The 57,671-nt window shown below is 38.7% G+C and carries 55 protein-coding genes (2 of these 55 cut by a window edge); 39 read left to right on the forward strand and 16 right to left on the reverse strand.

Annotated features, from left to right (window positions below; translation table 11 throughout):
* Window positions 1–316: the 3' end of a flagellar filament capping protein FliD gene (locus DWW33_RS05560; protein ID WP_118639027.1), read on the forward strand. 347 nt of this gene lie to the left of the window's left edge; only the last 316 of its 663 coding nucleotides appear in the window; its start codon lies beyond the left edge, outside the window; the stop codon is at window positions 314–316.
* A gap of 2 nt (window positions 317–318) precedes the next feature.
* Here DWW33_RS05560 and DWW33_RS05565 read toward each other — a convergent pair whose 3' ends face one another.
* Both DWW33_RS05565 and DWW33_RS05570 read right to left on the reverse strand, forming a co-directional pair.
* Window positions 319–1,155 carry a pyridoxamine kinase gene (locus tag DWW33_RS05565; protein ID WP_158561561.1) on the reverse strand — a complete coding sequence of 279 codons (837 nt, stop codon included), beginning with the start codon at window positions 1,153–1,155 and terminating at the stop codon, window positions 319–321.
* Entirely contained in the window at window positions 1,152–1,751 is a 600-nt protein-coding gene (locus tag DWW33_RS05570) for an ECF transporter S component (RefSeq protein ID WP_117699055.1), read from the reverse strand. Before DWW33_RS05570 ends, DWW33_RS05565 begins: the two co-directional genes overlap by 4 nt.
* A gap of 275 nt (window positions 1,752–2,026) precedes the next feature.
* Here DWW33_RS05570 and DWW33_RS05575 point away from each other — a divergent pair, with 275 nt between their 5' ends.
* Together DWW33_RS05575 and DWW33_RS05580 are read left to right on the forward strand one after the other, a co-directional pair.
* Window positions 2,027–3,478, forward strand: coding sequence for a methyl-accepting chemotaxis protein (locus DWW33_RS05575; protein ID WP_158577457.1), 1,452 nt, complete (start codon window positions 2,027–2,029; stop codon window positions 3,476–3,478).
* Window positions 3,479–3,509: 31 nt separating this feature from the next.
* Entirely contained in the window at window positions 3,510–4,727 is a 1,218-nt protein-coding gene (locus tag DWW33_RS05580; RefSeq protein WP_118088136.1) for a deoxyguanosinetriphosphate triphosphohydrolase family protein, read from the forward strand.
* Here the strand turns inward: DWW33_RS05580 and DWW33_RS05585 are convergent, their stop codons facing one another.
* Both DWW33_RS05585 and ymfI read right to left on the reverse strand, forming a co-directional pair.
* The gene (locus DWW33_RS05585; RefSeq protein ID WP_022244205.1) at window positions 4,728–5,081 is read right to left on the reverse strand and encodes a helix-turn-helix domain-containing protein; all 354 of its coding nucleotides are present in this window, start codon (window positions 5,079–5,081) and stop codon (window positions 4,728–4,730) included.
* A gap of 119 nt (window positions 5,082–5,200) precedes the next feature.
* Window positions 5,201–5,929, reverse strand: a complete 729-nt coding sequence (gene ymfI, locus DWW33_RS05590; RefSeq protein ID WP_118056583.1) for an elongation factor P 5-aminopentanone reductase — start codon at window positions 5,927–5,929, stop codon at window positions 5,201–5,203.
* Window positions 5,930–6,204: 275 nt separating this feature from the next.
* On the opposite strand from ymfI, the gene hpf reads away from it, so the two are divergent.
* From hpf to DWW33_RS05610, 4 genes are all read left to right on the forward strand, one after another.
* On the forward strand, window positions 6,205–6,732 hold the full coding sequence (hpf, locus tag DWW33_RS05595; RefSeq protein WP_117698857.1) for a ribosome hibernation-promoting factor, HPF/YfiA family: 528 nt from the start codon (window positions 6,205–6,207) through the stop codon (window positions 6,730–6,732).
* A gap of 207 nt (window positions 6,733–6,939) precedes the next feature.
* The gene (locus tag DWW33_RS05600) at window positions 6,940–7,827 is read left to right on the forward strand and encodes a helix-turn-helix domain-containing protein (RefSeq protein WP_117698856.1); all 888 of its coding nucleotides are present in this window, start codon (window positions 6,940–6,942) and stop codon (window positions 7,825–7,827) included.
* A gap of 100 nt (window positions 7,828–7,927) precedes the next feature.
* The gene (locus tag DWW33_RS05605; RefSeq protein ID WP_117946205.1) at window positions 7,928–8,983 is read left to right on the forward strand and encodes a D-alanine--D-alanine ligase family protein; all 1,056 of its coding nucleotides are present in this window, start codon (window positions 7,928–7,930) and stop codon (window positions 8,981–8,983) included.
* Window positions 8,984–9,004: 21 nt separating this feature from the next.
* Entirely contained in the window at window positions 9,005–10,381 is a 1,377-nt protein-coding gene (locus DWW33_RS05610) for a UDP-N-acetylmuramoyl-tripeptide--D-alanyl-D-alanine ligase (RefSeq protein ID WP_118639029.1), read from the forward strand.
* Between the two features lie 128 nt (window positions 10,382–10,509).
* Here DWW33_RS05610 and DWW33_RS05615 read toward each other — a convergent pair whose 3' ends face one another.
* The gene (locus DWW33_RS05615; RefSeq protein ID WP_118639030.1) at window positions 10,510–11,244 is read right to left on the reverse strand and encodes a lysophospholipid acyltransferase family protein; all 735 of its coding nucleotides are present in this window, start codon (window positions 11,242–11,244) and stop codon (window positions 10,510–10,512) included.
* Window positions 11,245–11,387: 143 nt separating this feature from the next.
* Here DWW33_RS05615 and DWW33_RS05620 point away from each other — a divergent pair, with 143 nt between their 5' ends.
* From DWW33_RS05620 to DWW33_RS05650, 7 genes are all read left to right on the forward strand, one after another.
* Window positions 11,388–11,828, forward strand: coding sequence for a protease complex subunit PrcB family protein (locus DWW33_RS05620; RefSeq protein ID WP_227710067.1), 441 nt, complete (start codon window positions 11,388–11,390; stop codon window positions 11,826–11,828).
* An 83-nt stretch (window positions 11,829–11,911) separates the two neighbouring features.
* Window positions 11,912–12,154 (forward strand): Veg family protein, encoded by a 243-nt coding sequence (locus tag DWW33_RS05625; protein ID WP_022244197.1) that lies wholly within the window; start codon window positions 11,912–11,914, stop codon window positions 12,152–12,154.
* A 61-nt stretch (window positions 12,155–12,215) separates the two neighbouring features.
* Window positions 12,216–13,775: a DUF3794 and LysM peptidoglycan-binding domain-containing protein gene (locus tag DWW33_RS05630; protein WP_117698852.1), complete on the forward strand. Its 1,560-nt coding sequence runs from the start codon at window positions 12,216–12,218 to the stop codon at window positions 13,773–13,775.
* 49 nt (window positions 13,776–13,824) lie between these two features.
* Window positions 13,825–15,075 (forward strand): C40 family peptidase, encoded by a 1,251-nt coding sequence (locus DWW33_RS05635; RefSeq protein ID WP_117698851.1) that lies wholly within the window; start codon window positions 13,825–13,827, stop codon window positions 15,073–15,075.
* A gap of 134 nt (window positions 15,076–15,209) precedes the next feature.
* Entirely contained in the window at window positions 15,210–15,647 is a 438-nt protein-coding gene (locus DWW33_RS05640; protein WP_022244194.1) for a GatB/YqeY domain-containing protein, read from the forward strand.
* Window positions 15,648–15,655: 8 nt separating this feature from the next.
* Complete coding sequence (locus tag DWW33_RS05645; RefSeq protein ID WP_117698850.1) at window positions 15,656–16,321, forward strand: hypothetical protein; 666 nt, start codon at window positions 15,656–15,658, stop codon at window positions 16,319–16,321.
* A gap of 17 nt (window positions 16,322–16,338) precedes the next feature.
* On the forward strand, window positions 16,339–17,214 hold the full coding sequence (locus DWW33_RS05650) for a methionyl aminopeptidase (protein WP_022244192.1): 876 nt from the start codon (window positions 16,339–16,341) through the stop codon (window positions 17,212–17,214).
* A gap of 16 nt (window positions 17,215–17,230) precedes the next feature.
* Here the strand turns inward: DWW33_RS05650 and DWW33_RS05655 are convergent, their stop codons facing one another.
* On the reverse strand, window positions 17,231–17,863 hold the full coding sequence (locus DWW33_RS05655) for a glycerol-3-phosphate acyltransferase (protein WP_117841326.1): 633 nt from the start codon (window positions 17,861–17,863) through the stop codon (window positions 17,231–17,233).
* A gap of 569 nt (window positions 17,864–18,432) precedes the next feature.
* Window positions 18,433–19,548, reverse strand: a complete 1,116-nt coding sequence (locus DWW33_RS05660) for an MGDG synthase family glycosyltransferase (protein ID WP_118639031.1) — start codon at window positions 19,546–19,548, stop codon at window positions 18,433–18,435.
* A 199-nt stretch (window positions 19,549–19,747) separates the two neighbouring features.
* On the opposite strand from DWW33_RS05660, the gene DWW33_RS05665 reads away from it, so the two are divergent.
* The 9 genes from DWW33_RS05665 to DWW33_RS05705 all read left to right on the forward strand — a co-directional run bounded on the left by DWW33_RS05665 (window position 19,748) and on the right by DWW33_RS05705 (window position 32,331).
* Window positions 19,748–20,272, forward strand: a complete 525-nt coding sequence (locus DWW33_RS05665) for an adenine phosphoribosyltransferase (protein WP_117841324.1) — start codon at window positions 19,748–19,750, stop codon at window positions 20,270–20,272.
* Window positions 20,273–20,351: 79 nt separating this feature from the next.
* Window positions 20,352–21,710, forward strand: coding sequence for an NCS2 family permease (locus DWW33_RS05670; RefSeq protein WP_117698845.1), 1,359 nt, complete (start codon window positions 20,352–20,354; stop codon window positions 21,708–21,710).
* Between the two features lie 306 nt (window positions 21,711–22,016).
* The gene (locus DWW33_RS05675) at window positions 22,017–22,580 is read left to right on the forward strand and encodes a TetR/AcrR family transcriptional regulator (protein ID WP_117841322.1); all 564 of its coding nucleotides are present in this window, start codon (window positions 22,017–22,019) and stop codon (window positions 22,578–22,580) included.
* 60 nt (window positions 22,581–22,640) lie between these two features.
* The gene (locus tag DWW33_RS05680) at window positions 22,641–25,118 is read left to right on the forward strand and encodes a glycoside hydrolase family 2 protein (RefSeq protein ID WP_118639032.1); all 2,478 of its coding nucleotides are present in this window, start codon (window positions 22,641–22,643) and stop codon (window positions 25,116–25,118) included.
* A gap of 27 nt (window positions 25,119–25,145) precedes the next feature.
* Window positions 25,146–26,630, forward strand: coding sequence for a DUF6937 domain-containing protein (locus DWW33_RS05685; RefSeq protein ID WP_118639033.1), 1,485 nt, complete (start codon window positions 25,146–25,148; stop codon window positions 26,628–26,630).
* Entirely contained in the window at window positions 26,627–28,003 is a 1,377-nt protein-coding gene (locus DWW33_RS05690) for a glycoside-pentoside-hexuronide (GPH):cation symporter (RefSeq protein ID WP_118639034.1), read from the forward strand. The genes DWW33_RS05685 and DWW33_RS05690 overlap by 4 nt, the downstream gene beginning before the upstream one ends.
* A gap of 61 nt (window positions 28,004–28,064) precedes the next feature.
* Window positions 28,065–30,470: an alpha-galactosidase gene (locus DWW33_RS05695; RefSeq protein WP_118639035.1), complete on the forward strand. Its 2,406-nt coding sequence runs from the start codon at window positions 28,065–28,067 to the stop codon at window positions 30,468–30,470.
* Between the two features lie 62 nt (window positions 30,471–30,532).
* Complete coding sequence (locus DWW33_RS05700) at window positions 30,533–30,940, forward strand: hypothetical protein (protein ID WP_118639036.1); 408 nt, start codon at window positions 30,533–30,535, stop codon at window positions 30,938–30,940.
* A 14-nt stretch (window positions 30,941–30,954) separates the two neighbouring features.
* The gene (locus DWW33_RS05705) at window positions 30,955–32,331 is read left to right on the forward strand and encodes an MATE family efflux transporter (RefSeq protein ID WP_242995112.1); all 1,377 of its coding nucleotides are present in this window, start codon (window positions 30,955–30,957) and stop codon (window positions 32,329–32,331) included.
* Here the strand turns inward: DWW33_RS05705 and DWW33_RS05710 are convergent.
* Window positions 32,324–33,091: a MerR family transcriptional regulator gene (locus DWW33_RS05710; protein ID WP_158564708.1), complete on the reverse strand. Its 768-nt coding sequence runs from the start codon at window positions 33,089–33,091 to the stop codon at window positions 32,324–32,326. The genes DWW33_RS05705 and DWW33_RS05710 overlap by 8 nt on opposite strands.
* 80 nt (window positions 33,092–33,171) lie before the next feature.
* Complete coding sequence (locus tag DWW33_RS05715) at window positions 33,172–33,423, reverse strand: hypothetical protein (RefSeq protein ID WP_117698839.1); 252 nt, start codon at window positions 33,421–33,423, stop codon at window positions 33,172–33,174.
* A 325-nt stretch (window positions 33,424–33,748) separates the two neighbouring features.
* On the opposite strand from DWW33_RS05715, the gene DWW33_RS05720 reads away from it, so the two are divergent.
* Window positions 33,749–35,509, forward strand: coding sequence for a hypothetical protein (locus DWW33_RS05720; RefSeq protein WP_147404703.1), 1,761 nt, complete (start codon window positions 33,749–33,751; stop codon window positions 35,507–35,509).
* 166 nt (window positions 35,510–35,675) lie between these two features.
* On the opposite strand, the gene DWW33_RS05725 is transcribed toward DWW33_RS05720, so the two are convergent.
* Window positions 35,676–36,779, reverse strand: a complete 1,104-nt coding sequence (locus DWW33_RS05725; protein ID WP_118173066.1) for a hypothetical protein — start codon at window positions 36,777–36,779, stop codon at window positions 35,676–35,678.
* 498 nt (window positions 36,780–37,277) lie between these two features.
* Here DWW33_RS05725 and spoIIID point away from each other — a divergent pair, with 498 nt between their 5' ends.
* On the forward strand, window positions 37,278–37,538 hold the full coding sequence (spoIIID, locus tag DWW33_RS05730; protein WP_022242357.1) for a sporulation transcriptional regulator SpoIIID: 261 nt from the start codon (window positions 37,278–37,280) through the stop codon (window positions 37,536–37,538).
* On the opposite strand, the gene DWW33_RS05735 is transcribed toward spoIIID, so the two are convergent.
* The gene (locus DWW33_RS05735; protein WP_118542424.1) at window positions 37,520–38,095 is read right to left on the reverse strand and encodes a putative ABC transporter permease; all 576 of its coding nucleotides are present in this window, start codon (window positions 38,093–38,095) and stop codon (window positions 37,520–37,522) included. The two genes, spoIIID and DWW33_RS05735, sit on opposite strands and share 19 nt — an antisense overlap.
* A gap of 162 nt (window positions 38,096–38,257) precedes the next feature.
* Between DWW33_RS05735 and guaA the strand changes: the two genes are divergently transcribed.
* The 3 genes from guaA to DWW33_RS05750 all read left to right on the forward strand — a co-directional run bounded on the left by guaA (window position 38,258) and on the right by DWW33_RS05750 (window position 41,816).
* The gene (guaA, locus tag DWW33_RS05740; protein WP_118639038.1) at window positions 38,258–39,832 is read left to right on the forward strand and encodes a glutamine-hydrolyzing GMP synthase; all 1,575 of its coding nucleotides are present in this window, start codon (window positions 38,258–38,260) and stop codon (window positions 39,830–39,832) included.
* A gap of 139 nt (window positions 39,833–39,971) precedes the next feature.
* Window positions 39,972–40,748, forward strand: a complete 777-nt coding sequence (locus DWW33_RS05745) for a Cof-type HAD-IIB family hydrolase (protein ID WP_117946275.1) — start codon at window positions 39,972–39,974, stop codon at window positions 40,746–40,748.
* A gap of 21 nt (window positions 40,749–40,769) precedes the next feature.
* Window positions 40,770–41,816, forward strand: coding sequence for an HAD-IA family hydrolase (locus tag DWW33_RS05750; RefSeq protein WP_118639039.1), 1,047 nt, complete (start codon window positions 40,770–40,772; stop codon window positions 41,814–41,816).
* 454 nt (window positions 41,817–42,270) lie between these two features.
* Here DWW33_RS05750 and DWW33_RS15650 read toward each other — a convergent pair whose 3' ends face one another.
* Window positions 42,271–42,429, reverse strand: coding sequence for a hypothetical protein (locus DWW33_RS15650; protein WP_158577458.1), 159 nt, complete (start codon window positions 42,427–42,429; stop codon window positions 42,271–42,273).
* A 22-nt stretch (window positions 42,430–42,451) separates the two neighbouring features.
* On the opposite strand from DWW33_RS15650, the gene DWW33_RS05760 reads away from it, so the two are divergent.
* From DWW33_RS05760 to DWW33_RS05805, 11 genes are all read left to right on the forward strand, one after another.
* The gene (locus tag DWW33_RS05760) at window positions 42,452–42,775 is read left to right on the forward strand and encodes a hypothetical protein (RefSeq protein WP_199650743.1); all 324 of its coding nucleotides are present in this window, start codon (window positions 42,452–42,454) and stop codon (window positions 42,773–42,775) included.
* Between the two features lie 853 nt (window positions 42,776–43,628).
* Entirely contained in the window at window positions 43,629–45,527 is a 1,899-nt protein-coding gene (locus DWW33_RS05765) for an AbiH family protein (protein WP_118639041.1), read from the forward strand.
* 219 nt (window positions 45,528–45,746) lie between these two features.
* A complete protein-coding gene (locus DWW33_RS05770) occupies window positions 45,747–46,919 on the forward strand; it encodes a protein kinase domain-containing protein (protein WP_243088549.1) in 1,173 nt (390 codons plus the stop codon).
* Window positions 46,920–47,009: 90 nt separating this feature from the next.
* Window positions 47,010–47,843 (forward strand): hypothetical protein, encoded by an 834-nt coding sequence (locus DWW33_RS05775; RefSeq protein ID WP_118639042.1) that lies wholly within the window; start codon window positions 47,010–47,012, stop codon window positions 47,841–47,843.
* A 541-nt stretch (window positions 47,844–48,384) separates the two neighbouring features.
* Window positions 48,385–48,594 (forward strand): transposase, encoded by a 210-nt coding sequence (locus DWW33_RS16210; RefSeq protein ID WP_330419804.1) that lies wholly within the window; start codon window positions 48,385–48,387, stop codon window positions 48,592–48,594.
* Window positions 48,591–49,061, forward strand: coding sequence for a helix-turn-helix domain-containing protein (locus tag DWW33_RS05780; protein ID WP_330419805.1), 471 nt, complete (start codon window positions 48,591–48,593; stop codon window positions 49,059–49,061). The genes DWW33_RS16210 and DWW33_RS05780 overlap by 4 nt, the downstream gene beginning before the upstream one ends.
* The gene (locus DWW33_RS05785; RefSeq protein WP_158577459.1) at window positions 49,058–50,023 is read left to right on the forward strand and encodes an IS3 family transposase; all 966 of its coding nucleotides are present in this window, start codon (window positions 49,058–49,060) and stop codon (window positions 50,021–50,023) included. Before DWW33_RS05780 ends, DWW33_RS05785 begins: the two co-directional genes overlap by 4 nt.
* Window positions 50,024–50,257: 234 nt before the next feature.
* Entirely contained in the window at window positions 50,258–51,430 is a 1,173-nt protein-coding gene (locus DWW33_RS05790) for a hypothetical protein (protein ID WP_118639044.1), read from the forward strand.
* A gap of 29 nt (window positions 51,431–51,459) precedes the next feature.
* A complete protein-coding gene (locus tag DWW33_RS05795; protein ID WP_118639045.1) occupies window positions 51,460–52,404 on the forward strand; it encodes a hypothetical protein in 945 nt (314 codons plus the stop codon).
* Window positions 52,405–52,536: 132 nt separating this feature from the next.
* A complete protein-coding gene (locus DWW33_RS05800) occupies window positions 52,537–53,706 on the forward strand; it encodes a hypothetical protein (protein WP_118639046.1) in 1,170 nt (389 codons plus the stop codon).
* Between the two features lie 470 nt (window positions 53,707–54,176).
* The gene (locus DWW33_RS05805) at window positions 54,177–54,536 is read left to right on the forward strand and encodes a helix-turn-helix transcriptional regulator (RefSeq protein WP_005342894.1); all 360 of its coding nucleotides are present in this window, start codon (window positions 54,177–54,179) and stop codon (window positions 54,534–54,536) included.
* 231 nt (window positions 54,537–54,767) lie between these two features.
* Here the strand turns inward: DWW33_RS05805 and DWW33_RS05810 are convergent, their stop codons facing one another.
* The 4 genes in view from DWW33_RS05810 to DWW33_RS05825 are tightly spaced (at most 15 nt apart) and all read right to left on the reverse strand, a layout consistent with a single transcriptional unit that may run on beyond the window.
* Complete coding sequence (locus DWW33_RS05810; RefSeq protein WP_118639047.1) at window positions 54,768–55,667, reverse strand: sensor histidine kinase; 900 nt, start codon at window positions 55,665–55,667, stop codon at window positions 54,768–54,770.
* Window positions 55,668–55,676: 9 nt separating this feature from the next.
* Window positions 55,677–56,414 (reverse strand): ABC transporter permease, encoded by a 738-nt coding sequence (locus tag DWW33_RS05815; protein WP_055303142.1) that lies wholly within the window; start codon window positions 56,412–56,414, stop codon window positions 55,677–55,679.
* A gap of 15 nt (window positions 56,415–56,429) precedes the next feature.
* A complete protein-coding gene (locus DWW33_RS05820) occupies window positions 56,430–57,125 on the reverse strand; it encodes an ABC transporter permease (RefSeq protein ID WP_118639048.1) in 696 nt (231 codons plus the stop codon).
* Window positions 57,103–57,671, reverse strand: the 3' portion of a protein-coding gene (locus DWW33_RS05825; RefSeq protein ID WP_118639049.1) for an ABC transporter ATP-binding protein. The gene runs 370 nt beyond the window's last position; the window shows 569 of its 939 coding nt (coding positions 371–939); the start codon falls outside the window, past its right edge — the gene reads right to left on this strand; its stop codon occupies window positions 57,103–57,105. The genes DWW33_RS05820 and DWW33_RS05825 overlap by 23 nt, the downstream gene beginning before the upstream one ends.

Raw genomic sequence — 57,671 nt, forward strand, 5'->3', positions numbered from 1 at the left:
CAGCAAGGAATTAAAAAGCATTGTTTCCGGTCAGAGTGAAGCGTTACAGAAGGTTGGCATTACCGTAGACAGTAATGGAAAACTTGTAATAGATGAGGAAACTCTGAAAAATGCAGATAAGAAGGAATTAAAAGACCTGTTCCAGGGAGAAAATTCCGTTGCAGGAAAAGTTGCTGATAAAAGCATTTACATCGGAGCAAATGCTGCGGCTGACCAGTATGTGGACAGTTGTGCCAACTATACAGCAGGTGGTACATCCGCAGAATATGTCCAGATGGCAAATCTGATAGGCAGTTACTTAGACTCTCTTTCTTGAGATTAAAGTGTCACTAAGTCAGAAAGAAGCGGTTCAAAAATAACACCCTGCAAAGTATCATCCGAAAGCGACTGCGAATAGGAAATACAGGAAGCAATAAAATGAGCTGCCTGTGTGGTACATTCTTGTAAGGAGAAGCCCCGTAAGGTAAGTGCAGATACAATACTGACGAAGATGTCGCCGGTTCCGGGATACCCCGGACCGGCTTTTTTCGTGGAAACAGTATCCACATTTCCGCTGCTATCGGAAATATAGTTAAGGAAAGTGTCGCCTTTTGGACAGCCGGTAATAATACATTTTTTCGCACCCAGTGCATGAAGCTTTTTGGAAATGGCAGAAAGCTCCGAATCGGTGCAGTCATGCTCCGGATAAGGCGTATCTGTTAAAAGGCAGGCTTCCGTCAGATTTGGTGTGATAATATCACCCCGGGATACAAAGTCTTTCATGTGATTGCAGAATTCCGGCGTAATATGCTGATAGGCTCTGCCGTGGTCACCCATTACCGGGTCTATAATAAAAAGAGGTTTTTCGGTGAGAGAATCATAGTAATCGGAAATGGCATGAAGCTGTTCTTTTGCACCAAGGTAGCCGCAGTAGATGCCGTCCCAGTTCATGGAAAGAATATTCAGTGCAGCAAAATAATCCTTAAGCTGTCCGGTTAAATCAATTTTCAAGTGGGTAGGGAAACCGGTATGATTGCTGAAAACAGAAGTAGGCACAGGGATTCCCTGTACCTTACATGCACTTACCACCGGGAGGGACACGCTCATGGAGCAGCGTCCCACACCGGATATATCATTGATGATCAGAAGCTTTGGTGGTAAAGTATTTAATTTCATGCACATGCGTTTTCCTTTCCAAGACGTGGCAGCATATTAGATTTTGCCAGTACCGGACGCAGTGCCATGTATACAGCAGTCGCTACGATAACGGATAATACTGCATTGATGCTGGTTGCTGCAATGTTAATAGAAAGTGTAACTTCTGCTGCAGGTTTTCCTAAGATAACCAGTTTGTAGAAGTAGCCGAACAGTGGGTCAAATACAACGTTGAATAACAGTCCGCAGATACTTGCGATGACAACCCATTTGAAAATGTGCCTGCTATCTTTGGAAGTGGAAATTTTACCAATTTTGTGAGCAACCAGACCGGTAATCAGGCCGATGCAGAATTTTAAGATAAAAGTCTTTGGTGCGTATACAATGTAAATCGGGTCTAAAAGGTCGCCGATTGTCATACCGATGGCACCGCCGATTCCGCCATAAACACCGCCTAACAGTAATGCACCTAATACACATACCGCGTTTCCGAGGTGGATAGATGTGGCATCTCCGCCAGGAAGTGCGATTTTAATCTGTAAGAATGTGAATACCACATAGGAAAGTGCTGCCATAAGAGCAGTCAGTACAAGTTTGTAGATTCTTTCGTTTTTCATCATAAAGTCCTCTTTTCTTTCTCTTTGTTGCGGTTTATCATAAAACAGAAATGGCATTATAAAAACATCCAATTTTGATAAAAATGACCATGCCAGTTTAAAGATGAAGAGCAAGTTTTTTATGAACGTAATAATAAAAGAGTCCAATGGAAAGGCATATGGTAAGGCGTATAAATAAAAGTCTTTTCAATTTATGTAGAGAAAGGTATAATAAAATTGCTGGTAAAGTTCAAAAATTACAGTTTATATATGTTATATATGGGAGGATGAAAGAATTGACAGAACAAGGAAGAGTAAATAAGACTGCAATGACAGGGCATACAATTATGGGAATCTTATTGGCACTGGTTAATTTTTTGGAAATTTTCAGAACTTCCAAGAATGTAGTTTATGTGGCGGCGCTTATTGTGCTGGCACTTGGACCGGTGGTGGCAGAATGGATTTGCTATAGGAAAAACCAGGAGACAAAAGCAATCAAGCATCTTTTGGGGATTGGATTTGCAGTATATTATACAGTAGCACTGATAGGTGCCGGCAATCAGTTGGTTTTTGTATATGTAATACCGATGTTTATTTTGATTTCTGTATTTTCAGATTCGAAATATGCATTGGAGCTTGGAATTGGAGCAACTATCGTAAATTTTATTTCTATTGCAGTGCATACGATGAAAGGTCAAGGTGAGGGACCTACTTTCTATGGAACAGAGATTATTATACTGATTTTGACAACGGCATTTTCTTATTGCAGTTCTGCTGTTTTGCAGAAATCGTTTTTATCACGGCTGGGTGAAATGAATCAGGCAAAGGGACAGTCTGATACCATGCTTCAGAAAATTTTAGAAGTATCTGATGCCATGACAAAGAAAATTAATGGAATGTCGGATGAAGTAGAGTTACTTGGCAGTGGTGTCAGCGATACCAGAAATGCCATGGAAGAGTTGACCGGTGGAACAACAGATACAGCGGAGGCGGTGCAGAATCAGTTAAGCCAGACAGAAGCGATCCAGGAAAAAGTAATGCAGGTAACCCAGGCTTCTGACAGCATTGCTGAGAGCATGACAGTTACAGCAGAAGCATTGAACGCGGGTAAGAAAAATATTGAACAGCTGGTATCGCAGGTGAGTGTGACTGAGCAGACGAACAGTCAGGTGGCAGCAGAACTTACTTCTTTAAAAGAGTATATGGATAAAATGTATTCCATCATTGAGATTATCAATAATATTACTTCAGAAACCAGCCTGCTTTCATTAAATGCGTCAATTGAAGCAGCCCGTGCAGGTGAAGCAGGAAGAGGTTTTGCTGTAGTAGCATCTGAGATTTCCGGTCTGGCAACCCAGACACAGGAAGCAACGGTCAGTATTGAAGAACTGATAAGAAATGTATCGGAAGAACTGGAAAAAGTAGTGACCATCATCGAAAGCATGATTTCACAGGTTGAACATCAGAATGTAACAGTCAATGAAACTGCCGGCAGCTTCCGTACAATAGAGGATAATTCGGACCGTGTACAGAGCCAGTCGGATGCATTGTCCGGTATTGTGAAAGAATTAGAAAGTGCCAATGCAGGTATCATGGATAGTATCCAGACAATTTCCGCTATTTCAGAAGAAGTAGCAGCACATACAAATAATACACTGACAACCTGCGAGAAGAACCAGAAGAGCGTAGAACATCTGATGGCAGAGACTGAAAATTTAATTGAACTGACGCATCAGCTTCAGCAGTAAAGATATTTATTATATGAGCAGGGAGCAGAAAATGGGAGCATATCATAATCTTTCAGAAAAATTACAACAAAGAATCATAGAAGACAGAAAAGAGCATAGGGCAAATCCATATGCTTTTTCCGAAGAACAGGTTTTGCGCCGGGAGATGAATCATGACAGGGCGAATCTCTGGAGGCCTCCCTTTGTCCGGGACATTGAGAAAATCATGCATCTGCCTTATTATAACCGTTATGGAGACAAGACGCAGGTATTTTCCCTTTACAGAAATGATGATATTTCAAGACGGGCGCAGCATGTGCAGCTCGTTTCAAGGATTGCAAGGAATATTGGAAATGTATTAAATCTCAATCAGGATTTAATAGAAGCAATTTCCCTGGGACATGACATCGGACATGCACCATTCGGACATGCCGGTGAGAGAATTTTAAGTACACTTTTGCGGGGAGAGACCGGACGATATTTTAACCATAATGTGCACAGTGTGCGTGTGCTGGATGTACTGGGACAGAGAAATATCAGTCTGCAGACTCTGGATGGTGTCCTATGTCATAATGGTGAAATGGAACAGCAGGAGTATCAGCCGAAAAAGGCAAAAACCTTTGCAGATCTGGATACAGAAGTAGAAATGTGTTATCAGAAGGAAGATGGAATTAAACATCTTGTGCCGGGAACCCTGGAAGCCTGTGTAATGCGGATTTGTGATATTATAGCATATCTTGGCAAGGACAGACAGGATGCTGTACGCCTGCATCTTCTGCCGGATGACAGAGGCTTTAACGGAGATACTATAGGCAGCAGCAATGCGGAAATCATCAATAATATGGTAGTTAACATCATTGAAAACAGCTATGGAAAACCATATCTTTCCATGGATGAAGCATATTTTCAACAGTTGAAGCTTGCAAAGACTGAAAATTATGAGTATATCTATCACAATGAGAAAATCGAAAAAGTCATCCGGGAAAATCTGAATCCGATGTTTGAAGAGATGTACTATCAGTTATTGAAAGATGCAAAGGATAAGAATGAAAAATCCTGGCTCTACCGCCACCATATTGCATATGTGGCAGAAAACAACCGGTTCAGCAGAACCTTTTCGAAGGAACAATACATGGAGACAGAACCGAACCAGCTTGTGGTGGATTACATCGCAAGCATGACGGATGACTATTTTGTAGATTTGTACCATGAAATGTTCCCGAAAGGAAAGCATGATGTAAAATACATCGGCTACTTTGATGAAGATTAACTATTTCAATGGCGAGGCTGTTGCCCGGGAAACCATCCGGTCAACAGCCTTCAATTCTTCTAAGAAAAGCTGCTGGTTATAACTGGAAAGAGTATGATAGATACTTAGCAGTTCACCCTCACAGCTGTTGAGATGCGTCAGACTGGCATTGCGGATGTTACTGTGACCGAGCAGATAGTCGGTGGAAGTATGAAAATAGTCGGCTATTCTTACTAAGGTTGCATAGTCAGGTTCTTTCCCCTGATTGATATATCCATTCAGAGCAGAGGGAGAGATATGTAGTGCATCTGCAAGCTGCCGCTGGGTAATGTTAGCTTCTTCAATCAGGTATCGTAACTTAGAACCGATATTCATATACAAACCTCATCTTTCGTAAATAATACCTCTATTTTAAAACATGTTAAAAAACCAGTGACAAAAATAAACGAAAGATAAATTATATCAACGGAGCACAAACTATTCACATATGTAAATCAACACCAGCCACCATCTAAGGTAATAATCTGACCGGTGAGATATGGACTTTGTGATACGATAGCATAAGCAAGTTCAGCTGTTTCAACAGGTGTACCATATCTGCCGCAGGGAATTTCGGATTCTAAGTCAGCACGCTCTTCGGCAGAAAAACAGGCGTTCATGGAAGTGTCAATGGTGCCGCAGGCAATGGCATTGACAGAGATTCCACTGGGTGCGACCTCTTTGGCAAGTGCCTTTGTAAAGGAATTAACAGCTCCCTTGCTGGCGGAATACGCAACCTCACAGGAGGCACCTACATTTCCCCAGACAGAAGAAATGTTAAGAATCCGGCCTGATTTTTTGTGCAGCATATCTGGCAGAGCATATTTGCAGCAGGAAAAAACAGAAGAAAGATTGGTGTTTATAACGTGCTGCCATTGTTCATAAGTCATATCCTGCAGCAGGCCGATGTGGGAGATTCCGGCATTGTTGATCAGAACATCAACCGAAAGGGACTGCTGGTGAATTATGGCAAACATATTGGCAACAAAATCCGGATCACTGACATCTCCGATAACCGGAAGAACCGTGACATGATATTTGTCCGAAAGTTCATCAGACAAAGCCTTAAGAGCAGTTTCGGAATGACAGCAATTTAAAATGAGCTGATAACCGTGGCGGGCAAATACTTCTGCAATAGCAGCACCGATGCCCCGGGAAGCTCCGGTAATTAAAACAGTATTCATAAGAAACAAATCCTTTCTGGTTTTTATCTGCCTTAGAAAAATGATAGCACAGATGAAAGCGTTAAAAAATACAGTTATATTTTAGACTTATTTTAGAATACAGGCAATCCCTTTTGAAAAATCCTGCAGATTTCCCGCTTTCAGAAAGATATTCGAAAAATTCTCTAAAAATACAGTAAATATTGCACAAAAAACTTGTAAATATTCGTACAAAATAGTATAATAAAACCATGATATCAGTCTGTATCAAATAAATGGCAAAGGGGTTGGACATCATGCGTATTACTATTTCAGGAAGAAACATCGAATTGACAGACGGTCTTAAGGCAGCAGTTGAGGACAAAATTGGAAAACTGGAGAAGTACTTTACTCCGGACACAGACGTATTTGTAACTTTGAGTGTAGAAAAGGAGAGACAGAAAATCGAGGTTACGATTCCTGTACCTGGACACATTATCCGTTCAGAGCAGGTAAGCAATGATATGTATGTATCAATTGATCTTGTAGAAGAGATTATTGAGAGACAGCTTAAAAAGTATAAGAATAAGATTATTACAAAACAGCAGAGCAACAGCAATTTCCGTAAGGAATATATTGAAAAAGAAGTGGAAGCAGATGATGAAATTAAAATCATCCGTACCAAGAAATTCGATATGAAACCAATGTATCCGGAAGATGCATGTGTTCAGATGGAATTATTAGGACATGATTTCTTTGTATTCGTAAATGCAGAGGATGACAATGTAAACGTTGTATATAAGAGAAAAGGTAACACTTACGGTCTGATTGAACCGGAATTCTAGATATATAACGAAAAAGACTATCACCGGCAGTTCCTTATGGATAACTGGTAGCAGACAGCGGTATCGCAGTTAACGTTTTGACAACAGTCTTGACAAAACGCCAATAGCGGTACCGCTATTTTTATGCTACAGTAGTTATAATATATCGATAAGACATTTCTATGGAACAGTCAATACGATGGGTTATGAGAAAAGGGAGGTTAGGAATTGGCTTGTTACAATCTTGGGGATTATATATGTGAATCCCGCAAACAGCTTGGCATTACACAGGAAGAACTTGCTTTTGGCATCTGTTCAACTGGAACTTTATCAAAAATTGAAAACGGATTTGTGGTACCAAAGCGGAAAAATTATGAAGCTATTATGCAGCGTCTTGGAAAGACAATGGGTATATGCAATATTCATGCAACGGCGGAAGAAATGGAATTATATGCCTATATGCGACAGCTGGTGCATGCAGTAGCAAATAATGATATGGAAGGCAGCAGGGAACTCTGGCAGAGACAACCGGAACATAAACAAGAGGATAAACTGACCAGACAGTTCTTTTCATACATAAAGGCGGTGCTGGACAGTAAGGAAGGAGTCCGTCCGGAACTTGTATATGCAAAGCTGGAAGAAGCGTTACATCTGACACATCCGGCGGGGCTGGCAAATCTGGTGCAGAAGCGGATGTTTACCTTTGAGGAAATCAACATTATCAACAGTATGGCGGTACAGAAACAGCGGCTTGGTGAAAGAAAGCAGGCACTCCGCATCTGGATGCAGTTATCTGATTATCTGGAAGTAAGAAAAGTAGATGACGAAGAAAAAGAAAAGGTATATCCGATGATACTTTACAATGAAGCTAATCTTTTGTATGAGATGGAAATTTACAGAGAGGCGCTGGAATTATGCAATAAGGGTATCGATTATTGCACAAGGAGCAATAAATATATGGTATTGCCATATCTTTTGCTTTGCAAGTCCGGAATTTTAAAATGGATGGAGCAGCCGGAAGAAGCCATGGATATACAGCAGTGTGCAGAGCATCTTTTTCAGGTGTTTGAAAATCATAATGCAAAGCCCGGAGAACCAATCTTGATTGCTTTGTGAGATTCTCTTGTCATTCTAAGAAAAAAAGGTATAATATACATATTGAAAAAAGAGATGTAATATACATATTTGAATCTGAAAGAAAGAAGGACATTAGAGAATGAATATCGTAGTTTTGGCAGGCGGCTTGAGCACAGAGCGTGATGTGTCTTTTAAAACAGGAGATATGGTAACAAAGGCATTGCGGAAGAATGGACATCAGGTTATTCTTCTGGATGTGTTTATGGGATATGGAGAAGAAGAACAGGATATTACTGGAATTTTTGAACATTCAGAAGAAGCAAGTGTAAAAGTAACGGATATACCGGAGACGGCTCCGGATCTTGATAAGGTAAGAAAGAGTAGAAAAGACCAGTCTGCCTGCTTCTTTGGACCAAATGTAATCGCAATGTGCCGTATGGCAGATATTGTATTTATGGCATTACATGGAGAAAATGGAGAGAATGGTAAGATTCAGGCAGCCTTTGATTTGTTTGGAATCCGTTATACCGGAAGCGGCTATTTAAGCAGTGCGATTGCCATGAATAAAAATATGGCAAAGCAGTTTTTTGAAGCCAATGGAATCCCATGTCCGAAGGGCATTTATATGAAGAAAAAGGACAGAAAAGACAGCCTGGCTGAAATCGGAATTACGCTGCCTTGCGTGGTAAAGCCATGCTGTGGTGGTTCTAGTATCGGTGTTTCCATTGTAAAAGAAGAAAGCAATTTTACAAAAGCATTGGATGATGCATTCTTCTGGGAAGATGAAATCTTAATTGAAGAATATGTAGAGGGAAGAGAATTTTCAGTAGGTGTCATCAAAGGAAGAGCATTGCCGGTTATCGAGATTGCACCAAAAGAAGGATTTTACGATTATAAAAATAAGTATAAGGCTGGAAGCACAGTGGAAACCTGTCCGGCAGATATTAAAGACAGTGTGGCAAAAGAGATGCAGAAGCATGCAGTAAAAGTTGCGGAAGCGTTAGGCCTGGACACCTATTCCAGAATCGACTTCTTAGTCAATGCAAAAGATGAAGTATACTGCTTAGAGGCAAATACATTGCCTGGTATGACAGCAACCAGCTTACTGCCGCAGGAAGCCAAGGTAGAAGGAGTAAACTTCGAAGAGTTATGCCAGCAGCTGGTTGATATTTCCATGGAGAAATACGGAGCATAAGAAAGGGCAGAGAAGGCGGATATGAAGGAACTGACATTAGCACAGATTGCAGAAGCCTGCGGTGGAACATTAATAGGTGGGGATGAAGCAAAAGAATATACCGTAACCGGAGTAGAGATTGACAGCCGGAGAGTAAAGGCAGGAGATTTATTTGTTGCCATTCCGGGAGAAAAGGTAGATGGTCACAAATTTATTCCGGATGTATTAAAAAAGGGAGCATATGCACTGTCCCAGCAGAGACTTGATGTAGATGGAGCTTATATTCTGGTGGAAGATACCATAACTGCCATGAAGCGTCTGGCACGTTTCTATCGGAATACCCTTGACATTAAAGTAGTGGGAATTACCGGAAGTGTTGGAAAGACCAGTACCAAAGAAATGATTGCATCTGTACTGGGCACAAAATTCCGGGTACATAAGACACAGGGGAATTTTAATAATGGAATCGGTCTGCCACTGACTATTTTTCAGATTGAAAAAGAGCATCAGGTTGCAGTTCTGGAAATGGGAATTTCTGAATTTGGCGAGATGCATGAACTGGCAGATATGGCGCAGCCGGATATTATGGTTATTACCAATATCGGTTTATGTCATCTGGAGAATTTGAAAACCAGAGATGGAATCTTAAAAGCAAAGACAGAAAGCTTTGCCCATTTGAAACCGGATGGTGTTGTGATATTAAATGGAGATGATGATAAACTTTCGACTGTAGAGCAGGTGGCAGGAAGAAAGCCTGTATTTTATGGAATTAAGGGAAGGAATCTCTGTGAGACTTCCGTCTGTGCAGATGCAGTTACAGAGCATGGCTTAGAAGGAATGACAGCAGAATTCCACACTCCACAGGGAGACATGGAAGTATTTATTCCAATTCCGGGAGAACATAATGTATATAATGCACTGGCAGCAACCTGCGTGGCAGAACAGTTAGGCCTTTCCATGGATGAAATTAAATGTGGAATTGCAGCCGCTTCCACCATCAGCGGAAGAACGAATCTGATTCACACAAAGGGCATGACGGTTATTGATGACTGCTACAATGCGAATCCGGTTTCCATGAAGGCATCTTTGGATGTCCTGTCTAAGGCAGGGGGACGAAAGATAGCGGTTCTTGGAGATATGGGTGAATTAGGAGAGGATGAAAAACAGCTTCATTATGAAGTGGGAACCTATGCCGGAACACTGCCGATTGATTTGTTATTCTGTGTTGGAACATTATCCGGGAAACTGGCAGAAGGAGCGAAGAAACAGAATCCGGCTCTGACCGTAAAACACTATGCAACCCGTGAGGAGATGACAGAAGAACTTCTTGCTACCGTAAAAGAAGGAGATGCTGTTTTAGTCAAGGCATCCCATTTTATGGAATTCCCGAAAGTGGTGGCAGCATTAACCGAAGCATAAGAAAATGTTTTTTTTAATGGTAAATACAGGAAGTGTTTGATAATAATATAGAAAAATGAAAAAAGAAACTGTAACTTTGAAGTATAGTCATCAAAGCTACAGTTCTTTTTTTTATCAATATTTGCGGTTTAAAGATATTTCCGGTTATCTGCCAGCAGCTCATGCACCGTATTCTGTGTATAGGCAGCAAGATGTTTGCGGTCATCAGCAGAAAGCTGGTCTAAATAAATCGGAGTACCATACTGCAGGATAACATGGGTAGGTTTTACCTTTGGAAAATGATTTTCCAGAATATCAGCAGAATTGGTGATTGCCATAGGAACAATCGGACATCCGGTTTTCTCAGAGAGCTTTAGACTTCCGGCTTTGAAAGGAAGCATTTCGTCCTCAGTCTTGTTTCTGGTACCTTCCGGGAAGATACACATGGAAATGCCGGCTTTAATCTGGTCGATACCGGTCAGAATGGTTTTTAAGCCCTTCTTCATATCGGTACGGTCTAAGAAGAGGCAGTAGAGCCGCTTCATCCAGATGTTTAAAAGAGGAACTTTTCCCATGGTGTCTTTGGCAATGTAACCGGTGAGTCTCGGACATCTGGAATAAGTGATAATAATGTCAAAATAACTTCTATGATTTCCGATATAAAGAACCGGAACATCTTTTGGAACATTTTCTTCCCCGATTACAGTCAGCTTAACGCCACAGATAAACATGATCACACGGAATGCCCACTGCACCATGCGAAGACTGCTGATATCGGCGGCATGGTGGTTGCATTTACGGATAATCCATTCTACAAAGAGAACTGGAATACCAAGAATCAGGTAAAGAACAGCAAATAAAAGTGCAAGAATTGCTCGTATCATAGAGATAGAATTCCTTTCTGGGTATAAATTTCAAAAACAAAATACTGATTTCTTTCCCTATTATAGCGGTAAAACTTAAGAATTACAACATGATAATCCGGATTTTGGAATAGAATGAAAAGAATAAAAACAGGGAGAAGAAAGTGAAACGGAAAACAATAGAAGCAAGGAAAGCTGTCCGGAGTGTCATCGGTCTGCTTGCGGTAGCATGGATTGGACTGGCAGCAGCAGGCTGCGGTATCGAAGATACCAATGGCAGTAAAATAGAAGACGTGGAATTTACCGTGTTAGAAGAGGAAGCAGTGCCGGAAGAATTGAAGCAGGAAATTGAAGAACGAAAGGAAATGGATTTCAAGTTGACTTATGAAGATAACGGAAAACTCTATATTGCAAGGGGTTATGGAGAGAAGGAAACGGGAGGCTACAGCATTTCCGTAAAAGATGTTTATCTGACTCAGAATGCCCTCTGTTTTGTTACAACGCTGATTGGCCCGGGGGAGAATGAGACGGTGGCAAAGGCACCAAGTTTCCCATATATTGTGGTTGAGGTGACAAAATGTGACAAGAACGTGGTGTTTGAGTGAAAAAATGGTACTTTTTTCCCTTTGACAGCATTTTAACACGGTGATATACTAAAGAGCGTGGATAAAAAAGGAGGAACTGGTATATGCAGAGAGCAGATATTAACAGAGTCCGGGCATCCGTGCATCAGCAGTGCGGTAGCAGTGTAATGATTCAACTGGACAGAGGTCGTAATAAAGTAGATGTACAGCGTGGTGTAATACAGAATGCTTATCCGAGTGTATTCACGATTCTTGTAGATGATGAAAGAGAAGGCAATCCGCCACAGTTATTATCTTTCAGTTATACAGATATCATAACAAGAGATATCCGAATGAAATTATGTTAGAAGAATAAAGTCCCTTTTTCCTGAATAAAATGAAATAACATTCAGGAAGGGGATTTTTTTAGTGGAAATAAAGAAACAGAACATACATATGAATTATGAAAAAGCCAGTGCCATGAGTCAGATTACTCTGGATGATGATTACAATCTACCGGATTATCGGCCGGATATTGTAAAAGTACTGAAAGAAAAAGGTGAAATCCGCTTTGATGAGATACAGGTAAAAGAAGGACGTATTTATGTGAAGGGGAATCTTATCTTTCATGTGCTCTACCGCAGCGATATGGAGGAGCATAAATTAGACTGCCTGCGGGGACAGATTCCATTTGAAGAAACCATCAGTATGGATGGAGTGAATGAATTAGATCCGGTGGACGTCACAGCAGAACTGGAAGACATTAATATCGGGATTATTAATTCCAGAAAATTAAGTGTTCGTGCACTGGTGATGCTGAAGGCAGAAATGCGGATGCGCAAGGAGACGGAACTGATTACGGGAGTAGCCATGGAACATCCGTTGGAAATCCTTCAGAACAGGCATAATATTCTGGAATTGGAAACCTGTAAGAAAGATAATTACCGGTTGAAACAGGAAATAGAGTTGCCCCAGAGCAAGCCAGATGTAGAACAGATTTTATGGAAAAGTGTGCAGCTTCGGGGTGTGGAAACGAGGTTACGAGAAGAAAAAATCCAGCTTACCGGAGAAATAAGGCTGTTTTTGCTTTATTATGCCCAGAAAGAAGAACGCCGGTTAGAATGGTTAGAAGAGACGATACCACTGAACGGAGAACTTGCCTGCGAGGGATGCAGTGAGGAAAAAATCTATCGGATTCAGGTAACACCTGCCAGTGTGGAAGTAGAGGTCAGACCGGATTATGATGGAGAAGACCGGAAAATCAGTCTGGATATGACGTTAGAATTAGATATCTGTATCTGGAAGGAAACAGAGGCAGATGTGGTAGAGGACGTATATTCGCTGCGGGAAGAGATGACACCAGCTTATGAAGAAGTTACCATGAGCAGGCTGCTGGCAAAGAATTATGCAAAATGCCGGTTGACAGACCACATGAATTTAAAGAAGAATCAGGAGAATATCCTGCAGATTTGTTCCTGCGAAGGAATGGCATTTATTGACCATGTGGAGCCACAGGCAGACGGTCTTAAAGTGGAAGGAAGCCTGAATGTGGAAATCCTTTATGTAACCACGGACGATGCCATGCCGATTGGAACCTGCCGGGAGACATTTCCTTTTGAACAGTTGATTGAAGTCCCGGAAATGACAGACGATATGAACTATGAACTGGAAGCGGGAATCGAGCAGTTGTCAGCGATTCTTTTAGACAATACCCAGATTGAGGTAAAGGCAGTACTGAATCTGAATCTGATTGCATTTTCACAGGAGAACATCCAGAAAATGGATGAAATTAGAATTACAGAACGGGATATGGAAGAATTACAGAGACAGCCAGGAATTACTGGATATATTGTAAGAGAGGGGGACAGTCTCTGGAAAATTGCCAAGGCAAATCATACGACTATTTCCCAGTTAATGGAAACCAACGACTTAAAGAGTGAAGAAATTCAAAAAGGCGATAAATTGTTAATTGTAAAGATGGTATCATGATGTTATACTAAGATGATAGGAAATACACAAAAGTGGAAGGAGCAGAAATATGCACAGAAAAAAACATATGTGGAAAATGCGGTTGGTTGCAGCAGGACTGGTAGCAATTCTTGGAATTTCATGTTTTCAAAGTGCGTCAGCAAGCGCTCTTTCAAAGGCTAAAAACAAGAAGAGTGAAGCACAGACCGCATTGGATAATGCCAATGCAGATATAGAGAATATACAGAGCCAGCAGCAGGAACTGCAGTCCCAGATTGATGCACTGGATGCAGATCTGGTAAATATTATTATGAACTTAGATATTCTGGAAGGGGAACTTTCGGATAAGCAGACTGAACTGGATAATGTGACAGCACAGCTTGCACAGGCGCAGGAAGATGAACAGAACCAGTACGATGCTATGAAAAAGCGTATTGTATATATGTATGAGAATGGGGATGACAGTTATATTGAGGCACTGGTGGGTGCAACAGATTTCTCTGATTTACTGAATCGTCTGGAATATGCCCAGCAGATTTATGATTATGACAGAAATCTGCTGACGCAGTATCAGGAGACAGTGCAGCAGGTAGCTGACCTTAAGAGTCAGGTGGAGACAGAGAAGGCAGAGTTAGAGGAAGTGCAGCAGTCTTATCAGGAACAGCAGGCTTCTTATGAAAGCATGATTGCAGAGAAACAGTCTCAGATGTCTGATTTTGATACTCAGCTTGCATCAGCCCAGAGTCTTGCAGCCCAGTATAAAGCTACTGTTGATGAGCAGAATGAAATCATAAGACAGGAGCAGGCAGCTGCAGCAGCTGCCGCTGCTCAGAATAATAATAAAGGTAATAATACAACAACTGCTAACAATAATAATGGAAATACAACGGGAAATAATAATGGCAGCAATACCGGAGGTGACAGCACTACTGGTGGCAGTACAGGGGGAGGTGGATTGAATCCTTCTTTTAGTACATCAGTAAGTGGAAGTGATGTAGTATCTTATGCCTGTCAGTTTATTGGAAACCCGTATGTATGGGGCGGCGAGAGCCTGACTGATGGAGCAGATTGTTCCGGATTCATTAAAAGTGTCTATGCAAACTTTGGAATCAGCCTGCCTCATAGTTCGGTAGCATTACAGCGGGCAGGAAGTGAAGTAAGCTATGAGAATGCCCAGCCAGGTGACATTGTCTGCTATGCCGGTCATGTGGCAATTTATATGGGCGGAGGACAGATTGTCCATGCAAGTTCACCGTCTACCGGCATTAAGACAGGCTCAGCAACTTATCGAAGCATTATATCTGTCCGGCGTGTATTGTAAAAAGTTATCCATAAAGAAGAAAAATGATAAAAATTCCCCGCAGTAAGCAAACTACTGCGGGGTTTTAAGAACTTGTAAAATCTTTCAAGTTGCGTATAATGAAAAAGTAGAAAATATTTTAGGAGGAATAAGAAATGCAGATAGAACAGTTACAAAAAGAAATGATAGCAGCAATGAAGGCAAAAGATAAACCAAGAAAAGATGCAATTTCTTCGCTGGTTTCTGCAGTGAAGAAAACAGCAATTGATGAAGGCTGTCGTGATGACATAAAAGAAGAATTAGTAAACCGTGTGATTTTAAAAGAAATGAAGACCGTAAAAGAACAGATTGATTCCTGTCCGGCAGAAAGAACAGATTTACTTGCGGAATATCAGCAGCGTTATGACATTATGAGCGAATATGCACCGGCAATGCTTTCTGAGGAAGAAGTACGTAAGATTCTGACAGAAAAATTTGCAGATGTCATTGCAACCAAAAATAAAGGTCAGATTATGAAAACAGTTATGCCGGAGTTAAAAGGTAAGGCAGATGGTAAATTAATCGGACAGGTTGTAGCAGAGCTTTGCAAATAGGATAGTGTATGAGTGAAAATAAATCACAGAAGAAGCGCATATGGTTCATTACAATACTGATTCTACTGGTACTGTTATTAATCAGTCTCTTTGTTTCCGAACGAAGGGGGAAGATTGTATACAGGGAGTATCTTTCCGAAGATATCCTGACAGTAGATGGAGAAAAACTGCAGCTTGGGGATCTGGCAATGTATATCGCTTATGAGGAACTGAAGGTAGAAGATGAGGCAGCAGCCTATGACTATTATGATACGAATAAGTATTGGAATCTTCATACCAGTGGAAGGTTTGTAAAAGAAGTGGCAAAGACCCATGTCATCGAAATGGCAGTACATGATGAAATCTTTTACCGGCAGGCAATGGCAGAGAAACTGACGCTGGATGAAAAAGAAGAAGAACAGCTTTGTAGCCGTCAGGAGGATTTCTGGACGGATATGACAGAGGAACAGCAGGAAAGACTGGGCGTTGATAAAGCAGAGATAGATCGTCAGTTAGAGAAAGCTGCACTGGCACAGAAATATCAGAATCAGATAGCAGCAGAGAATAACAGTGATTTTGACGGTTACAGTGCCGGGGCAGAGCCATATGAGCAGATTTTAAAAGAACATAAGTATAAACTGAATGAGAAGCTCTGGGACAGAGTGGATTTTGGGAATATCATATTGAATCATTAGAATGGAAGGAAATAGAAATGTCTGTAAAAATAGGTAGAAATGATCCCTGCTGGTGTGGCAGTGGAAGAAAGTATAAGACATGCCATCAGTCATTTGATGAGAAGATTGAAAAGTATCGTGAGGCAGGCTGTATTGTGCCAACCCATGATTTGATTAAGACACCGAAGGATATCGAAGGTATCAGGGAAAGTGCCAAAATTAATGTGGCAGTACTGGATTATGTGGCTGAGCATATCAAAGCCGGCATGAGTACAGAAGAAATTGACCGTATGGTATATGAGAAAACAACAGCTATGGGTGGAATCCCGGCACCACTTAATTATCAGGGATTTCCGAAGAGCGTCTGTACGTCAATTAATGAAGAGGTATGCCATGGTATTCCATCGGAGGATATTATTTTAAAGGATGGCGATATCATTAATGTGGATGTTTCCACAATATTAGATGGATATTTCTCCGATTCCTCCAGAATGTTTCTGATTGGAGATGTCAGTGAAGAAAAGAAGCGTCTTGTCCAGGTAACGAAAGAATGTGTGGAAGAAGGCTTAAAAGCGGTAAAACCATGGGGCTTTTTAGGAGATATGGGTCAGGCAGTGCATGACCATGCTTATGAAAATGGCTATACTATCGTAAGAGAAATCGGTGGACATGGTGTTGGAAAAGAATTCCACGAAGAGCCATGGGTTGGCTATCACAGCAAGAGAGGAACCGAGATGCTCTTAGTTCCGGGCATGATGTTTACGATTGAGCCAATGGTAAATATGGGAAAAGAAGCTATCTACATAGATGATGAAAATAACTGGACCGTGTATACAGAAGACGGACTTCCAAGTGCCCAGTGGGAGATTCAGGTTCTGGTAACCGAAGAGGGAACCGAAGTTATTTCCTGGTAAGTATCTTTTAAAAAAGCTATTTTTGGAAGAAAAACCGGATGGAAAGTTTCTCATTCTGGTAAGCACAAAGATGCTTATAGATAACAAGCAGTGCAATTCCAAGGCAGGCAAAGTCAATGGAGAGAACCGGCACAAAGAGAAAGACCAGAAGGCAGAATACGCCAAAGGTAATAATGGACCGAAAAAGATGTGGCCGGATAATTAAGACCACAGAAAAAAGAATATAAGCAGCTGCAAGGAAAAGAACCGGCAGAACAACCGGAAAGATTCCAAGCAGTACACCAAAGGAGACGGCAATGGCTTTGCCGCCTTTTTTGTTACTGTTTTTCGGATGAAACTGCAATGGGAACGCATGTCCGAGAACCGGTGCTATCAGAATCGGAATCATGTATGGAGTGTCAATATCCAATGTCCGTAGGGCGAGTACAACCGGGAAAAAGCCCTTGAAAAGCTCCAAAAGGAGCGCAAGAATACCAGCCCGGAATCCGCCGTACACAAAGGCATTGGCAGTGCCGGGATTTCCATCCGGACTTAATGCACAGATATCTTTCTGGAATAATATCTTTGGAATCCAGTAGGCATAGAGTATGCTGCCGCTGAGATAGCCGGCGATGGAAAAAAAGATGCAGGTGATAATTGACTGGTTCATATAAAGGCTCCTTTTCTTTTCGATAAACAGGTGATTGCGGAAGGAGATAGATTTTGCTGGAAAATATTACGGGATTCGCAGGGGAGTTATCTTTGTGCACTATGAAATGCCAACAGTTCTTAGAATGCGTGTTTTTCTTGCATGTAAACTGTCTTTCCGGTTGCTTTGGCTGAATAGCGGTACTGTCCGTCGAGGGCAGATGCCGCATAATGCCTGCAAGGGGCACTGGGAATTTCGATATAATGCCAAGTTCATCTGGCAACCGGCACAAATTCACATCCTTGTTCAATTGTGCCTCGCTGGTACATCCATGTACCAGCGTTGCCTGTTGCCAGACGAAATTCCCAGTGCCCCTAACAGCCCTTATCAGGCATCTGCACTTCGGCGAACCGTGCCGCTATTCTGACAAACATTGGAAAGACTGTTTTAATCACAAAAAGAAAAACACGCATATTAGAACTGTGGTATTTCGTAGAGAAAGATAACCTCCTGTGAATCAGCGTAATATTATGGGGCAAATCGTCTCCTCACGCTTTCACAATCGCTTGTTCGGTCAAAAGTTACGGTCGTTATTTTTCAGACAGTGATTCTAACAGGTCTACAATGCGTTCTGCTGCATCGGATTTCTGCTCCCGGAGCTGTGCGGTATGCATTTCCTCCTGTAAATCATGGCTTCGCATCAGCAGCTTTCCAAGGCGAATCTGTTCTATCATGTATTTAGAGGCATAGGAAATACCACGGTCTACGAAAAATGCACTGTTTGCGGTTTCACAGCCTGGAATCGGTGCGGTATGGATAGTTGGGATTCCCTTTACCAAAGTTTCGGTAGAGGTAAGTCCGCCCGGTTTGGTAAAGATGACATCACAGGCATCCATATAAAGGGAAACATGTCTGGTGTAGCCTAAGACATGAACCCGCGGGCAATGTCTGAATTCTTTGGTGAGAACTGACTGTAATTTCTTATTGTTTCCACAGATAATTACAATGTGTTCGTCATTTTTACACTGCTTATAAAGTGCCATGGCAAAGACTGCCAGTTTTCCAAATCCCATACTTCCGCTCATAATGAGAAAGGTAGGAGAATCAGCATCTAGGTGGCATTTGCGGCGGGCAATGTCTTTTGGTGTATGATTGGCAAAGGCGTGGCGTACCGGAATACCGTAAGGCAGTAATTTTTCCTTTGGAACACCGCGTTTTATATATTCGTCTACTAAATCCTCATGGGGAATAACATAGTAGTCGCAGTTGGTTTCCTCCCAGAAAGGGATGCAGGTATAATCGGTTCCGATAGCGACTGCTTTTACCGGCAGCATGTTGTGTTTCTTCATATAAGTAATGGTCTCTGCCGGGTAAAGGTGCGGCATCACCACAATGTCATAATTTCCTTCTTCGATGAGGGATGCAAGCGGTTTCGCCAGCTTTGCATTTGCCCAGTAAACCGGAGATTTGAAATGGCGGTTACTGATAAGCATTCCCAGTTTATAAATGAAACCGAAAAACCACGGCAGATGCTTTACAATCCCAATATAAAGTCCGCTGATAAGGCGTGAAGTATGTCTTTTGCCAAGCTGCATGGCATCAACGAAATTTACTTCGTGTCCCCTTGCTAAAGCTGCCTCTTCCACGGCATGACCGGCGGCGTTATGTCCTTCTCCTGTGTTGCAGGATAAAATCAGAATTTTCACAAGAAATCCCCTTTCCGAACTTTTCTTTCGTATAGAACATCTTAATATATTTGCAATAAAATAGCAACTTTTCATAAAAAATTGTAACGATAAAACTTAACATTTTATAAAAAATTGCTTGTATTTCTGGCAGTATAAATTTATAATAAAAAGGTGTTTTTTAAAACAGAGGGCAGTAAATAGAAAGAAGGGTACTAAGATGAAAAAAATAGAAGAATATGTAAGAAGTATACCGGATTTTCCAGAGCCGGGAATTATTTTCAGGGATATTACTTCCGTATTGCAGGATGCAGACGGACTTCAGCTTGCAATAGATTCCATGATCAAGCTTTTAGATGGTGTGGAATATGATGTAGTTGCCGGTACAGAATCCAGAGGATTCATTTTCGGAGTACCAATTGCTTACGAAATGCATAAACCGTTTGTACCGGTTCGTAAAAAAGGAAAATTACCATGTGAGACCATTTCACAGTCTTATGATTTAGAGTATGGACAGGCTACCATTGAGATGCACAAGGATTCCATCAAACCGGGGCAGAAGGTTGTTTTAGTAGATGACTTAATCGCAACCGGCGGAACCATTGAAGCTGCTATCAAATTAGTAGAGCAGCTTGGCGGTGAAGTAGTCAAAGTCATTTTCTTAATGGAACTGGCTGGATTAAAGGGAAGAGAACGTTTGAAGGGTTATGATGTTGCTTCTGTAATTACATATGAAGGAAAATAATTTACAGAAGAGAAGTTTACCATGACTTATTGCCAGAGAGGCTGGCTTTAGGTATAAAAAACAATTTGGAGGAAGAAAAATGTTAGAGAAAATGTTCAAATTCAAAGAGAACAACACTAACGTCAAGACAGAAGTAATTGCAGGTCTTACCACATTTATGACAATGGCTTACATCCTGGCAGTTAACCCGAACCTGTTATCTGCTGCTGGCATGGATCCTACTGCAGTTCTGATTGCAACCTGTCTTGCATCCTTTATCGGAACACTTGCAATGGCTTTGATGGCTAATTATCCATTCGCATTAGCTCCTGGTATGGGATTGAATGCATATTTCGCATTTACAGTATGTGGAAATATGGGTTATGACTGGAGAGTCGCATTAATGGCAGTGTTCATTGAAGGTATCATCTTTATCGTGCTTTCACTGACCAACGTACGTGAGGCAATTTTCAATGCCATTCCTGCTACACTGAAAAAAGGTGTAAGTGCCGGTATTGGTCTGTTTATTGCTTTCATCGGTTTACAGGGTGCTCACATTGTTGTTGACAACAGCACTACTTTATTATCTTATGTTAAATTTACAGAGAACTGGCATACAGAAGGAATCTGTGCTTTACTTGCACTGATTGGTTTAATTCTTACCATCATTTTATATGTAAAGAATGTAAAAGGTTCCATCCTTATCGGAATCCTTGCTACATGGATCCTTGGTATGATCTGCCAGGCGGCAGGCATCTATCAGATTGATGCAGAAGCTGGATTCTATTCTTTATATCCTACATTTGCAATGACAGACTTCACCAAAATCGGAGAAACCTTTGGACAGTGTTTCAAAGCTGACTTTACCGGTGTAGGTATTGTTAACTTTATCGTAGTATTATTATCCTTCTTATTTGTAGATATGTTTGATACCATCGGAACCTTAATCGGTGTTTCTGATAAGGCAGGCATGTTAGACAAAGAAGGAAAACTTCCTAGAGTTAAAAATGCATTATTAGCTGACGCTATCGCAACATCTGCTGGTGCTGTTCTTGGTACTTCTACAACCACAACTTTTGTAGAGAGTTCTGCTGGTGTAGGTGCAGGTGCCAGAACCGGTTTTGCATCTGTTGTAACCGGATTCATGTTCCTGATTGCAATCTTATTTGCACCAATCTTTACAGCAATCCCAGGATTTGCTACCGCTCCTGCATTAATCTTCGTTGGATTCCTTATGGTATCTGCAATCGTTAAGATTGACTTCAACGATATTACAGAAGCAGCTCCTGCATACCTTTGCTTAATCGCTATGCCTCTTATGTACAGCATTGCAGAAGGTATCGCAATCGGTGTTATCTCTTACGTTATCATCAACTTAATCTGTGGTAAAGCTAAGAAGATTACTCCGCTGATGTATATTCTTGCAGTATTATTCATTTGTAAGTATATCTTCCTGTAAGAGGAGATTCAAAATTAAATAAAATAATTATGAAGAGCCAGATATCTTTGTTTTAAGGTATCTGGCTCTTTTACTAATATTTGAGTGTTAAGACATCAGGATGGGGGCAAAATGAAGTAAGTTATGTTGTAATTGAAAAAATATAAATGGTATTTTGCGTAGTTGAAATTCCCTTCTCGTCAAAATACACAAATTCAGGAAACCAATTTTGGTAATTCAGTTTCTTGTAACGGAAATCCCAAGGTGTTACAATTAAGGAAACCGAAAAACAAAAAGTAGTTTCCACAGAGAACAGGGGTAGTGAAAATGGAATTGAGAGAGAAAATATTGCAGGGCACGATGCAGGCATTTAACCAGAAGGGATTGAAATTTACCATGGATGATATCGCCCGCATTCTTGGTATCAGCAAGAAAACAATTTATCAGGTATTTGCAGATAAAGAGGCGTTATTTCTTGCCATGGTGGATTATCTGTTTGACTGCATCAAGGAAAGTGAACGGGAAGTTATGGCAGACGAAAGCCTTGGCACTTTAGAAAAAATACGGAAAATCCTAGGGGTAATGCCGGAGAGCTATAAGGAAATCGATTTCCGGCAGATGTATTTATTAAAAGATAAATTTCCGGAAATTTATCATCAGGTGGAACTTCGGTTAGAGACCGGCTGGGAGACCACCATTGCGTTATTGGAACAGGGCATGGAGGAAGGCGTAATCCGCCGCATCAACATACCGGTTTTAAAGATGATGCTGGAAGCCTCCTTAGAGCAGTTCTTCCAGAGAGACATCCTGATTCAGAGCAAGCTTTCCTATGGTGAGGCATTAGAGGAAGTAGTGAATATTCTGGTGGATGGAATTATCACGAGGCAATAGATATGCGCAAATAGAGATGTATGAATAGAAATACACCGGTAGAAAGAGCGAGGAAAAGGTATGAGAGAAAAATACTATTTGGACAATGACTGGTATTTTAGTGAGAAATGGGAAGCAGCACAAAGCAACGCAGAATATGACGAAGTAGCGATGCAGAGCGTGCGGATTCCCCATACGGTAAAGGAACTGCCCTTTCACTATTTTGATGAGCATGCGTATCAGATGGTAAGCGGCTACCGCAGACACCTTTTGGCGAAGAAAGAGTGGGAAGGGAAAGTAGTGCGGCTGACCTTTGAAGGAGCTGCCCATGACAGTGAAGTCTATGTAAATGGAAAGAAAGCAGGGGCACACCACTGCGGATATACGGCATTTACCATTGATATTTCAGCACTGCTTCATTATGGGGAAGATAATATCATTGCGGTGCGGGTGGACAGCAATGAGAATCTGAATGTTCCGCCCTTTGGATTTGTCATTGATTATATGACTTACGGTGGAATTTACCGGGATGTGTACCTTGAGATAAATGAGGAAAGCTATCTTGCAGATGTATTTTTAAAACCACAGGTGGAACTGGAAACGAAGAAGGGAACACTGCTATCGGAAATCACGCTGGCAGGAAACGAAGAAAACCTGTTGTTACGGCAGTTCATCCGGAAAAAAGACGAAGAGGAATACCGGCTGATTGGAGAGGAAACGCTTGCTGAAATTCCTGCACAGGAGGGAAAGAAAACACTTGTATTTCCGGCAGGAATTGTATCCCTATGGGAGGTAGAGAATCCGGCGTTATATGAAGTAAAGACCCAGCTTGTAACTGGGAATCCGGCAAATAAGGACGCAGCAGGAGCAACGGACAAAGAAGCAGCAGGCGGAGGCATGGAAACCGGGCGGATCATAATCGATGAGACCGTAACAACGGTGGGCTTCCGCCGGGCAGTATTCCAAAAAGATGGCTTTTACTTAAATGGGCAGAAGCTTAAAATCCGTGGACTGAACCGTCACCAGAGTTATCCTTATGTGGGTTATGCCATGCCGGCTTCCATACAGCGGATGGATGCGGAAGTATTAAAGAAAGAGTTAGGGCTGAATGCAGTGCGGACATCCCATTATCCGCAGTCCCAGGAATTTATAAACCGGTGCGATGAGCTGGGGCTTATGGTATTTACCGAGATTCCGGGCTGGCAGCATATCGGCGATGAAGCATGGAAAGTGCAGGCTGTGGAAAATGTAAAAGACATGGTGATACAGTACCGCAACCATCCATCCATTATTCTCTGGGGAGTGCGGATTAATGAATCGCAGGATGACGATGAATTTTACCGCCGCACCAATGCAATAGCACATAAGTTAGATGATACCAGACAGACTGGTGGCGTGCGGGCACATAAAAAGAGCAGTCTTTTGGAGGATGTATATACCTATAATGATTTTGTACACAATGGTCTGAACAAAGGCTGTGAGCATAAGAAGAATGTGACATCCGATATAGAAAAACCGTATCTTATCACGGAATATAACGGACATATGTATTCCACCAAATCCTTCGACTGGGAAGAACATCGTATGTGGCATGCACTCCGCCACGCCAGTGTACTGGATGCAGTAGCAGGAGAAGAGGATATTGCCGGAAGCTTCGGATGGTGTATGGCAGATTATAATACACATAAAGATTTCGGCAGTGGAGACAGAATCTGCTATCACGGAGTCTTGGACATGTTCCGTAATCCGAAAATGGCGGCAGATGTTTATGCCTGCCAGCAGGAAGAAAGACCGGTATTAGCCTTAAGTTCAACGATGGATATCGGAGAACATCCTGCCTGCAACCGGGGCGAGACTTATATTTTTACCAATGCAGACAGCGTTAAAATGTATAAGAATGCTCGGTTTATCAAGGAATATAAGAAAACGGATTCCCCATATAAGAATCTGAAACATGGTCCGGTTCCAATTGACGATTACATTGGAAATGCCATCGAAGAGGGAGAGGATTTCGCGCCGAAGCAGGCTGCAATGGTAAAAGAAGTTTTGAATCTGGCGGCACGCTATGGCATGAATCATCTGCCGAAAAGAGCATATTATCTGGCAGCAAAGCTGATGATTCTTTATCATATGAAGATGGAGGATGCGGTTGCACTTTATAACAAGTATGTCGGGGACTGGGGCGGACAATCCATGGTATATAAGTTAGAAGCCATAAAGGATGGTAAGGTGGTCAAAACTTTAGTAAGAGAACCGGTACATGAGGTGAATATTCAGATTACCGCAAGCAGCCGGAAATTAAGAGAAACACATACCTATGATGTGGCTGCAGTAAGAATACAGGCAGTGGATGAAAATGGAAATCTGTTACCATATTTTCAGGAGCCGGTGCAGCTAAAATGTGAGGGAGCATTAGAACTCATCGGACCGGACATCATCAGCCTGCAGGGCGGTATGGGTGGCACTTATGTAAAGACCATAGGAAAGACCGGAAGCGGAAAACTTATGATAAGCAACCGCCAGGCAGGAACCAGAGAAATTACATTTGAAATAGAATAAGGGAGTATAACGATAAGGAGGGTATCTATGAAGGAGAAATCAAGGGAAATCTTCGGAAACAAAATGCCGCAGAAGGTGTACCGGAAAGCGGTAAAGAGTAAGAAGAAGTTTCAAAAGAAATTCGGGGATGACAGTAAGATGGATTATCCGGTGGTGTTAAAAGAAAATGCACATATCGGAGATTCCCTTGGCGTTGTGGATGTGCTGCTGCCAGAGCAGAAAGAGGCTTCAAAACTGGAATTTGACAAAGAAAAAGGAATCATCGTAGGAAATATCCGTATGGGATTTGGACATTACCGGATTTCCATGGCAATTGCATCCGCAGCAAAATCCATGGGCTACACACCATACTGGATGGACTTAAATTCCTATCCTAGGACTACCTGCACGAAGGTCATTGGCGCACAGAATGATTTGTATTCTCTGGGTTCTAGACTTTCTGGTAAGAGTAAGCTCTTTAATAAACTGGTGTGGGAGCCAATGAATTATGAAGGGTTCCGGAAGCTTTCCTATAATGCTTCTGACCAGAAAAATGCAGAGCTTATGGCTCCGGTTTACCGGAATGTACCAAAGGAAATTCCGGTGGTAGCAACCCATGTGTGGCCGGCACAGGCAGCTATACATGCCGGCATGAAATATGTAGTCAATGCGATTCCGGATAACTGGCCGATGGCATTGCATTTATCCGAAGGAAGCCTTCATACAGTTCAGACTCATTATGCGTATCAGGGCTATCGGATTTTAAATGGCATGCAGGGAAAAGATGTCTTAAATCCTATGCCGGAAAAAGATCTTATATACACGGGACATTATATTGACCATGAGCTGGTAAGCAATATTGAAGCAGACTGCGAAGCGAGAATTAAAAGAAAGCAGGAGAAGAAACCGATGCGTTTCTTATTAACCATCGGCGGAGCAGGAGCCCAGAGAGAAATTTTTGCGGCTATTATCAGATATCTGCTGCCGGCAATCCGGGAAGGCAGGGCAGCACTTTATGTCAATGTGGGAGATTACCGGAATGTCTGGGAAGAATTATTACAGGAAATTCCGGGACTTAAAAATGCAGCAACGGAGCATTTTGATGACTGGGAGAATACAAAGCAGTTTGCCGAAGCAGCACTGGATGGGGAAGTAACCAGAGTCCATGGCTTCTATCATAAGAATATTTTCGAAGCAGTGTACTGCACGAATCTTTTGATGCGAAGCTGTGATGTGTTGGTGACAAAGCCAAGCGAACTGGCATTTTATCCGGTGCCGAAGCTCTTTATCAAAAGAGTGGGTGGTCATGAACAGTGGGGTGCCATCCATTCCGCAGAGATTGGGGACGGTACCCTGGAATGCCGTGATATTCCACATACCTTGCAGATGTTGGAATTATTCCAAAGCTCAGACCATCTGCTTACCGATATGTGTGAAGCAATTATGGAAAATAAGAAACAGGCAATTTACGATGGCGCATACAAAGTAGTGGAACTGGCAATGGGCTTACGAAAAGGAGGAGAAGGACAATGAGATTAACAACAAGAGAAAAAGTGGCATATGGCCTTGGTGCAGTTGGCAAAGACATGGTATACATGCTTTCTGCAAGTTACATTTTATATTACTATCAGGATATTTTGAATGTCAGTGCCATTGCAATGGGAATTATCCTGATGGCAGCAAGAGTATTTGACGCATTCAATGACCCGGTTATGGGAATTATCGTAGCCAAGACGAGAACCCGCTGGGGTAAGTTCCGTCCGTGGCTTCTGATTGGAACCATAACCAATGCAGTAATTTTATATCTGATGTTTGCGGCACCACCTGCATTAGATGGCGGTGGACTGGTTGCCTATGCAGCAGTAACCTATGTGCTGTGGGGTGTTACTTATACCATGATGGATATTCCATTCTGGTCCATGATTCCGGCATTTACCGAAGGCGGCAAAGAAAGAGAGGGACTTTCTACCCTTGCCCGATCCTGTGCAGGCGTGGGCTCTGCACTGATTACGATTATCACGGTAAAATGTGTGGTTTTATTAGGGCAGGGCAATGAACGTGCCGGTTTCAAATGGTTTGCATTAATCATTGCAGTGTTATTTGTGATTTTTATCACCATTACCTGTATGAGCATCAAAGAAAAATCCACCGTAAATGTGGACTCTCCGTCAGTGGGACAGATGTTTAAGGCATTGTTACAGAATGACCAGGCAATGACCGTTGTTATTACGATAGTGCTGATTAACTGCTCTCTTTATATTACTTCAAACCTTTTGATTTATTTTTTCAAATATGATTTTGGCGGGGACGCGTGGTATAACAGCTATACTTTATTCAATACCTTTGGTGGTGGAATCCAGATTATTTCCATGATGATATTCTTCCCACTGCTGCGTAAATTCTTAAGTGTCTTGAAGGTATTTTATGTAAGCTTTGTTATGGCAATCGCAGGTTATGGTGTATTATTTATACTGACACTGACAAATATGTCAAACTTATTGTTATTATTTATTCCGTCATTCTTTATCTTTACAGCCTTTGGAATGCTGACGGTACTTACCACCGTATTTCTTGCAAATACCGTGGACTATGGCGAACTGAAAAATAACCGGAGAGACGAGAGCGTTATCTTCTCCATGCAGACCTTTGTAGTAAAACTGGCATCCGGAGTAGCCGCACTGGCAGCTTCTATCTGCTTAAATCTCTGCCACTTAAGTAATGATACTGCAGAAACAGCAGCCGCAGCTGTCGCATCCGGCAGCTCCCTTTTAGGACTCCGCATGACAATGGCAGGAATTCCGATTATCGGCTTACTGATTGCAGTGCTGGTATTCCGTAAGAAATTTATCCTGACAGAAGAAAAAGTACAGGAAATCACAGAGCAGATTAAGGCGAAGGAAGTTTAAACAGACAGCATGTAAAAATAGCAAACAGAAAAAGCAGGATGAAAGGGAAGGAAAATTATCAATGATTCGTAAGGAAAAGAAGTATTTTATTCTGGATACCGACCATACCACCTATTGCTTCCGGGTACTTCCTACCGGACAACTGGAACATCTTTATTATGGCAGAAAGCTTCATATCGAGGACGAAGCAGATATGCAGCCGCTGGTGGAAAAGCATGTCTTTGCACCGGGTAATGTGAATCTGTATAACGAAGAGCAGAAAGCATATTCCTTAGAGGATATGCGCCTTGAAATGTCCTCCTATGGAAAAGGAGATATAAGAGAGCCTTTTGTGGAAGTGGTGAATGCCAATGGAAGCAATACGGTAGATTTTGTATACAGGGAAGCAGAGATAACCAAAGGTAAGGAAGCCTTTGCGGAACTGCCGGGTTCCTATGGCAGCGAAGAGGAAGTGGAACAGCTTTGTATCCGGCTTGCGGACGAAGGAAATGAGCTGGCACTGGAATTGTATTATTATGTCTATCCATCCTGTGACATCATCAGCCGCAGTGCGAAATTCTATAATAACGGAAAGAAAGCTGTGCAGTTGAAACGGCTGATGAGCCTGCAGCTTGACTTTGATGGGCATGATTATGCATTTACTACATTTCATGGAGCCTGGGCAAGAGAAATGAAGCGGAGTGATATGCCGGTAATAGCAGGAAAATTAGTAAATGCTTCCTATACCGGAACAACCTCCAGCCGGGCCAATTCCTTTGTGATGCTAAGCCGGCCGAAGACTACAGAGGATGCCGGGGAATGCTTTGGTTTTCACCTTATCTATTCCGGTAATCACTATGAAGCAACAGAAGTAAACAGCTTTGGCAAAATGCGTCTGGTGACAGGAATCAATCCACAGGCATTTTCCTATGAAGTGGTGCCGGAAGAAAGCTTTCAGGCACCGGAGGCAGTGATGGCATATGCAGAAAACGGATTTAACCAGATGAGCCAGAGGCTGCATCATTTTATCCGGGAGCATATTATCCGTGGAACCTGGCAGAAGAAGGAGCGGCCGATACTGCTTAACAGTTGGGAGGCTTCCTATTTTGACATCAGTGAGAAGAAGTTACTGAAGCTGGCAAAGGAAGCAAAAGAAGTTGGCATAGAATTATTTGTAATGGATGACGGCTGGTTTGGCGAGCGGATGGATGACAGCAGTTCCTTAGGAGACTGGGAAGCAAATACGAAGAAACTGCCGGGCGGTCTTAAGGGCTTATCTGATAAGATTCATGGACTGGGACTGCAGTTTGGAATCTGGGTGGAGCCGGAAATGGTCAATGTGAAAAGCAAACTTTATGTGGCTCATCCGGACTGGACGATTGAGATTCCGGGGCAGCCTCATTCGGAAGGAAGAAACCAGCGGATTTTAGATTTGGGAAGAAGAGAGGTACAGGATTATATTATTGAGAGCATGAGCAAAGTCTTTTCTTCAGCAGACATTTCCTATGTGAAATGGGACATGAACCGGACCTTCAGTGATTATTATTCCACAGCACTTCCACCGGAACGGCAGGGAGAAGTGGCACACCGTTATGTGTTAGGATTATACCGGTGTATGAAGGAACTGACGGAACGGTTTCCGGAGATTTTATTTGAAGGCTGTGCGGCAGGCGGCAACCGTTTTGACCTTGGAATTTTATGTTATTTTCCGCAGATCTGGGGCAGTGATGATACGGATGCATTGTGCCGGGCGGAGATAGAAGAAAATTATAGTTACGGTTATCCATTGTCGGCGGTCAGTGCTCATGTGTCCGCCTGTCCGAATCACCAGACACTGCGGAATACACCGTTAGAGACACGATTCCAGGTGGCATGCTTTGGAAGCTTTGGCTATGAATGCAATCTCTGCGATATGAAAAAAGAAGAAAAGGAAGCCATGAAGGAGCAGATTGCATTATATAAGAAATGGCGGAAGGTATTGCAGCAGGGAACCTTTTACCGGGGCAGAAGCTTTTACGACGGAACACAGAGTGGAATGGGCGGCAGCGTTTTAGCGGATGAAGCCGGTAATCAGATGGAATGGACCTGCGTATCGGAAGATGGCACGAAGGCAGTGGGTATGCTGATGCAGAAATTGGTGGTGCCGAATATGCAGCAGCAGACCTATTATCCGAAGGGATTGCTGCCGGATGTCCGTTACCATTTCTACAATCGGAAATTAAAATATAATATCAAAGAATTCGGTGATCTGGTAAATACGGTTTCACCGGTTCATATCAGACAGGATTCCCTGACCCATCAGGTGTTTTCGAAATTGGTAAAAATGGATGGCGAGACGGAAGACTTCCATGCATATGGAGATACCTTAATGTATGGCGGCGTTCATGTCAGTCCGGCATTTGGCGGAACCGGATACAATGATAAGGTAAGGCACTACCCGGATTTTGCATCCCGTTTATATTTTATGGATGGAGAAGTAAAAAAGTAGGGAGACAGAAGTCCATGTTTGTGCTAAGATGAACATATCCATAAACACAAACAGGAGCGGATATGAAGAATAAATCAAAGTTAAAGAAAATAAGAGAAAAGAAAGCAGGCACAGCCACCGTTACCAAAGAGTGGCTTTATATGAATCCAAATTCCATCACAGTAGCAGAGATTGAAAATGCATTAGAGGGAATGGATGGCATCGAAACAGAAATCTGGAAAGAGGCGGGAGTATTAGAGGTGGAGGTTCCGGAGCATCATTCCATGGATATCGAGGAGATTGCAGTCAATTTAAAGGATGAATATGCCAATGCTTATTTAAAAGAGCATGACATTCATGCTCTTTTTGCTGTCACAATTGACACAGAAAACTATGCATTTATGCAAAAAATCATGCAGAAAATCATCGCCGGTGCAGGAGGCTTCTTCTGCGGTGATACAGAGGATTTTACACCGGTAGTAAAAGAGTAAGAAGTGAAATAAAAATGCGAAAGATAAGATTATATGATGCAACAAAATTAGACCGGGAACATATGATGTTTTCCAATAAGCAACTTATTACGCTGCTTCTGCCGATTATGGTAGAGCAGCTTTTGAATTCCTTTATGGGAATGGCGGATACCATGATGGTAAGCAATGTGGGAAGTGCGGCAATCTCTGCGGTATCACTGGTGGATTCCATCAATGTACTGGTCATACAGGTATTTACGGCATTAGGAGCAGGAGCAGCAATTATCTGTTCCCAGTATCTTGGAAGGGGAGACAGGGAGTCCAGCAATGAGGCTGCAAGACAGGTAACTTTAAGCGTACTGACGATTTCTACGGTATTGTCTATATTTTGTATTATATTTCGTGGACCACTGCTGCATCTGATTTTTGGCCAGGTAGAAGAGGCTGTTATGGATAATTCCATGATTTACTTCCTGCTGACTGCAATTTCATTTCCGTTCATTGCACTTTTTGATGCCGGTGGAGCTTTTTACCGGGCAGCAGGAAACAGTCGTTTTCCAATGATGATTTCTGTCCTTTCCAATGGACTCAACATTGCCGGAAATGCAGTGCTTATCTTTGGATTTCAGATGGGGGTGGAAGGAGCAGCCCTTTCTACATTATTTTCCAGAATCTTTTGTGCAGTAGTCATTTTCTGGAATCTGCGGAAACCGGATCAGGTGATTGTGGTAAATCATTATCTTAAGATCCGTCCCAATTTCCCATTGATTGGAAAAATTCTTTCTATCGGAATTCCATCCGGAATTGAAAACGGAATGTTCCAGTTCGGAAAGCTGGCAATCCAGTCCAGCGTATCAACCCTTGGAACGGCAGCCATTGCCGCGCAGGCAATGACTATTATACTGGAAAATTTAAATGGAATCGGAGCCATTGGAATCGGAATCGGCCTGATGACAGTAGTAGGACAATGTATTGGAGCCGGAAAAGTGGAAGAGGCGCGTTATTATATGGTGAAACTCTGCGGCTATGCAGAAATTGTTATTCTGATTTCCTGTGCAGTGGTATTTTTATTGACAAAGCCGGTTACATTTTTAGCTGGAATGGAAGCAGAAAGTGCCTCCCTCTGCATGGAAATGATAATAGCAATTACGATTGTAAAACCGATTGTATGGGTGCTGGCATTTATCCCGGCTTATGGCATGCGTGCTGCCGGAGATGTGAAATTCTCCATGATTTTATCCAGTCTTACTATGTGGTTCTGCCGTGTGGCACTGTGTGTATATCTGATCCGCAGCTGTGGTTTCGGACCAATGGCGGTGTGGATTGGCATGTTTGCCGATTGGACGCTTCGTGCTATCGCATTCAGCGTCCGGTATCTAAGCGGCAGGTGGAGCCGGATACATGTCATTTAGAACATGCTAGCGGAAGCAGTACCTGGGTAATAAATTTACTTTTATCTTTATGTTGTGGCGGTCCCTCTAAGTAACAGTGACGGAAGATACCAACCGGTGTAAGTTTTTGTTCTCTGGCATAGGAAAGCAGGGTATCATGAACCGATGGAAATTCTTCATACGCTCCATGATGATAGAGGCAGACTGCTTTCTGGGCAGGGAGATTTAAAATGTGCTCACCCTTGCTTCCTGCCGGGACAACAGCAAAAAAGGACATATCCTTTGCATCCGTAATGGGAGCTTCCGTAAAATAAATCTGCCCGGTATGTGCCGGCCCATAGTTCTGCAGTGCTTCCAATGCAACCTCTCTTAAAAGATTCGTCTTTTCTGCGATGCTGTCACTTTCTATTTTGCGGCAGTACACCGTCTGTGGTGGAATTGTAATGATTTCCATTGATTCAAATCCCTGATTGATTCTTTCGTATAAGGCTTTGATATTGGCATTTAATTCATCCCGCAAAGCTTCCAGCCTTCGAACCATGGATAAAAGGTCGTTGGAGTTGTCGAAGTAGCCATGGATTTCATCCAGTGACAGGCCAAGATTCTGCAGCGAGCGGATGGTTCGAATCTTCGTCAGTGTATCAATGGTATAGTAACGATTGCCGGATGGGTCTTCTTTTACATCCGGAAAAACCAGTCCATGAGCTTCATAATTTAAAATAATTCTTCTTGTGATGCCCACAAAGTCTGCGGCATCTCCAATTGAAAACAGTTCTTTCAAAATGTTTCCCCCTTTTTATTTATTCGGTGATTGTGAAAAGAATGGATTTAGAAATTTTTGAAGAAATAAAGTCGGTTTGCTTATTGCCTTAAAATGCCAACAGTTCTTAAGTGCATGTTTTGCTTGGTCATAAGCTGTCTTTCCGTTGCTTTGACCGGCTGCACCGGTTGTCCGTCTGCGACAGATACTTCCACAAACCCGTAAGGAGGTCTAGACATTCTGGCAAATAAGTTTATGATTCCGGCAACCGGCGCAAATTCATATCCATATTCAACTGCGCCTTGCAGGCACATCCCTGTGCCTGCATTGCCGGTTGCATAACAGAATGCCAAGACCTCCTAACAGGCTTGTTTATGTATCTGTATGCAGGCGGACAGCCGGTGCAGACTGTCAAACATTGGAAAGACGGGCTTTCATAAAGAAAAGCAAAACATGTATTTTAGAACTGTGGTATTTTAAGACAAAGCAACACTCTTTAACTCTTCAAAAATTTCCATATCATATTTCTTTTCTCAAATATCGGCAAAATTTGTAAAATGATTGCATCGTACATTGATGTGCGGTGTAAAATAACAGTGTAATTGTAACACAGCATTGAGAGTGTGAAAAGTGAAAAAAGAAAGAAAAAAAGGTGATTTTAAGAAGGGAAGGATGTACATGAAACAAAAGAAGAAAAGTTTATTTTCCTTGTTACTTGCGTTGATGATGATGGCAGGTCTTATGCAGGGAATGACAATTGAGACAAAGGCAGCTACAAATTCAGTACAGGCAGGACCATTTACGTTGTCAAGGGATTCGGGGACGATTGTAGAAGGAGTCGATTATACCTATGGAAAATATGGATTTGGAAATAGAAATTCGCTTATCATTCTGACGGATGACATTACGATTGCAATGGATGAAAATGCGGAGCCCACATCAGATATTATTGAGCTGGGAGAATATAATGAACCCCCACTTGACAGTTTTTCAAAGGTGACATTTTCTAATTTAAAATTAAAATCTTATTCTTATAATGTATTAAGCTATGTAGATAACATTCATATTACACTGGTTGGAAACAATGAGCTGGTCAGCATAAAAGAAGAATCTAGAACCTATGGTGATTTTGCAATTTTTGGATGTGGAAGTGTAAGTATTGAGAATAGTCCAAATGGTTCCCTTTATGCGACTGCAGATGGACTTGGCTGGGGTGCCATTTTTACATCAGATGGATATGGAAAAAGTGATGCATGCATTACAGTTGGAGATGCTATGTCAATGAAAGGTTCTACAGCTATGATGGCAGATATTTCGGAATTGACAGATACGCCACAAGTTTGGAGAGGTTATATTGGAGTAGGTCAAAAATCTGCCAAAACACTCCTGATTGGTGAGTGGAAACACAGTCACACATGGAGTTATGCAGTGGATGAAGGCAAAGATGGAAGCCGTATTCTTGCCACCTGTAGTGGATTGGGAGATTGCAATGAGAAAGATGCATCTTTATGGTTATCCTTATCAGCTGAGAATACAGACTATGATGGAACAGCAAAAGCTGCCAATATAACAACATCCGAAGACTGGAAGAGACTTAATCTTCCGGTTCCGGAAATCGTATATTATCTGAGTGGAACAGACACAAAGACCAACAGTGACAACAGCGGAGCAGAAGCCGTTGGAGGTGCACCAAAGTTACCGGGCAGTTATAAGGCACAGATTACAGTTGGAACAGATACGAAAGCAACAAAAGAATTTACAATTACATGCAAGCATGGTGAATGGGTGGAAACAGTATCAGATTTCTATCTGAAAACAGCAGCAACCTGTACGGCACCGGCAGTTTACTACAAATCCTGCAAGCTGTGTGGGGCAAAGGGAACGGAGACATTTACCAGCGGAAATCCGTTAGGACATGATTTTAGTAACAACGCAGAAACCTGCAGAAGAGAAGGCTGTAACGAGAAGAATCCAGATTATAAACCGGCAGCACCGGTCATTATTGAAGGCGCCGGTGGAGAATGGACAAAGGACAGCGGTGCAACGCTTCGCTTCCGCAGTGACGCCGGTATCAGCAGTTTTGTTCGTGTAGAAGTGGATGGCACCGTAGTAGATGCGAAAAATTATACGGTAACAGAAGGCTCTACCATTGTCACCTTTACTGCAGAATACTTAGAAAGCCTTGCTACCGGAAAGCATACGGTTGCGATTGTGTCTTCTATCAGTGGAGAAGAAAAGAAAGCAACCGCCGAATTTACCGTTGCGAAGAAAGCTGATGCAACAAGTGGAAATAGCACTCCAAATACTGAGCAGACCACAGCACAGAAAACAAAAGCATTGAAAACGGGCGATGAATCACCGGTTGGATATCTGCTTGCACTCTTGGCATTATGCGGAGCGGCAGTAGTATTCACAGGGAAAAAGGGTTATATGAAATAGAATATAGATGAAAATTACGATGCATATAAGGGATGACAGATATAATCTGGGATCTTTTATATGCATCTTTTTAGCATCTGATATCTGTAAAAAAGATTTTCAAGGGTAGAGGGACAGATGTTATAAAAATAAATTCTAAACCAGAAAGAATGATAGTTTTTGACCATTAGGTTATAGTTATAATATCAATTATTCCGGAATCAGGATGATACTTTAAACTAACGGTTGTTTTTCTGAGGTTATTTTTCTTTGTTGGGAGTTCAATACATACATTGAACATATAATCATTGTATTCATTTTTATTTATTTTATAAATATAATTGCTACATATTAATTTATAAATTTCTTTTGTAAAATCACATTTGCTGATGGTATCAAAAGATAATGAGTTTAGGATGCCGCCTTTGCCAGTGGTATTGTTGCTTAAGTAGCCCCATTTGCCATCTGAAATATTTAAAGAGAGTTTCTCTAATGAATCAAATTTTGGAAATAAAGCATTAAAAGAAAAGCCTATATCATCCTTATCAGGAATGAGGGATTCTATTTTATAACTTAGAAAGGTGGAAAAACTTTCTTCATTGATACTGATTATATTAAATAAATTCTGTTCAAAAGGATATCCAAGTATATTAATATTTTCTGAATCTTCATAATCAGTGGGATGACTTAAAATTATGGTGTTTTTTGCCTTTATACAAATATTCATAAGGATATGAGATAAATAGGATTTGAATTTTGAATGATAGTTTATAATGGCGTATCCATAAAACCAATTATATTTTTGTAATCCATTGATTATAGTATCCATTTGAGAGGCAGTAATACTATTAATATATACTAGATAGTATTGACTACTATTCTGATAAAATGAATTATTACATTTTGTTAATGAATTTAATAAAGTTTCGCGAAGAATTAATTGAGAATTTGGAATTTCGTTAAGAATATCTGTGTAATCGCCGGCTAAAATACTATAGGTACTTTGTTGATCTTGTAATTGGATAATTTTGTTAAAAATTTCATATCCATACATAGAATTTTCTATTAAAGTAGAGTCAAAAACAAAGCAAACTTCATTATTATCTTTATCTTGATTAGGAATTAATGCTCGCTTTAAATCTTCGTAATTTATTCCTTTATTTTTTAGATGTTTTTTCATAGCTTCAAATTCTTGATTTAATATATTATAGATTTTAGTTTCAGATAGTTTAAAATATGATTTGATTAGTGGATATAATATGGAACTGCGAGTATTAATAGTATATATCATTTGAATCCCCCTACATATATTTTGAGATAATTGTATCATAAAGGTTAGAGTATATCAAAATATATATAATTAAGAAGGCACAATATTGAATTTGTATGATTTGCTAAAGAATAGTGTATAGGATATAAAAAACAAATATTTCTATTATTAATAAAGGAATTAAGTGAGAATTATTTGGGTGATACAGTATTGCAATAACTAAAGATAATGTTTGGAAAATTAGAAAAATTATATTGGCAACATTGAAATTGTAATTAGATAAAAAATGTGTATTTTTACAGTGTATCTGGAAAAATAGTGTACATAAGATATAGTAAAGGGATTATAGGTAAAACACCAACAAAAATAGTACCAGGAAAAAAGCATATGGGCTGGTGGAAGAATTGTTGAAGTATTTGCCGGAAAAATGATGCAGATATAACAAAAAAAGAAGAGAGTTTTTCATAAAAGCAAATCCTCTGCATACAATGTAAAAACAAGTATTGCAGGGGATTTTCTTTGAAAAGCTATATAGAAGAAAGAGCCGTAGAAATAGCCAAATACATTATAGATAACAATGCGACAGTGCGTCAGACCGCAAAGCAGTTTGGAATCAGTAAGAGCACGGTACATAAGGACGTAACAGAACGTTTATCCCAGGTGAATCCGACCCTGGCGCGGGAAGCAAGGAAAGTGCTGGATGTCAATAAGTCGGAGCGTCATATCCGTGGGGGACTGGCAACGAGAGAAAAATATCTTCATCAACATGTGACGGGTTGATATGTTTGAAACAAAGAAAACGTAATATTGTGCCCGGCGTTGGGAAAAATCAGTGCGGCGGCGCAATCAAAAAGAAATGCCAGTATCAGCAGCGTAAGAAAAATGCGTTGTAGGGGTACTGGCATTTTTTTCCATAAATGGGAGGCAATCCGCGCAAACACGCAGACCCAGAGCACACCGGCGATGCCGAATCCCAGTGCAGAATAAAGACAGATATAACCGCCAAGCTGCAGTGGATAATCGTGATAATCCCAGTAACGCAGGTGGAAAACTTGGGCGAGGAACCATCCGATAAAAAGTTCTACGAAAGAGCCGAGAAGCACCGCAAGAAAAAAGACTTTGACCGGATGCTTCTGAAAGCGTCTTAAAATAAGCAGCATCAGGACAGCCCCCACACCATAGACCGGAAGCCATGGACCATAGAGAAAGCCACGGTTACAGAAAACCCCATCCTGTACATAAAAAAGCAGCACTTCCCACAGGTATCCAAGGAATGCTCCCAGAAAGAAAAAGAAAATATATTGTGTGATGGATTTAATCAGATAATCTTTACGCATACAGGGAGTATTTCCATATAATAAAGAATTATGTGCTGCCCTAAATAACAACTCAGAATATCTTGCGAAAACAAAATAGGGCTTGTCTTTCCAGGGTGGCTCAACTATAATAAAATTTAGACGCTGGGCGAGTCTCAGCAAAAATTAGGAGGAAAAACGTCCATGGATAAGGAAAAAGTTATTGTCATTGATTTTGGCGGACAGTACAACCAGCTGGTTGCAAGACGTGTCCGTGAATGCAATGTATATTGTGAAATATATTCTTACCGCACGGATATCGAGACAATCAAAGCGATGAACCCGAAGGGAATTATCCTGACCGGAGGTCCAAATAGTTGTTATGAGGCAGATTCACCGACTTACAGCAAAGAGCTTTTTGAACTTGGTATCCCGGTTCTGGGACTTTGTTACGGCGCACAGCTCATGATGCATGTGCTGGGTGGCAAGGTAGAAAAAGCACCGGTTCGCGAATATGGTAAGACAGAAGTAATGGTAGATAAGAATTCACCATTATTCCAGAATGTAGAAGAAAAGACCATTTGCTGGATGAGCCATTTTGATTATATTTCAAAGACAGCACCTGGTTTTGAAATCGTAGCACATACTGCAGACTGCCCGGTGGCAGCCGCAGAAAACCGTGAAAAAAATCTCTATGCCATCCAGTTTCACCCGGAGGTACTCCATACCAAAGAGGGAACCAAGATGCTCCACAACTTCGTGCGTGGTGTCTGTGGCTGTGCCGGAACATGGAGAATGGATTCCTTTGTGGAAAATACCATCAAGGAAATCCGTGAAAAAGTCGGTAACGGAAGAGTGCTTCTGGCATTGTCCGGTGGAGTGGATTCTTCTGTGGCAGCAGGTCTTTTATCCAGAGCAATCGGAAAGCAGCTTACCTGCGTATTTGTTGACCATGGCCTTCTTCGTAAAGACGAGGGAGATGAAGTGGAAAATGTATTCGGACCGAACGGTCAGTTTGACTTAAACTTCATCCGTGTAAATGCCCAGGAGCGTTACTATAACAAGCTTGCCGGAGTAACAGAGCCGGAAGCAAAACGTAAAATTATCGGTGAAGAATTTATCCGTGTCTTTGAAGAAGAAGCAAAGAAAATCGGAGCCGTTGATTTCCTGGCACAGGGAACCATTTATCCAGATGTGGTAGAAAGTGGTCTTGGCGGAGAATCCGCTGTCATCAAATCCCACCATAACGTAGGTGGTCTTCCGGAATATGTTGATTTCAAGGAAATCATCGAGCCATTGCGTAACCTCTTCAAAGATGAGGTTCGTAAAGCCGGTCTTGAACTTGGAATTCCGGAGCATCTGGTATTCCGTCAGCCATTCCCGGGCCCGGGTCTTGGTATCCGAATCATCGGTGAAGTCAATGCTGAGAAAGTCCGCATCGTACAGGATGCCGATGCCATCTACCGGGAAGAAGTGGACAAGGCAGTAGCTGCTTACAAGAAAGAAAATGGCGAAGCTCCATCCTGGATGCCGAACCAGTATTTCGCAGCCCTGACCAATATGCGTTCCGTTGGAGTAATGGGCGACGAGAGAACCTACGACTACGCAGTTGCACTGCGCGCCGTAAATACCGTCGATTTCATGACCGCCGAAAGCGCAGAGATTCCATTTGCAGTACTGCAAACAGTAATGAGCCGAATCATCAACGAGGTACGCGGGGTAAACCGTGTATTCTATGATCTGACGAGTAAGCCACCTGGAACGATTGAGTTCGAATAACGGATTAAAATGCCGAAAGCCTGTATTTATGCGGGCTTCCGGCATTTGTTTTATCAAATGGCTCTAGTTTGGCTCTATTTGTGGGGAGAGTAATTGATGCAAATGTAATTATTCAGAAGAATGAAAAGGAAAAAATGATATGAAGAAATGCAAACTTCTTTTATTTGATTTAGACGGAACTTTATTACAGAGTGACAAAACAATATCAACCAGAACATTATCAGCTCTAAAAAAATGCAGGGGAAATGATATATTGATAGGTGTTTCCACCTCCAGAAGTGAGCAAAACTCTTTGGTATTTTTAAATGAATTGATGCCCGATATTTTAATATCGAGTGGAGGTGCATTAGTAAAATACAAAACAGAATATATTTATAGGGCAGAATTTTCCGAAGAAGAAACGAATGTGATGATTGACATGGCAAGAAATATTTGTGGAAATGATTGCGAAATTACGATAGACACAATAGATGCACATTATTGGAATTATAAAATAGATCCTAAGAAGTTAGATAAGAGTTGGGGAGATAGTATTTATACAGATTTTTCAGATTTTAACGAATGTTCATTAAAAATGTGTGTTGAGATATTTAATCAAGATAAGGCAGATAAGCTGACTCGAAGTCTCTCTGATTGTGATTGTATTCGTTTCTCTGATGGATTTTGGTACAAGTTTACAAAAAAGAATGTGACGAAAGAAAACGCAATTATGAAGATTACGGAAGTATGTGGATTTAGTACAGATTCAATTATTGCATTTGGAGATGATTATGCAGATATCGGAATGCTTGAATTATGTGGAACAGGTGTTGCAATGGGGAATGCGATTGATGAGGTAAAAGAGAGAGCTGATATTGTAATTGGTTCAAATGATGAAGATGGTATTGCGGGTTTTATTGAAAATGAAATATTATAGATATGTACATGGAGAGGAAATATGGTGGAAGTAAAATTTTATGATACGGTTAATGATGAACTATTGAAATTTGCAGTGATTATCTCACAGAGTAACGGCAAGTGGGTATTTTGCAAGCATAAAGAAAGAGATACATATGAAGTGCCGGGAGGGCATAGAGAAGATGGTGAGGATATTCTTGAAACAGCCAAACGAGAACTATATGAAGAAACAGGAGCAATAACTTTTGATATTACTCCAATTTGTATATATTCTGTGACTGCACCAGATAATTTCGATGGAATGGAGACTTTTGGAAAATTATTCTTCTCAGATATACATACATTTGAAAAAGAGCTTCACAGTGAAATTGAAAAAATAGCAATTATGGATGAACTACCGATTAATTGGACTTACCCAGAAATTCAACCCAAACTGCTGGAAGAAGCAAGAAAAAGAGGATTTTGCCCCAAAAAGGACGAAATAAAATGGCTATTTTTTGATGTTGGGTCGACATTGGTTGATGAAAGCAAAGTTTATGAAGACAGGATGAAAAGGATAGCGGATTTATCAGGTTTAACTTACGAGCAAATTTATAAATATGCCATGTCGTTTTATAAAGAAAACAAAAAAGGAGACTTAGAGGTAGCAAGGCAATTGGGCGTGAAACTACCTAAATGGGAATCGCAATACGAAAGGCTGTATACAGATACCAAAGATTGTCTGAAAAAGTTAAGTAGAATTTATAAAATTGGTGTAATTGCAAACCAATCACTAGGAACTTCTGAGAGATTAGAAAATCTTGGAGTACGAAAATATATTGATTTGATTATCGCATCAGCAGAAGAAGGCGTTTCAAAACCTGATAGGCGCATATTTGAAATTGCATTGGAAAGAAGCTGTTGTAAGCCAGAGAATGCAGTCATGATTGGTGACCGTATTGATAATGATATTGTACCCGCAAAACAGTTGGGTATGAAAACTATATGGGTAAAACAGGGATTAGGAAGTTTGTGGAATATAACAGATGAGAGTGAAAAAGCTGATATGGAAATTAATAACTTATCTGATGTATTAAAATATTTATAGGGGATAGGTCTATAAAATAAGATTCAAATTACAATTGTTCTTGCAGAACATATGATATATGTTAGGGTACTCTTTAAGGAAAGTACCCATGACAGGGCGTTAAGTGTCTGGGGGGCTTGCTTAGCGCCGATGACGGCTTATGAGATCATTTCGATTTTCATTGGGATATTAGCATTGTTGATGTCCTTTGGTAGCTTGATTATAGCGTTGCTTGCCTTTCTCGATAAAGAGAAAAGCTCTTCGAGGAAGAGCAGGCGAAAATAAAAATGCCTATCCTGTCTGCCAACAGGATAGGCGGTGTCTGTAAGGACATTTCTTTAGCCTAAACTCGGAGCATCCACCTTTGGAGAGGGTCTCTTTCATATTTTGAAAACTACTTGATACTCCATTTTCTACACTCTTACTCATTGTGTAAGTAATTGTTGTTGTAGAGAAATCTTTGCTATAAGAAACTTTAATTTTTAAAATTCCAATCCATTCTTGCATATTTATCTGGAACAGGGATATTGTGTGCCTTGCAATCATCTTTCATCTTTTGAAAGAAGCGGTAGAAAGCACAAGCAAAGGCATCTGCCATGTGGTTGTTGTAGAGGAGCTTTTCATCCTTAGGCAAGAAAAAGATAATCCAATGTGGGATGACCGCAGCTAGAGAGTTCCTTAAGAAAATAAATCATGAGGGACTGCCATTGTTTAATCCTTTGCATGGAGAGGGAGGAACAGGGAAGAAAGGCAGTAAGACCTCTGGAGGTAATGAATCCAAAGAAGTGAAGTGGAATCCAATTGCAAAACAGCTATATAATGCAATCATGTGGGTGATTGTAATTATAGATGCTAAGCCAAACACCGCAATATATGAGGTCAAGGAAAAGGTGTGGAAATTTAAAAGCTATGAGCCATTTCCAAGTCAGGTGAAAGCTGTAAATACTATAATAAGTAAGAATATAGTTGGAAAACGTTGACCGAAGCCATTGATGAGCTTAGACATGATAATGACATTAGAGATGGAATGTGTGATTTTGATAAGCTGGTAGACATTATCGGTAACTATAAAGATAAAGAAGGAAACCCTGTTGTAATAGAAGCCAAGTTTTAAAGCAGGCAAGCAGACTTTAGATATGCAATATCCTTGATGCATATTCTTGTCGATTTAGAGTGATATTACATTGAAAATGCCAAGGGGCTATGATAAAATTTCATTGGGTGCCACCATAACGGTAGGCGGTTGGCCTTCTACGGAGGGACTGTGACCCTCCGATTACATAGAAACCCGCAAGGGAATCGAAAGAAGTCATTGATTTCTTGGAAAGGAGGGCTAAGCCATATGAGTATTGTTGATTTTATCGCAGTGGTAAGCTTCGGCTTAACCTGCTTTGGATTAGGGTATTCCTTTGGTAAGGATAATAATAAGACACAAAAATAGCCGCCCCGACCTAGCAAGTTGAGCGACTATTTTTAGTTAATTGATTTAATGGGTCAGCCGTCTATCGGTGGCACCCTTTTTGTATTATTAATATATCACGTATTGGTTTAAAATTCAACTCAAAAATGACTTTTGGGAATATGTGAGTCAATCTGATTTTTCCTTTAGAAGCTTTGGTGTTGGAATTGTGGTATAGACAAAAGAATACGATATGACATCTATGCAGTAAAAACATGTTTCGATAAAATCTAAATTTCGAGCGTGAACGTCATTAAGAAAGTTTCTATGATATAATAAAATTATTACTAGGAGAGGTTTTTGTTGTTGATAAATAATGGAGTAAGAAGATTACCAGTTTATTTAGAAACTCAAAATAAAGGAGATAATTTCAAATGAAGATACTAATGATTGGGAATGGATTTGATTTGGAACATGAATTACCAACTAAATATACACAGTTTCTGGAATTTGTCACAAGATTTAAATATGCATATTCATCGGCAAATAGTGTACCCCAAAGGTTATATGATATAAAAGATGATTATTTGAAAATGATTTTTGAGAATACTGAATGTGAAGATAGAGTTGTAGCGCTACATGTTTTTACGGAAAATAATGTATGGATTAATCATTTTGAAAAAGTATATAAGAAGCATTTGGCAAATAAGCAAAATTGGATTGACTTTGAAAGTGAAATATCATCCGTGATTCAAGCTACGGATGGATTGATAAAATATTATGAAAGTATTGAAACAGGGGAAAGCAAAAATGAAAATTTGGAAAAATATTATAAAAATAGACTAGCTAATATTATAAATCAGAGTGAATTGAAGGTAGAAAATGTAAAAGCATATATTCCTAAGTTATTATGTGACTTAAATAAGTTAATAGGTGCATTAGAGATATATATTTGGGATTATGTTGGAAATAAAGAACTTAAATATTACAATCCAGATATTGAAAAAGTACATCCTAGTAAAGTATTTAGTTTTAATTATTCTGATACATATAGAAAATTGTATGCCTGTAACAGAAAAGAAATTGAGTATTCTTTTGCACATGGCATGGCAACTAATAACATTCATTTTTTTTCTGGTAAAACTGATGCCTCGAAAGAAGAAATTGAAAATTGTATTCAACAAAATGCAGAGTGCAATAATATGGTATTAGGAATTGATGAATATCTTTCAGAGGACAGAAGAAGTGATGAAGTAGAGTTTATCGCTTTTAAAAAGTATTATCAGAGAATATATAAAAAGGCAGGAAATGAATATAAAAAGTGGCTGCAACAAATTGATGAAGGTGTAAAAGCAGGAAGAAAAGAAGAAAATACATTATATATTTTTGGTCATTCGTTGGATGTTACAGATGGTGATGTATTAAGAGAATTTATTAACCATGAAAATTTGAAAACTGTAATTTTCTATAGAAATAAGGAGCAATTAGGGCAGCAAATTGCTAATTTGGTTAAGATATTAAAAAGTGATACTGTGATTAAAAAAGTATATGGAAATAATCCTACTATTATATTTCAACAGCAAAGTAAAAGAGAAAAAATAGAGGGAAGTGCATTTGAAATTACGTCGGATACAATGCAATTGGAAAACATTTATAGATTAAGTCACTTTGAAGCAAGAAGTTTGATTGAAAAGATAAAATCTAAAATTGACCAAGAAGATTTAACATATTTTTATTCCCAAAAGGCAGTTATAACACTATTTGATGTAATGCAAAAAAATGGATTAGCTGTTATGTATATAACAAAGCTATTAGAGATAGCTCGAAAACTGATGAGATGCGATGGTTTACAAGAACCTGAACAGTTTGATGAAGAATACTGGGCTTATCAGGATTATGACAATTCTTTTTCATGCGACCCACTTACAATAAAATTTGTTAATACAATAAATTTGTATAATAGGAAAAATTTTGTTGCAAGTGAAATGGCAATGCAAAGCTATGATGAACAATTGCTTGAATATGAAAAGTTAATTAAGAGTAAAGAGAAAATAGATAAAGAAAGTTATAGTGCCATTATTAACAGTATCTTTTATATGTTTATTGATAAATATGGAGATATTGAAAAATTGTGGAATATACTTTTGAGAATATCAAGAGGACCAGGAGAAGAAGTTGCAAAAGATGTGTTGAAAGAGCTTATAGAAAACTCAGATGATGAATTGGATATTATAAGATATAATCATTTATTGCAAGAAATCCAGATGAATGAGTATTTTGATATACAAGCAGAAGAATTTGAAAAAAATTATGAATATGAGCAGGATGAATAGAAGAGAAGTATGAAGTAGCGAGTGGAGATGCTGATAAAAAGACGACATATTTAATTCATAAAATGTCGATAATAATGAATTTTTAAGTGACGATGCATGACTAATTTATATTAGAAATGAGATGATAAATGGTTGCTTAAAAATATGTCATGTAGATTATGTTGTTTATTTGTAAAGTTTATTTTGGGTTAGCTAAAAATTGCAAAGGAGGAGATATTTATGGATATTGATTATTTCTTAAGAACTAAATATGAAGAAAATCAAGTGGAAGGTGTATTAAGAACAGAGGAACTATATAAAAATATAAGCAACACGTATTTAAAACATCTCTTTGCGGTTATGCATCAAAGTATTAATGGCTTGCTTAGTTTTATGCAATCCAAAAAGAATAGTAATGGACATTATAATGCTACTGAAAGCAGAGAACTGTTAAGAATGATTAAATTGTATGAAGATATGGAATATGTACTTAAGTCTACGCCTTTAGCTTTCAAATTAGAAGAAAAGTATGATAATATGTTGAAATTTTGCAATGGTTTTTTGCAAGAAAGTGGTGGAAGTGAAATACCTGATGATTTGCCGAAATTTAATATAATAGAGTATGACCCTATTTTTTATATGTCAGAAATAATAACTGTTCCTTCAATAAATAATGACAATAATTTTGAACTTAAAATGATAGGCGAAGGTTCCTATGCAAAAGTTTTTAGATATAGAGATGAATTTTATAATAAATATTTCGTTTTAAAAAGGGCAAAAAATGACCTTAATGATAAAGAATTGGAGAGATTTAAAAGGGAATTTGATGTCATGAATGAATTGAAATCGCCATATGTATTGGAGGTTCATAGATATGATGAAGAAAAAAATGAATATTATATGGAATATGCGGATGAGACACTAAAAAAATTCATAGAAAGAAATAACAGTACCTTAACAATAAAAAGACGACGAGGAATTGCGATGCAGATTTTCAAAGGATTCTCTTATATTCATTCAAAAGGGTATCTACATAGAGATATTAGTTTTACAAATGTGCTGTTACAACACTACGAAAATGATTTGACGATAGTAAAAATTTCTGATTTTGGTTTAGTTAAGATGAAACAAAGTGATTTGACAAGTTTCGGTAGTGAAATAAAGGGTTCACTAAATGACAGTAACCTTCAAATTGTAGGGTTTGGAAACTACAATATGGAGTATGAAACTTTTGCGCTTACAAGACTTATCTATTATGTGATGACAGGAAGATATAATTTGGAAAATATTAAAAATCAAAAAGTAAAGGATTTTGTACTGAAAGGTATATCATCCAATTTAGATGAAAGATATCATAGTGTTGCAGAGATGCAGCAGGCATTTGAGGTTGCTTTCCCTATTTCTGGATATTAGAATATTTTTAATCAGATATAGATTAAGTGATAAATAGATGTTGCTGATTTATATAGATATATTATTGCATGCGACTAAATGGAGGTACTTATGATAGATTATTTGTGTTATGTGAAGAAACAATATTCGAAAGAAAAAGAGTATGAGAAGTTTTTGGTAGGCTTAACAATACTTATGTTAATCGGTTATCTGATTACGGGTGATAATTTAAATCTGTTATTTATTTTCGGCGGCTTGTCTATTATGTATATATTTGGAATTCCATTTATAACTTATAGAAGAGAGCGAAAACAGGGAATAGTTGAAAAGAAAAAGGAATATATAAAGAAAGAATTTTTAGCAGAAGAATTTGAATGTATTGATAAAGTCTTGAACCAAGTAGAGAAGTATGATAATGCAAATAAGGTAGGAGCTCTTATTGAAACAGGGAAAAAGATTACTGAAAATGAATTGAAAGAAAATTTGGAAAAACATGAAGCACAATTTGAAAATGCAATGAAGGTAATAGACAATTTTTATTTTAAGAACAGTTTTAATAAAAATGATGGATTTTTGTATCATAATTTGAAAAAAGCTGATTTTATAAAAAGAAAGGCATATATAGAAAAAAGAATTGATGCCATAAATAATCCAGCAATTAATAGTGCTAGAATAATTGGAAAAGAGTGGATGCAACTTATTATATCTGTATTTGGGGGTTATATATTAGGAAAAATCGATACAACTTTAGCAAATGGACAGTTTTTTTCGACAATAGAACTTATTTTTATGACTTTAATATGTATTGTATTTATGATTATGAGTAATGTTTTTTCGAAACAAAGCTTGAAAAATGAAGCTATATCATATTACAGTATAGTAGATATTTTAGTATATGAAAGAAATATTTTGAACGAGCTGATAATGTCTTGGAATATTTGCTGACAACATGAAAAAGCAGCGTTATAATACCCTTACAAGGTCAAATTCTCCATATCCCAAAGCAACGCCCTTTATCCTCAAGGGGCAAAAATCTTTAGCCTAGGGAATGAATAAAATAACGAGAAAATAAAGACCTTGTAGAGCGGAAAAACCGTTCTATGAGGTCTTTTTCTTTTACTTAAAACCATGGAGAAAGCCTTGAAAATAGAGGAATATCGAGAGATAAGAGAGAAGAAAGAGAGAGCAAGCCAAGACCTTGAAGGAAGTCCTAAGATGCCTTGAAAGAGAAAATAGGTGAGGATAAAGGATTTTGCCTTTTGAGGATAAAGAGGGTTGCCTGAATATAAAACAGAGCTTCATAAATGGCGTAAATAAGCCATTTATGGGGCTTTTTCTTATGGGCTTTAGCCTGTTGAGTGCATCGGAGTTTCTCCCAACGGAGAAATGGAGATGTGCGAAACAATAAACCACCTGCTATTGTGATATGATACCTCTAAAGTAGACAGATTAAATATAAAAATCTGTTACTTTGGAGGTATTTTTCATGTCCAGAAAAGCAAAGTTTACACCGGAAGAAAAAGAACAGGCTGTTATAGATTATCTTGAAGGAAATAAATCTAGAATACAGATATGTGGAGAACTATGTATTTCTTCAAGAACCATTCAGGACTGGGCCTTGATTTATAGCAAACATGGACTTGCCGGTTTTTCAAAAAAATGCGAAATGGGTCTTATTCGAAAGAATTTAAAATGAAAGTGGTTGAGGAATATGTAAGAGGTGACGGCTCTTCCATTGATTTAGGAATAAAATATGATATCTCTTCCGGTCTTTTAAGAAAGTGGATTAGAATGTATAATGCCAATAGAGAGCTTAAGGATTACAATCCGAAACAGGAGGTCTATATGGCAGAAGCACGAAGAAAAACAACATTGGAAGAGCGGAAAGAAATCGTTGATTACTGTATCAATCATAATCGTAACTATAAAAACACTGCTGCAAAATTTGACGTTTCTTATAGCCAGGTTTATTCCTGGGTAAAAAAATATGACACCGATGGTGCAGATGGATTAACGGATCGGAGAGGATGTCACAAAACAGATGCCGAAGTGGATGAACTAGAACGATTAAAGCGTGAAAATCTGCGTTTGAAGCGTCAGTTGGAAGAAAAGGATATGGTAGTTGAACTGTTAAAAAAAGTGAAAGAATTCGAAGGGATGTGAAGCTTGGAAAGTTACGCCATGAATCAAAATATTTAGCAATCCGATATTTTTATACAAAGAAAAACTGGAGTATAGAATGGATGTGCAGACAGCTTGAGATATCAAGGGCTGCTTATTATGAATGGTTACATCGTGAAATACCGTATGAGGAACTTGAAAATATCAGACTTGCGGAACTTGTCAAAGAATACGATGAACGTTTTTGCCATATCTTAGGATACCGTCGAATGACATCCTGGATCAACCATTTCAATCATACATCGTACAGTAAAAACAGAGTCCACAGAATTATGAAAAAGCTGGGAATCCATTCTGTAATCCGTAAAAAGAAGAAAAAATATATTTATGCCAAGCCTGATGAAACGGCAGAAAATATACTTCAAAGAGATTTCTATGCTACTGTTCCCAATCAAAAATGGACTACAGATGTAACGGAATTCAAAGTACCTGGAGAGAAAAAGAAACTGTATTTAAGTGCCATTATAGATTTATATGACAGATATCCTGTAGCATATGTTGTAAGTGCAAGAAACGACAACAGATTAATATTTAAGACATTTGATAAAGCAATCGCAGCAAATCCGGATGCCAAACCGATTTTTCATTCGGACTGGGGATTTCAGTATACCAGCAAGACATTCAGGAAAAAACTTGAAAACCAGGAAATGGAGCAATCTATGTCCAGAGTTGGACATTGTATCGACAATGGACCGATAGAGGGTTTCTGGGGAATTATAAAATCTGAAATGTATCAGATGTACGAAATCATTGATGAGGTTTCACTAAGATATGCAATCAAAGATTATTTGCGTTTTTACAGTGAAGAACGTCCACAGGACAGATATGGCTGTAAAACCCCATCAGAAGTGCGCCAGGAAGCATTGTCATCTGATGTACCCACAGAATACCCGATTCCTGAAAACAAACGAATAAGCAAATGTAAAGAGAAATGGTGTGCATAGAAAAATGCCTGCACTTCAAAAGGAAATGCAGGCATCATCCACATCCAATTTTAGATATTTTACCTGTCTACTTGACAAGGGGCATATCATTGACGGGTGGTAATGATTATGAAAGATATTCGTAGAATAAGAGCGGACGGGAGTGTAAAAATATGATAAAATTAAAAAGGATATATTTTGGACTTGCTTGAAAATATATCTTGTAAATACAAAAAAGATTAAAGGGGAAGATATATGAATTGTTCAAATATAGGAGTTTTAGATGAATTACAAAAATTGGAAAACATGTGCGGGGAGTATAGTGGGGAATTAAAATTTTTAAGCAAAAAGATTAGAAGAGATATTTGGATTAGCGGTAAAAATGACTATATTCTTTCAAAGATGCTTAAGACCTTCAATTTAGTATTTGAATGTATGTACAATATCACAGGAGAATTTAGCTTAGGAACCATTATAGAATATGTGCTGTGCTTATCTAAATATGGTATTTTTATTAATTTGGCTTTAAATGCCACATATTATCAGAAATTAATAGATGATATACAGATGGAAAGTGCCAGACTAATTATTGAAGAGCAGTGGAAAGACATATATGCTTCAAAGGATGGGATGAAAACATTTATTGAAATATTTGATGATATATTTACTAAATGCATTAATTTATATAAAGACAAGTTCTTTCATGAATTGAAAAGCACAGATGTACTATGCAGAGCTGTAAGAGATTGGAACCATGATACGGATAGGTTTATTCCATGGTCTAACAAGACTAATAACAGATGGAATCCGCCTGGAAAAACATATCTCTATTTATCTTTTTCAGAAAAAGAGAGTGTTTATTCCGATAAGTTATCCTTAAATGAATATGTATGCTTACAAGAAATAAGAGCTGAAAAAGGGAAAAAATTTTCGCTTTGTAAATTTGAACCTATAACAAAAGGGAATATTTTGGATTTATCGTATAATGATGTTTCATTTGGACAGTTGAAAGGTATTGTTTCAGATTATCAACAAGAGATGACTCAAAAGATGATAGACGAAATGATGTCGAACCCAAATTTGATAGAAAAATATGCAGGAAACAAGCGAAACCTCAAACGAGACATTAAGAAAAAGCAAAAGAAGAATCCGGTAGATGAGAGCATTATTCAGGAATCCTATGCAAAGCAATATTTAAAAATGGTTTGTAATTGTATATATAAAAAGGTTGATGAAAGTAGTGAAGATAAAAAGGAAAAGGCATATAAATCTTTTCACATTTTATCAGAATATTTGGAAAACAAAGGTGTAACAGGAATTATTTATCCTTGCACGAGAGACAATACGATTTCTGGTAAAAATCTGGTGTTATTCAGAAAAGAAGATGCTGTGCCAGTTGAAAATTCAATAAGGGAAATTATTTATTAGCATTATCAAGTAAAGGAGTGAGGTTAAAATTGGATAGTAATGATTATGAAGAGAAACTGCGTGAAATTAGGGCTGCATTAAATAGGATTCCTAAATATATGGAGAATCCTGAATTTAAAAAAGCAATAGAAAATACGCAAAGAGTGGTAGCTGTATTGGGAAATATGGTCGTGGCAATTTCTCAAAGTGAAGCGGTTAAAGCATTTGGTAGATTAGCTGAGCAACTAAGTAATATTAAATTACCACAGCTTTCAGAAGAGGCAAAAGAAGGGCTGGAAAATTATCATTATTTGAATAAGTTGGAAAGTTTACAATGGCCACTATATTTTTGGGTCAGCAAAGACCTTATGAAAGAATTAGCTCCATATACAAGTATATCAGAAGAAAATGAAGACGAAATAAGTACGATTGTTTGCAAATTTTGTACTGCTGAATTTATAGATGGACTGCTTGTGGATTGGAATAATTCCACTGTAATGGATAGGAAAAGGATTCCTATATTGCAAGAGGCTATTAGTTTATATAATAGTGAATTATATTATGGCTGTGTGTCAATTTTAGCTTGCCAGCTTAATGGAATTATCACAGACATATATAATATGCAAAGAGCATATGGGAAAGAGTTTGATTTAGAAGATGTGAAAAGGGCATATCAGAGTTTTAATCCACAAAAGAAAGTTCCGGCAAGAATTAAGAAGGATAGTGAAAAGACACAATTATTGTGGTTTATATCAGATGCTGAAGAAGGACTTATGTATTGGATTAAATCAATAGAATACATATATAACATTATTTTAACCTCTGAGGACAGTATGAATCAAAGTAGTCATCCATGTAGAAATAAGATTTGTCATGGAATACAATTAAACTTTGGAACAAGAGAGCATGCATTAAAAAGTATACTTACTATAGATATGATGATTCGATTAGGAGAAAACCTCAAGCACATTAATGAGAATAACGCAGAAAACTAAGGTACACTAAAAGAGTAGGGGAATTATAAGGTGTAAGTTTGTGCGAAATGCAAGAATCATAAAAACTAAGGACAAAAGTAAATGACTATTGTATAATAATCCTTATAAAAATTCAGGAGAGGAATGATGTAAATGGATATAGATAAAATTTTTAGTGCAATTTGGGAAGGAAAAGAATGGATTTTTAGTGGAATTGGTGTAGTGGCATTAGGCTTTATTGGAAAATGCATAATAGGAAAAAAGTCTGGTGAGAATTCAGATACATATACAGTAAAATCTAAAATGCACGATAATAACAATGTTTTAGGTGGAAACAATATTACAGGTAAGAAAAATCAAATTATTCAGAATGATAATAGTAATGCGATTTCTGTAAAAGGAAATGGTAATGTAGCTGGGAATGGAAATAATATTACAAATAATTTTATTTATCCTAACAATGACAATAATTTGAAAGAAAATGCTGATTCATGGTTTTCTGAAAGGTTTAATGTACTACTTTCGCTTTTAAATGATGCAAGGGGGTTTTTTGAAAAAGAATATACAGTTGAATATGTAAGTTCTCTTATTGGATTAAAAAATGTAGATGAATTAAAAGTTTATTTAAATCAAGGGAAAGAGCCAGAGGATGAATTTAAGAAGAAATTTGTTGATGTATTTGGCGTAAATGAAGAGTGGATGGTACATGGCAGGGGTGAATTTCCATTTGCATCAAATATTAAATTTTCATATGATAACCCAATGGATATATTGAGAAGAGAGGATTTGAAAGTCATCAATAAATTTATTGTTGTTATTGGAGATGTAGAAGGAAGAAGACACGCATGTATTATAAGAAAAAGAGATGAATTATGCTATGAATTATATCCCAAGTATTTTGTTTTAAATTCACATGTTGGCGGAGCAGGAACAAGACAATTGGTTGGTTTGTATAGATTTTTACGAGAAGCAGATAGAATAAAAAAACTTGCTGGTGTTGTGTATGATGCAAGCGAAGAACAGATGGAAAAATTAATGAAGGGTGAGTTTCAGCCAAAGAAAGTGGAACAATTTAAAGTGGCAAGTAATTTTTTCGATAGTTTTATGTGTATAAGTGAAAAGGAAATAGAGAGAAATAAGAGTTTTGGGGATGAGGAATTTATTTTAGTACAACAAATAATTGCTGCCAATATTAAGGATTGCGATAGAATTAATCAGGAGTATGATTTAAAGCTTATTAAGAAAAATCTTGGAGAAGATTTTCAAGACAAAGAGGAAGAAAGTAATGATATAGATTTGTTTGATTCTTCAACTCCGTTGTGAATAGTTGCCATAATACTTTTCTGTAGTAGAATACCTGCTGATTTTTATCTGATAACAACTCTGTAATAGTGTCATAAAAAGGTGTAATACAATCATCACAGTTCCTTGTTTTTGGTTTTGTATATCCGTTTATATATTTATCAACAGTTCGTCTATCTACCTCCAATTCTCTAGCTATTTGACTTTTATTAATCCTCAATGTGCCATCCTCCAAAAATGGTTTTAATTTGTATAGGTCATTGACATTTTCTATTATTATATTTGTTATGATTTGATTTTTTAATATCATTATGAGTTCCTCCTTGTAACTCACATATCATAACATTTGTACATTCTTATTTAATACTTATTGTACATATTTAAGTATAACTTTATAAATACTTTATTTGAATTTATAATGCATATAATATGAGCTTTAATACATTCTAATCGCACAACATGAAGTATAAACTCATGCTAGGTGATTAAAAATGAGAAAAAAGAAAGATACACACAGCTTTGATTTTCGTCCTTTAGGACTGGCAATCAGAGAAGCCAGAGAGAAAGCAGGGCTTTCCAGAAATGATTTAGGCGATAAAGTCTTTTACGGAGAACGTCATATCGCAGATATTGAAAATATCGGAAAACACCCTAGCTTTCAGTTATTCCATGATTTAGTTACCATGTTCAATATATCTGTTGACGAGTATTTCTATCCAGCGAAGAATGTTGAAAAAAATACAGCCCGCCGTCAGATAGATTCGTCACTTGATTTATTGAGTGATAACGAATTAAAAATCATTCAAGGTACGATTGACGGTATCTTGAACAGCAGAGAGAATAAGAAGTGATTTGCTTCTTGTTTTCTCTGTTTTCCTATACAGATTCTTCAACATTTATTTGTTGATCTGCTCCGCAGGCAACAAATAAGAGCCGACTATCCTTATTTCTTTATCGTAAATTTACTTGTTACACAGTAATGAAAAAAGCCAATAGTTTGTAACTGGACTTTACAAACTATTGACTTTACATTTTGATGTCCACTCTTCAATGAATTATCATACGAATATATCTTCAATACTTTATAATTCAAGAGTAATAATAAGGCTATTGGCATGTACTTTTGCAACAATATTTCCGCCAAGAATGGCAACAAGTGTTTTTACTACCGCAAGTCCCAATCCTGTACTTCCATTATGTCTTGATTTATCGCCTGTATAAAAACGGTCAAAAAGTCGATTGCAATCAATTTCTGAACTGTCACTCATTGGATTTTCAATGGTAAATATAATATTATTATTTTCTTTCTCCATAAGTGTTATTTTTATCGTTCCAACAGAATACTTAATTGCATTTGTCAACAGATTTTGTAAAATTCGTTCTACCATATTTTTATCAGAATATACGTATATTGAATAATCTGGGAGATTTATTTCGGGTAAAATATTCTCCTTTTCTAATGCAACGGCATTTTCCGTAATTAAATTTATTAACATATTAGATATATTAAACTTTTCTTTTTCTGGAACTGTCTGCTGTTCTGCCAAAATAGAAAGGTCATAGAATGTTTCTACCAATTCTTTCATTTTTTCGGCTTTGCTAAAAATCACTTTTACACGCTGTGCTTGACTGGATTCCAAATTTTCTTTTTGCAATAATTGTAAATGACCAAGAATGACTGTAAGAGGTGTACGTAAATCATGTGATATATTGGCAACAGATTCTTTTAAATACTCTTCATTGCGTAATACGCCTGCGACAGCCTGTCGTTGTCTGATATTATATTGATTCAATATACCAGCCAGTCTTTCTAAATCTTTATCAATCAACGAAATGTCTAACATCTGCTGTGAATTTCCAGAATTCAATTCATTAACTTGATCCGCAAGATTACGGATTTGTTTTTTTAATTGAATATATCGAAATAGCAGTATTACTAAAAATATTGTTATGATAATTAAAATCCATTCTATGTTAGACATTTTCTCCACCTATTTAAAATCACATTTACAAAATTTTATCCACGAAAGCAATACCAATATACCAGACCATATACATCCTACTAAAATAGCTATCGGTTGAAAAAAGGTTTTCATGCTGACAACGATTCTGATTTGATAAGTAGGTAAAAAACCGACTGGTAATCTCAACATCATTCCATAGCCAAGATATAAGCTAAGACCAAAAATAATAATTGCTGTAACCGAGGTTGCTTTTACAGCATCCTGTAAATAGCAACAAATAAGTATTGCAATTAGAAATATCGCACTATTAAGCAGACAAGAATAAATGATTGCTTTTATAATATTGTAAAAAAACATTCCCACGTCTGCAACACCAAAGCGTCCAAATTCCCTTATGCACCCTGAAACTGGATAGACAAGAGCCATAAGATTAAAAGCAATTAAATACGATATTATTTTACTTGTAAAAATTTGTTTTCTGGAATGTCCAGCACTGACCTCTAAGTTTATTGTTCTCTTAGAAAATTCCTGTCCTAAAATCAATGCAAGTATAGCCGACATGATGATAAGAAGAAACGTAGAATCATACACCATTCCATTAAAAATATCAGCAAGAGAAGAAGCAATTTCTTCTGTCGGTCCCATGACCTCTGTAACATAAGTATCTGCTGTAAAAAATCCTAAAATAAATATTCCAATCATACCACACCAGTAAATAGAATTATGTAACAACTGATATTTTTCCAGTTTTAATAATTTATCCATAAAAAACACCTCCGGTTATTTCAAGTCTGTATGTAAAAAAGCACTACCTGCAATGAAATATAAAATAAAATTCCATAAAAAATCTACAAACAAGCAAAAGTTTGTCGAATAGACCTTTTGCAATGAAATTAACCTAAGTTGTCCCATTGGTATTATTCTGCTGATTATTTGTGCAGATTCACTGTTCAGCAAAAAAATCATAACAAAAAATAAAACCATTGAAACTGTCAGTGTTTTCCCCATATCACGAAAAATAAAAGCAAAAAACATCGGTAATGCACACAGTGTTATCATGGCAAACAGAGTTAGTAAAACCATAGTATATGTGCTATCATTCCAAAAAAGTTTTTCTCCAATATAAAATTGACTAATAATTCCATGTACAAATAATGGAAATACCAGAATGACAATACAACCTATTTGAGATACAATTAACTTTACTCTAAATATAGAACTTCTTTTATGTCCGGCAGTAATATAAGTATTTAAAGTTCTTCCACTAAAATCACTTCCAATGAACAATGCTATAAACACTATACTCAAAAAATAGAGTAACGGAATATTGTATAATGATGCCATAATTAAGTTTGAAGAGCGTTCTTTACTATCTAACAGCAATATGCTACTCAAAAGGAGATTGAATATTCCAATTCCCCAAAAATACCAACTGTGAAACAACTTATATAACTCAGTTTTTAGGAGATTTGACATCTTTTGTTCCTCCTATTTTGCTCAAAAAATAGTCCTCCAAAGTATCGCCAGATACAGAAAGTCCTGTTACAAGAATGTGCGATTCTGCCAAAGCAGACGCAACTGTCTCTAAATCATTCAAATAATCATACAAACGAATTATGCCATCTGGCATTAGTTTAAAGTTATCTGTATGAAGATTCTCTTCCAAAACCAGAACCGTTTTCTGAACATCTGTTGTTTTAATTGCTATATGTCGTTTACACCGTTCATTTAATTCATAATCGGAAATCTCTTCTATAATTTTTCCATGGTCAATCAGAATAAATTCTGATGCTGTTTGATACAATTCTTCTAAGATATGGCTTGAAACCAAAATGGTCATACCATATTCTTTATTCAAAATTTTTAATAAATTTCTGATTTCTACAATTCCAGCAGGGTCAAGACCATTGATAGGCTCGTCTAAAATCAATAGTTCTGGTGTATTTAAAAGTGCAACCGCTATCCCCAATCGTTGACGCATACCTAATGAAAAATTGCGGACACTCTTTTTACCTGTATCTT

The organism is Roseburia sp. AF15-21 (assembly GCF_003479505.1).
Taxonomy (GTDB): Bacteria; Bacillota; Clostridia; order Lachnospirales; family Lachnospiraceae; genus Roseburia_C; species Roseburia_C amylophila.

What these genes read in the sequence shown, in the direction of transcription:
- DWW33_RS05565 (WP_158561561.1), bottom strand. Translation starts at nt 1,155, where the DNA reads ATGAAATTAAATACTTTACCACCAAAGCTTCTGATCATCAATGATATA.
- DWW33_RS05570 (WP_117699055.1), bottom strand. Translation starts at nt 1,751, where the DNA reads ATGAAAAACGAAAGAATCTACAAACTTGTACTGACTGCTCTTATGGCA.
- DWW33_RS05580 (WP_118088136.1), top strand. Translation starts at nt 3,510, where the DNA reads ATGGGAGCATATCATAATCTTTCAGAAAAATTACAACAAAGAATCATA.
- DWW33_RS05585 (WP_022244205.1), bottom strand. Translation starts at nt 5,081, where the DNA reads ATGAATATCGGTTCTAAGTTACGATACCTGATTGAAGAAGCTAACATT.
- ymfI (WP_118056583.1), bottom strand. Translation starts at nt 5,929, where the DNA reads ATGAATACTGTTTTAATTACCGGAGCTTCCCGGGGCATCGGTGCTGCT.
- hpf (WP_117698857.1), top strand. Translation starts at nt 6,205, where the DNA reads ATGCGTATTACTATTTCAGGAAGAAACATCGAATTGACAGACGGTCTT.
- DWW33_RS05605 (WP_117946205.1), top strand. Translation starts at nt 7,928, where the DNA reads ATGAATATCGTAGTTTTGGCAGGCGGCTTGAGCACAGAGCGTGATGTG.
- DWW33_RS05610 (WP_118639029.1), top strand. Translation starts at nt 9,005, where the DNA reads ATGAAGGAACTGACATTAGCACAGATTGCAGAAGCCTGCGGTGGAACA.
- DWW33_RS05615 (WP_118639030.1), bottom strand. Translation starts at nt 11,244, where the DNA reads ATGATACGAGCAATTCTTGCACTTTTATTTGCTGTTCTTTACCTGATT.
- DWW33_RS05625 (WP_022244197.1), top strand. Translation starts at nt 11,912, where the DNA reads ATGCAGAGAGCAGATATTAACAGAGTCCGGGCATCCGTGCATCAGCAG.
- DWW33_RS05635 (WP_117698851.1), top strand. Translation starts at nt 13,825, where the DNA reads ATGCACAGAAAAAAACATATGTGGAAAATGCGGTTGGTTGCAGCAGGA.
- DWW33_RS05640 (WP_022244194.1), top strand. Translation starts at nt 15,210, where the DNA reads ATGCAGATAGAACAGTTACAAAAAGAAATGATAGCAGCAATGAAGGCA.
- DWW33_RS05645 (WP_117698850.1), top strand. Translation starts at nt 15,656, where the DNA reads ATGAGTGAAAATAAATCACAGAAGAAGCGCATATGGTTCATTACAATA.
- DWW33_RS05650 (WP_022244192.1), top strand. Translation starts at nt 16,339, where the DNA reads ATGTCTGTAAAAATAGGTAGAAATGATCCCTGCTGGTGTGGCAGTGGA.
- DWW33_RS05655 (WP_117841326.1), bottom strand. Translation starts at nt 17,863, where the DNA reads ATGAACCAGTCAATTATCACCTGCATCTTTTTTTCCATCGCCGGCTAT.
- DWW33_RS05665 (WP_117841324.1), top strand. Translation starts at nt 19,748, where the DNA reads ATGAAAAAAATAGAAGAATATGTAAGAAGTATACCGGATTTTCCAGAG.
- DWW33_RS05670 (WP_117698845.1), top strand. Translation starts at nt 20,352, where the DNA reads ATGTTAGAGAAAATGTTCAAATTCAAAGAGAACAACACTAACGTCAAG.
- DWW33_RS05675 (WP_117841322.1), top strand. Translation starts at nt 22,017, where the DNA reads ATGGAATTGAGAGAGAAAATATTGCAGGGCACGATGCAGGCATTTAAC.
- DWW33_RS05680 (WP_118639032.1), top strand. Translation starts at nt 22,641, where the DNA reads ATGAGAGAAAAATACTATTTGGACAATGACTGGTATTTTAGTGAGAAA.
- DWW33_RS05685 (WP_118639033.1), top strand. Translation starts at nt 25,146, where the DNA reads ATGAAGGAGAAATCAAGGGAAATCTTCGGAAACAAAATGCCGCAGAAG.
- DWW33_RS05690 (WP_118639034.1), top strand. Translation starts at nt 26,627, where the DNA reads ATGAGATTAACAACAAGAGAAAAAGTGGCATATGGCCTTGGTGCAGTT.
- DWW33_RS05695 (WP_118639035.1), top strand. Translation starts at nt 28,065, where the DNA reads ATGATTCGTAAGGAAAAGAAGTATTTTATTCTGGATACCGACCATACC.
- DWW33_RS05700 (WP_118639036.1), top strand. Translation starts at nt 30,533, where the DNA reads ATGAAGAATAAATCAAAGTTAAAGAAAATAAGAGAAAAGAAAGCAGGC.
- DWW33_RS05705 (WP_242995112.1), top strand. Translation starts at nt 30,955, where the DNA reads ATGCGAAAGATAAGATTATATGATGCAACAAAATTAGACCGGGAACAT.
- DWW33_RS05720 (WP_147404703.1), top strand. Translation starts at nt 33,749, where the DNA reads ATGAAACAAAAGAAGAAAAGTTTATTTTCCTTGTTACTTGCGTTGATG.
- DWW33_RS05725 (WP_118173066.1), bottom strand. Translation starts at nt 36,779, where the DNA reads ATGATATATACTATTAATACTCGCAGTTCCATATTATATCCACTAATC.
- DWW33_RS05735 (WP_118542424.1), bottom strand. Translation starts at nt 38,095, where the DNA reads ATGCGTAAAGATTATCTGATTAAATCCATCACACAATATATTTTCTTT.
- guaA (WP_118639038.1), top strand. Translation starts at nt 38,258, where the DNA reads ATGGATAAGGAAAAAGTTATTGTCATTGATTTTGGCGGACAGTACAAC.
- DWW33_RS05745 (WP_117946275.1), top strand. Translation starts at nt 39,972, where the DNA reads ATGAAGAAATGCAAACTTCTTTTATTTGATTTAGACGGAACTTTATTA.
- DWW33_RS05750 (WP_118639039.1), top strand. Translation starts at nt 40,770, where the DNA reads ATGGTGGAAGTAAAATTTTATGATACGGTTAATGATGAACTATTGAAA.
- DWW33_RS05760 (WP_199650743.1), top strand. Translation starts at nt 42,452, where the DNA reads ATGACCGCAGCTAGAGAGTTCCTTAAGAAAATAAATCATGAGGGACTG.
- DWW33_RS05765 (WP_118639041.1), top strand. Translation starts at nt 43,629, where the DNA reads ATGAAGATACTAATGATTGGGAATGGATTTGATTTGGAACATGAATTA.
- DWW33_RS05770 (WP_243088549.1), top strand. Translation starts at nt 45,747, where the DNA reads ATGGATATTGATTATTTCTTAAGAACTAAATATGAAGAAAATCAAGTG.
- DWW33_RS05775 (WP_118639042.1), top strand. Translation starts at nt 47,010, where the DNA reads ATGATAGATTATTTGTGTTATGTGAAGAAACAATATTCGAAAGAAAAA.
- DWW33_RS16210 (WP_330419804.1), top strand. Translation starts at nt 48,385, where the DNA reads ATGTCCAGAAAAGCAAAGTTTACACCGGAAGAAAAAGAACAGGCTGTT.
- DWW33_RS05780 (WP_330419805.1), top strand. Translation starts at nt 48,591, where the DNA reads ATGAAAGTGGTTGAGGAATATGTAAGAGGTGACGGCTCTTCCATTGAT.
- DWW33_RS05790 (WP_118639044.1), top strand. Translation starts at nt 50,258, where the DNA reads ATGAATTGTTCAAATATAGGAGTTTTAGATGAATTACAAAAATTGGAA.
- DWW33_RS05800 (WP_118639046.1), top strand. Translation starts at nt 52,537, where the DNA reads ATGGATATAGATAAAATTTTTAGTGCAATTTGGGAAGGAAAAGAATGG.
- DWW33_RS05805 (WP_005342894.1), top strand. Translation starts at nt 54,177, where the DNA reads ATGAGAAAAAAGAAAGATACACACAGCTTTGATTTTCGTCCTTTAGGA.
- DWW33_RS05810 (WP_118639047.1), bottom strand. Translation starts at nt 55,667, where the DNA reads ATGTCTAACATAGAATGGATTTTAATTATCATAACAATATTTTTAGTA.
- DWW33_RS05815 (WP_055303142.1), bottom strand. Translation starts at nt 56,414, where the DNA reads ATGGATAAATTATTAAAACTGGAAAAATATCAGTTGTTACATAATTCT.
- DWW33_RS05820 (WP_118639048.1), bottom strand. Translation starts at nt 57,125, where the DNA reads ATGTCAAATCTCCTAAAAACTGAGTTATATAAGTTGTTTCACAGTTGG.